The 57345-nt window shown below is 64.1% G+C and carries 51 protein-coding genes (1 of these 51 only partly in view); 22 read left to right on the top strand and 29 right to left on the bottom strand.

The window, feature by feature from the left end:
* The first annotated feature begins 428 nt into the window (after positions 1-428).
* Positions 429-1073, top strand: a complete 645-nt coding sequence (gene eda, locus DRB19_RS04265; protein WP_114184805.1) for a bifunctional 4-hydroxy-2-oxoglutarate aldolase/2-dehydro-3-deoxy-phosphogluconate aldolase — start codon at positions 429-431, stop codon at positions 1071-1073.
* Between the two features lie 63 nt (positions 1074-1136).
* On the top strand, positions 1137-1931 hold the full coding sequence (locus DRB19_RS04270) for a tellurite resistance TerB family protein (RefSeq protein ID WP_114184806.1): 795 nt from the start codon (positions 1137-1139) through the stop codon (positions 1929-1931).
* A 16-nt stretch (positions 1932-1947) separates the two neighbouring features.
* Here the strand turns inward: DRB19_RS04270 and DRB19_RS04275 are convergent, their stop codons facing one another.
* Positions 1948-2547: a hypothetical protein gene (locus DRB19_RS04275; protein WP_114184807.1), complete on the bottom strand. Its 600-nt coding sequence runs from the start codon at positions 2545-2547 to the stop codon at positions 1948-1950.
* A 244-nt stretch (positions 2548-2791) separates the two neighbouring features.
* Between DRB19_RS04275 and DRB19_RS04280 the strand changes: the two genes are divergently transcribed.
* Positions 2792-4600, top strand: a complete 1809-nt coding sequence (locus DRB19_RS04280; RefSeq protein WP_114184808.1) for an IlvD/Edd family dehydratase — start codon at positions 2792-2794, stop codon at positions 4598-4600.
* Between the two features lie 36 nt (positions 4601-4636).
* Positions 4637-5383, top strand: coding sequence for an SDR family oxidoreductase (locus DRB19_RS04285; RefSeq protein WP_114184809.1), 747 nt, complete (start codon positions 4637-4639; stop codon positions 5381-5383).
* Positions 5384-5468: 85 nt separating this feature from the next.
* On the opposite strand, the gene DRB19_RS04290 is transcribed toward DRB19_RS04285, so the two are convergent.
* Positions 5469-5765 carry a tetratricopeptide repeat protein gene (locus DRB19_RS04290; RefSeq protein ID WP_147021691.1) on the bottom strand — a complete coding sequence of 99 codons (297 nt, stop codon included), beginning with the start codon at positions 5763-5765 and terminating at the stop codon, positions 5469-5471.
* Positions 5766-5954: 189 nt separating this feature from the next.
* Here DRB19_RS04290 and DRB19_RS04295 point away from each other — a divergent pair, with 189 nt between their 5' ends.
* A complete protein-coding gene (locus DRB19_RS04295; protein ID WP_114184811.1) occupies positions 5955-6998 on the top strand; it encodes an AraC family transcriptional regulator in 1044 nt (347 codons plus the stop codon).
* A gap of 91 nt (positions 6999-7089) precedes the next feature.
* Here the strand turns inward: DRB19_RS04295 and DRB19_RS04300 are convergent, their stop codons facing one another.
* The 8 genes from DRB19_RS04300 to DRB19_RS04335 form a co-directional block, all read right to left on the bottom strand.
* Complete coding sequence (locus DRB19_RS04300) at positions 7090-8076, bottom strand: 2-hydroxyacid dehydrogenase (RefSeq protein WP_114184812.1); 987 nt, start codon at positions 8074-8076, stop codon at positions 7090-7092.
* A 103-nt stretch (positions 8077-8179) separates the two neighbouring features.
* The gene (locus tag DRB19_RS04305; protein WP_162815581.1) at positions 8180-8485 is read right to left on the bottom strand and encodes a TfoX/Sxy family protein; all 306 of its coding nucleotides are present in this window, start codon (positions 8483-8485) and stop codon (positions 8180-8182) included.
* A gap of 14 nt (positions 8486-8499) precedes the next feature.
* Entirely contained in the window at positions 8500-9405 is a 906-nt protein-coding gene (locus DRB19_RS04310; protein WP_114184814.1) for a DMT family transporter, read from the bottom strand.
* A gap of 104 nt (positions 9406-9509) precedes the next feature.
* A complete protein-coding gene (locus tag DRB19_RS04315) occupies positions 9510-10055 on the bottom strand; it encodes a MarR family winged helix-turn-helix transcriptional regulator (protein WP_245439275.1) in 546 nt (181 codons plus the stop codon).
* 120 nt (positions 10056-10175) lie between these two features.
* Positions 10176-11018, bottom strand: coding sequence for an ABC transporter permease (locus tag DRB19_RS04320; protein ID WP_114184816.1), 843 nt, complete (start codon positions 11016-11018; stop codon positions 10176-10178).
* On the bottom strand, positions 11015-11800 hold the full coding sequence (locus DRB19_RS04325; RefSeq protein ID WP_114184817.1) for an ABC transporter ATP-binding protein: 786 nt from the start codon (positions 11798-11800) through the stop codon (positions 11015-11017). The genes DRB19_RS04320 and DRB19_RS04325 overlap by 4 nt, the downstream gene beginning before the upstream one ends.
* A gap of 18 nt (positions 11801-11818) precedes the next feature.
* A complete protein-coding gene (locus tag DRB19_RS04330; RefSeq protein ID WP_114184818.1) occupies positions 11819-12832 on the bottom strand; it encodes an ABC transporter substrate-binding protein in 1014 nt (337 codons plus the stop codon).
* A 110-nt stretch (positions 12833-12942) separates the two neighbouring features.
* On the bottom strand, positions 12943-14502 hold the full coding sequence (locus DRB19_RS04335) for an OpgD/OpgG family glucan biosynthesis protein (RefSeq protein ID WP_114184936.1): 1560 nt from the start codon (positions 14500-14502) through the stop codon (positions 12943-12945).
* A gap of 628 nt (positions 14503-15130) precedes the next feature.
* Between DRB19_RS04335 and DRB19_RS04340 the strand changes: the two genes are divergently transcribed.
* Positions 15131-16285: a type III PLP-dependent enzyme gene (locus DRB19_RS04340; RefSeq protein WP_114184819.1), complete on the top strand. Its 1155-nt coding sequence runs from the start codon at positions 15131-15133 to the stop codon at positions 16283-16285.
* A gap of 156 nt (positions 16286-16441) precedes the next feature.
* Positions 16442-17014 carry a GNAT family N-acetyltransferase gene (locus DRB19_RS04345; RefSeq protein ID WP_114184820.1) on the top strand — a complete coding sequence of 191 codons (573 nt, stop codon included), beginning with the start codon at positions 16442-16444 and terminating at the stop codon, positions 17012-17014.
* Between the two features lie 32 nt (positions 17015-17046).
* Here the strand turns inward: DRB19_RS04345 and DRB19_RS04350 are convergent, their stop codons facing one another.
* Positions 17047-18231, bottom strand: coding sequence for an MFS transporter (locus tag DRB19_RS04350; protein ID WP_162815582.1), 1185 nt, complete (start codon positions 18229-18231; stop codon positions 17047-17049).
* Positions 18232-18488: 257 nt separating this feature from the next.
* On the opposite strand from DRB19_RS04350, the gene DRB19_RS04355 reads away from it, so the two are divergent.
* The gene (locus tag DRB19_RS04355) at positions 18489-19919 is read left to right on the top strand and encodes a homospermidine synthase (protein WP_114184822.1); all 1431 of its coding nucleotides are present in this window, start codon (positions 18489-18491) and stop codon (positions 19917-19919) included.
* A gap of 114 nt (positions 19920-20033) precedes the next feature.
* Positions 20034-20372 carry a hypothetical protein gene (locus DRB19_RS04360; protein WP_114184823.1) on the top strand — a complete coding sequence of 113 codons (339 nt, stop codon included), beginning with the start codon at positions 20034-20036 and terminating at the stop codon, positions 20370-20372.
* Positions 20373-20463: 91 nt separating this feature from the next.
* On the opposite strand, the gene DRB19_RS04365 is transcribed toward DRB19_RS04360, so the two are convergent.
* From DRB19_RS04365 to DRB19_RS04405, 10 genes are all read right to left on the bottom strand, one after another.
* Positions 20464-20988 (bottom strand): DUF2937 family protein, encoded by a 525-nt coding sequence (locus DRB19_RS04365; protein WP_114184824.1) that lies wholly within the window; start codon positions 20986-20988, stop codon positions 20464-20466.
* Positions 20989-21000: 12 nt separating this feature from the next.
* On the bottom strand, positions 21001-21276 hold the full coding sequence (locus DRB19_RS04370) for a hypothetical protein (RefSeq protein WP_114184825.1): 276 nt from the start codon (positions 21274-21276) through the stop codon (positions 21001-21003).
* A gap of 6 nt (positions 21277-21282) precedes the next feature.
* Positions 21283-22290: a WD40 repeat domain-containing protein gene (locus tag DRB19_RS04375; RefSeq protein ID WP_114184826.1), complete on the bottom strand. Its 1008-nt coding sequence runs from the start codon at positions 22288-22290 to the stop codon at positions 21283-21285.
* Positions 22291-22326: 36 nt separating this feature from the next.
* The gene (locus DRB19_RS04380) at positions 22327-22755 is read right to left on the bottom strand and encodes a hypothetical protein (protein ID WP_114184827.1); all 429 of its coding nucleotides are present in this window, start codon (positions 22753-22755) and stop codon (positions 22327-22329) included.
* 105 nt (positions 22756-22860) lie between these two features.
* Positions 22861-23823, bottom strand: coding sequence for a CobW family GTP-binding protein (locus DRB19_RS04385; RefSeq protein WP_114184828.1), 963 nt, complete (start codon positions 23821-23823; stop codon positions 22861-22863).
* Positions 23824-23883: 60 nt separating this feature from the next.
* Complete coding sequence (locus DRB19_RS04390; protein ID WP_114184829.1) at positions 23884-24804, bottom strand: metal ABC transporter substrate-binding protein; 921 nt, start codon at positions 24802-24804, stop codon at positions 23884-23886.
* A 28-nt stretch (positions 24805-24832) separates the two neighbouring features.
* On the bottom strand, positions 24833-25699 hold the full coding sequence (gene aztB, locus DRB19_RS04395; protein WP_114184937.1) for a zinc ABC transporter permease AztB: 867 nt from the start codon (positions 25697-25699) through the stop codon (positions 24833-24835).
* Positions 25700-25722: 23 nt separating this feature from the next.
* Positions 25723-26469: a zinc ABC transporter ATP-binding protein AztA gene (gene aztA / locus DRB19_RS04400; RefSeq protein WP_114184938.1), complete on the bottom strand. Its 747-nt coding sequence runs from the start codon at positions 26467-26469 to the stop codon at positions 25723-25725.
* Positions 26466-26618, bottom strand: coding sequence for a hypothetical protein (locus tag DRB19_RS29750; RefSeq protein ID WP_162815583.1), 153 nt, complete (start codon positions 26616-26618; stop codon positions 26466-26468). Before DRB19_RS29750 ends, aztA begins: the two co-directional genes overlap by 4 nt.
* A 92-nt stretch (positions 26619-26710) precedes the next feature.
* Positions 26711-28288 carry an OpgD/OpgG family glucan biosynthesis protein gene (locus DRB19_RS04405; RefSeq protein ID WP_114184830.1) on the bottom strand — a complete coding sequence of 526 codons (1578 nt, stop codon included), beginning with the start codon at positions 28286-28288 and terminating at the stop codon, positions 26711-26713.
* Positions 28289-28442: 154 nt separating this feature from the next.
* Here DRB19_RS04405 and DRB19_RS04410 point away from each other — a divergent pair, with 154 nt between their 5' ends.
* From DRB19_RS04410 to DRB19_RS04420, 3 genes are all read left to right on the top strand, one after another.
* Positions 28443-29411 carry a TAXI family TRAP transporter solute-binding subunit gene (locus tag DRB19_RS04410; RefSeq protein ID WP_114184831.1) on the top strand — a complete coding sequence of 323 codons (969 nt, stop codon included), beginning with the start codon at positions 28443-28445 and terminating at the stop codon, positions 29409-29411.
* 93 nt (positions 29412-29504) lie between these two features.
* Positions 29505-31799, top strand: a complete 2295-nt coding sequence (locus tag DRB19_RS04415) for a TRAP transporter permease (protein WP_114184832.1) — start codon at positions 29505-29507, stop codon at positions 31797-31799.
* A gap of 8 nt (positions 31800-31807) precedes the next feature.
* Complete coding sequence (locus DRB19_RS04420; protein ID WP_373867346.1) at positions 31808-32161, top strand: DUF1850 domain-containing protein; 354 nt, start codon at positions 31808-31810, stop codon at positions 32159-32161.
* On the opposite strand, the gene DRB19_RS04425 is transcribed toward DRB19_RS04420, so the two are convergent.
* Positions 32162-32386, bottom strand: coding sequence for a hypothetical protein (locus tag DRB19_RS04425; RefSeq protein ID WP_114184939.1), 225 nt, complete (start codon positions 32384-32386; stop codon positions 32162-32164).
* A gap of 168 nt (positions 32387-32554) precedes the next feature.
* Here DRB19_RS04425 and DRB19_RS04430 point away from each other — a divergent pair, with 168 nt between their 5' ends.
* Complete coding sequence (locus DRB19_RS04430; protein WP_114184834.1) at positions 32555-34150, top strand: gamma-glutamyltransferase family protein; 1596 nt, start codon at positions 32555-32557, stop codon at positions 34148-34150.
* A gap of 17 nt (positions 34151-34167) precedes the next feature.
* On the opposite strand, the gene DRB19_RS04435 is transcribed toward DRB19_RS04430, so the two are convergent.
* Together DRB19_RS04435 and DRB19_RS04440 are read right to left on the bottom strand one after the other, a co-directional pair.
* Positions 34168-35196 (bottom strand): nickel/cobalt transporter, encoded by a 1029-nt coding sequence (locus DRB19_RS04435; protein ID WP_114184835.1) that lies wholly within the window; start codon positions 35194-35196, stop codon positions 34168-34170.
* A complete protein-coding gene (locus tag DRB19_RS04440; RefSeq protein WP_114184836.1) occupies positions 35187-35834 on the bottom strand; it encodes a DUF1007 family protein in 648 nt (215 codons plus the stop codon). Before DRB19_RS04440 ends, DRB19_RS04435 begins: the two co-directional genes overlap by 10 nt.
* A 204-nt stretch (positions 35835-36038) precedes the next feature.
* Here DRB19_RS04440 and DRB19_RS04445 point away from each other — a divergent pair, with 204 nt between their 5' ends.
* Positions 36039-39539, top strand: coding sequence for an indolepyruvate ferredoxin oxidoreductase family protein (locus tag DRB19_RS04445; RefSeq protein ID WP_114184837.1), 3501 nt, complete (start codon positions 36039-36041; stop codon positions 39537-39539).
* A gap of 260 nt (positions 39540-39799) precedes the next feature.
* Here DRB19_RS04445 and ung read toward each other — a convergent pair whose 3' ends face one another.
* Complete coding sequence (gene ung, locus DRB19_RS04450) at positions 39800-40504, bottom strand: uracil-DNA glycosylase (RefSeq protein WP_114184838.1); 705 nt, start codon at positions 40502-40504, stop codon at positions 39800-39802.
* 170 nt (positions 40505-40674) lie between these two features.
* Between ung and DRB19_RS04455 the strand changes: the two genes are divergently transcribed.
* The 5 genes from DRB19_RS04455 (at position 40675) to DRB19_RS04475 (ending at position 47251) form a co-directional block, all read left to right on the top strand.
* Complete coding sequence (locus tag DRB19_RS04455) at positions 40675-42183, top strand: bifunctional metallophosphatase/5'-nucleotidase (protein WP_245439276.1); 1509 nt, start codon at positions 40675-40677, stop codon at positions 42181-42183.
* Between the two features lie 258 nt (positions 42184-42441).
* Positions 42442-44571: a sensor histidine kinase gene (locus tag DRB19_RS04460; RefSeq protein WP_147021690.1), complete on the top strand. Its 2130-nt coding sequence runs from the start codon at positions 42442-42444 to the stop codon at positions 44569-44571.
* A gap of 119 nt (positions 44572-44690) precedes the next feature.
* Positions 44691-45752 carry a ferrochelatase gene (gene hemH, locus DRB19_RS04465; protein ID WP_114184840.1) on the top strand — a complete coding sequence of 354 codons (1062 nt, stop codon included), beginning with the start codon at positions 44691-44693 and terminating at the stop codon, positions 45750-45752.
* A gap of 135 nt (positions 45753-45887) precedes the next feature.
* A complete protein-coding gene (locus DRB19_RS04470) occupies positions 45888-46805 on the top strand; it encodes an SPFH domain-containing protein (RefSeq protein ID WP_114184941.1) in 918 nt (305 codons plus the stop codon).
* A complete protein-coding gene (locus tag DRB19_RS04475; protein ID WP_114184841.1) occupies positions 46802-47251 on the top strand; it encodes an NfeD family protein in 450 nt (149 codons plus the stop codon). The genes DRB19_RS04470 and DRB19_RS04475 overlap by 4 nt, the downstream gene beginning before the upstream one ends.
* Before the next feature lie 30 nt (positions 47252-47281).
* Here the strand turns inward: DRB19_RS04475 and DRB19_RS04480 are convergent, their stop codons facing one another.
* On the bottom strand, positions 47282-48280 hold the full coding sequence (locus DRB19_RS04480; protein WP_114184842.1) for a KpsF/GutQ family sugar-phosphate isomerase: 999 nt from the start codon (positions 48278-48280) through the stop codon (positions 47282-47284).
* A gap of 52 nt (positions 48281-48332) precedes the next feature.
* Positions 48333-49199: a UTP--glucose-1-phosphate uridylyltransferase GalU gene (gene galU / locus DRB19_RS04485; protein ID WP_114184843.1), complete on the bottom strand. Its 867-nt coding sequence runs from the start codon at positions 49197-49199 to the stop codon at positions 48333-48335.
* A 195-nt stretch (positions 49200-49394) separates the two neighbouring features.
* Between galU and galE the strand changes: the two genes are divergently transcribed.
* From galE to DRB19_RS04500, 3 genes are all read left to right on the top strand, one after another.
* Complete coding sequence (gene galE, locus DRB19_RS04490; protein WP_114184844.1) at positions 49395-50381, top strand: UDP-glucose 4-epimerase GalE; 987 nt, start codon at positions 49395-49397, stop codon at positions 50379-50381.
* An 81-nt stretch (positions 50382-50462) separates the two neighbouring features.
* The gene (locus DRB19_RS04495; protein WP_114184845.1) at positions 50463-51689 is read left to right on the top strand and encodes a lytic murein transglycosylase; all 1227 of its coding nucleotides are present in this window, start codon (positions 50463-50465) and stop codon (positions 51687-51689) included.
* Positions 51690-51745: 56 nt separating this feature from the next.
* Positions 51746-52987: an SGNH/GDSL hydrolase family protein gene (locus tag DRB19_RS04500; protein WP_114184846.1), complete on the top strand. Its 1242-nt coding sequence runs from the start codon at positions 51746-51748 to the stop codon at positions 52985-52987.
* A gap of 10 nt (positions 52988-52997) precedes the next feature.
* Here the strand turns inward: DRB19_RS04500 and DRB19_RS04505 are convergent, their stop codons facing one another.
* Entirely contained in the window at positions 52998-54419 is a 1422-nt protein-coding gene (locus tag DRB19_RS04505) for a glutamate synthase subunit beta (RefSeq protein WP_114184847.1), read from the bottom strand.
* 119 nt (positions 54420-54538) lie between these two features.
* Positions 54539-57345: the 3' portion of a glutamate synthase large subunit gene (gene gltB, locus DRB19_RS04510; protein ID WP_114184848.1), read on the bottom strand. Its footprint extends 1903 nt past the window's final position; the window shows 2807 of its 4710 coding nt (coding positions 1904-4710); its start codon lies beyond the right edge, outside the window — the gene reads right to left on this strand; its stop codon occupies positions 54539-54541.

Consider the following 57345-nt stretch of genomic DNA (forward strand, 5'->3'; position numbering starts at 1 on the left):
TGAAAACCCCTGTGCGCCAATAGCGTCAGGGGTTTTTTGCTGTTCAGAATACAGAGCAAGGATGCGAGCAGGCCGACGCCGCTTGGAGACCACACGCCATGGCGGATAATTTAATGGGACAGCGCGCTGGTAAACTCAGGCGCAATCCCGTCTTGAGCCTGCACTGAGCATTTCTCGACGTGACACCACATTTCGATTGAAGCCAAGTCACACGTCGTTCCATCACGGCATCTCAGCGGTATTGGCGAGCCGTCAGTATTGTCCCCCGACCTCCGTTTGTTGTCGCGTGCAACCGCCCGCTATCAGACGTATCCCTCGCTGGCTTACTGAGACAGTGCTATCTGTCCAGCACATCCCGACCTGAAACAAAAACTGGACAAACTGTAAGAAGTGTTTTCTCCCTGAGCCGATCAGAGGAGGACAAGGCTATGTCTGCTCATACATCGATCCTGCATGGATACGTGCGGCTCGCGCCGGTGATCCCGGTCCTGACCATCACCGACCCCCGTGTGAGCATCGATTTGGCCCATACACTTGTTCAGGCCGGCTTGCCGGTCATTGAGGTCACGTTGCGGACAGCTGGAGCCTTGGACGCAATCAACGCCATCGCCAAAGCTGTGCCGGATGCCGTTGTGGCCGCCGGTACGGTCGTGGAGCCACGGCAGATCCAGGAGGTCATTGATGCGGGCGCGAAATTCATCGTGACGCCGGGGACCCCTCTGCGTTTGGCGGAACGTCTCCGGGAGGCTGCGATTCCGGTGATGCCAGGTTGCTCGACGGTTTCGGAGGCCATGACTTTGCAAAATCTCGGCTTCGAATTCCTCAAATTCTTTCCCGCAGCTGCCTCCGGCGGAGCCGCTTGGCTCAAGTCGCTGCAAGGCCCGTTGCCGATGCTGTCCTTCTGCCCGACAGGGGGTATCGATCTTGCCACCGCTCCCTCCTATCTGTCACTTAAGAACGTTCCCTGCGTCGGCGGAACCTGGATCACACCCGCCGACGCCCTTGCGTCAGGCGATTTTGGGCGGATTGGACGCTTGGCCGCGGAGGCGGCGGCCCTTGGCCCGAACGCCTGAACCATTCGGTCAGGCCTCCGTTGTGTCCTTAGCTCAGCTTAGGACAGACAGGAGGAGGCCTTCATGATCGATTACAAGAAGCTTTTGGACGCCATCGTCGGTACGGTCGGCCGGCCCGACGCGCCACAAGGGCAACCCACACTACCAGACATCGGAAAGCAGCTCGAACAGGGCCTCGGCCAGCTTACCGGCCAGTCGCCCCAACAGCTTCTTCAGAAGGCGAAGGATGCCGCCGTGCAGAACCCTGGCCTGACGCACGCGGCGGTTATTGGGTTGGCAGGCCTCATGTTCGGCAGGCGTAAGAAAAGCGGCATTGGCGGGAATCTCGTCAAGCTCGGGGGACTCGCGCTGATCGGCACTCTTGCCTACAGGGCGTTTCAGCAACAGCGAAAAGGCGAGCCCGTGCTCGCCGCTCAAGGGTCACAAGCCACGGACACTCAAAGCGCAGACGCCCAGTCTGTTAGCGAGATCCCATCGACATCTCGTTTCCATCCCATGTCGCAAACCGAGGATGACGCCATGCTGTTTCTGCGGGCCATGATCGCGGCAGCGGCCTCGGATGGACATATCGACGAGGGGGAGCGGGCGCGCATTATCAAAGGTCTCGCGGAAGCAGGCATTGATCCGCAGGCGACCAGCTGGCTCGAGCGTGAAATGGCTTCACCGGCGGACGTGGATGAGCTTTCGTCCGCCGTCAACGATCCGGAACTAGCGGCTCAGGTCTATACGGCGGCGCGCATTGCAATCGATCCCGATACGATCCAGGAGCGGGAGTTTCTGCGGCAATTGGCTGAAGCGCTCGATCTTGATCAGGCCATGAGGCGGCAGATCGAAAGCACGGTTGATTCTATGGGGTGATCCGGCTCTGGCTTCGTCAGAGCCGTGACGGGCGGCTCAACGGCCTGATGCGTTGGTACATCACGGTCGTTTGACGCCCGCCCTTTTCATCATAGCGCTTTGCCAGGACGAAGCCGAGATCCGTGGAGTAGAGATCTGTGAACTCGAACGATACCTGTCCGTCGGCATTCATGGAGCGGTTCCGGATGATGAGAACTTGATAAGTGCAGGAGCCAATCTGAAGGCTCTCCTGGCCTGTCACAATCATCTCCAGGGAAATCAACTCTCCGACCTTGGATGGTTCGGAAGGCGCATAAGTGAGAGCCCGCCGCGCTTTCACGGTGAGCGGAAAGATGGATCGCAGGTCGGACACGGGCACGTTGATGCTGCGCGCCGTGTCGTCGAATCGGCTGATCGGAAAAAGGCCCCGGTAATAGATGACGTCCTGCCTTTTGCCGCCCGAATAGGTGTTGACCACATGAACGAAATGCCCGGGAGCCGGCCGAATTTCCGCGTGTGCGCCCTGTCGCTCGAGGATAAACCCAAGCTTTGCCGACTCGGCGTTCGGACAATCATCGGCCACGCCCGGGCCGGCGGCGAAAATACCAAGCAGAAAAGGTGCGAAGCGCCGGAACATGACCCGATGCTTTGAAATAATGTATCGAACGCATCAAAGCGCGTTCGCGACCGCGTTGCAACAGCATATCCATGAGAGCGTCCTTGCGACTGTCTCATCGTGGGATTGCCGGGCGTTTCCCGCCGATCATGCTGGAGGATTGCAACTTTCCGGAACCGGTGCGGCAGGGGACGGTTGATTTCCATCCCGGCTCCGGCTCAAATCGGCACAGCTCAATAAGCAAGACTTGAAAGGATATGAGGAAATGGCTGAGAGGCTTCAACGTCGCACGCCCGATCAGCTGCGCTCCCGGCTTTGGTTCGACAATCCGGACAATCCGGGCATGACAGCCCTGTATCTTGAGCGCTACCTCAACTTCGGCCTGACCGGCAAAGAACTCCAGGGCAAGAAGCCGATCATCGGCATAGCGCAGACAGGCTCCGATCTGTCGCCCTGCAACAGGCATCATATCGAACTCGCCAAGCGTGTCCGCGACGGCATCACGGCCGCTGGAGGCGTCGCTTTCGAGTTCCCGTGCCATCCGATTCAGGAAACCGGCAAGCGGCCCACCGCCAGCCTCGATCGCAACTTGGCCTATCTGTCCCTGGTGGAAGTGCTCTACGGCTATCCCCTGGATGGCGTCGTTCTGATGACCGGCTGCGACAAGACCATGCCGGCCTGCCTCATGGCGGCCGCGACCGTGAACATTCCGGCGATCTCGCTCAATGTCGGTCCTATGCTCAACGGCTGGCACCATGGCGAACGCACCGGCTCGGGCACCGTCGTCTGGAAAGCCCGCGAGCGCCATGCGGCCGGCGATATCGACTATCAGCAGTTCATGGACATCGTCGGATCGAGCGCGCCGTCCGTCGGTCACTGCAACACCATGGGCACCGCCTCGACCATGAATGCGCTCGCCGAAGCCCTAGGCATGGCGCTTCCGGGATCGGCCGCCATTCCGGCTCCCTATCGCGAGCGCGGGCAAGCCGCCTATGAAACCGGCAAACGCATCGTCGAGATGGTGTGGGAGGATCTGAAGCCGTCCGACATCATGACCCGCGAAGCCTTCGAGAACGCGATCGTCGCCAATGCGGCCATCGGCGGCTCCACCAACGCGCCCATCCACATCAACGCCATCGCCAAGCATATCGGCGTTCAGCTCGACAACGACGATTGGGAGCGCTTCGGTCTCGACATTCCTCTGCTGGTGAACGTCCAGCCCGCAGGTGAATACCTCGGTGAGGAATACTTCCGGGCCGGCGGCTTGCCGGCCGTGTTGGCCGAATTGATCGGCGCCGGCAAGATCAACGAGGATGCGATCACCTGCACTGGCGCCACCATCGGCGAGAACAGCAGGGGCAAGTTCAGCTGGGACCGGGACGTGATCCGCTCCTATGACAATCCGCTGAAGGAGAAGGCGGGTTTCCTGAATCTCAAAGGCACTCTGTTCGAATCGGCGATCATGAAGACCAGCGTGATCAGCGAGGAGTTCCGCGACCGGTACCTGTCCAATCCCGATGATCCGAACGCCTTCGAGGGCCGCGTCGTCGTGTTCGACGGGCCGGAGGACTACCATCATCGCCTCGATGATCCGGCGCTCGACATCGATGAGCACACGATCCTGATCATGCGCGGAGCCGGCCCTATCGGCTATCCGGGTGCGGCTGAGGTGGTGAACATGCAACCGCCTGCGGCGCTCATCAAAAGAGGCGTTCTGTCCTTGCCGTGCATCGGGGACGGCCGCCAGTCGGGCACGTCCGCCACGCCGTCGATCCTCAATGCCTCGCCAGAGGCGGCAGTCGGAGGTGGGCTCGCGCTGCTGCAGACGGGCGACCGCATCCGTATCGATCTCAACCAGCGTCGTGCGGACATCCTGCTCTCCGATGAGGAACTGCAGCGGCGTCGTTCCGATCTGAACGCCAAGGGCGGCTATCCTTATCCTGCAAGCCAGACGCCGTGGCAGGAAATTCAGCGCGCCATGGTGGACCAACTCGCGGACGGCATGACCTTGAGACCTGCGGTGAAATTCCAGAAGGTTGCGCAAACCTTCGGAGTGCCCCGGGACAATCACTAGATCAACCTCCACGACAACCCTCATGCGGGACGCACCATGACTGATCGGCTGAAAGGTAAGAAGGCCCTCGTGACCGCCGCAGGGCAGGGGATCGGACGCGCCATCGCGGACGCTTTTATCCGCGAGGGCGCAAAGGTCTTCGCCACTGATCTCGATGTCGAGAAGCTTCGTGATCTCGCGGGGGCTGAGCACCGTGCGCTCGACGTGCTCTCAGGCCAGGCCGTCAGTGAGCTCCTCGCGCAGACGGGTCCGATCGACGTGCTCGTGAACGCTGCCGGCTTCGTGCATCACGGCACCGTCCTGGATTGCTCCGACAAGGATTGGGACTTCTCGTTCGACCTGAACGTGAAATCCATGCATCGGACGATCCAGGCCGTGTTGCCGGGCATGCTCGGCAAAGGCGGCGGATCGATCGTCAACATCGCGTCGGGAGCTTCGTCCGTGCGCGGCATCCCGAACCGCTATGTCTACGGCGCCACGAAGGCCGCGGTGATCGGCCTCACCAAAGCAGTCGCGGCTGACTTCATCAAACAGGGCGTACGCGCCAACGCCATCTGTCCCGGCACCATCCAGTCGCCGTCGCTCGATGAGCGCATCCGCTCTCAGGCGGAAAGTTCGGGGCAGAGTCTTGATGTGGTGCGGCAGGCCTTCATCGACCGGCAGCCCATGGGGCGGCTCGGTACCCCTGAGGAGGTGGCGTGGCTTGCGGTCTATCTTGCGTCGGACGAGTCAAGCTACACGACGGGACATGTCCACTTGGTGGATGGCGGCTTCGCTCTCTAGCTCAGCTCGCCGGAGCCTAATTTCGGGCTGCGATTGAACGGTGCTGATCCTGCTGGACTCGGGCAGGAACCATTACTCCGGGGATCTAGGTGGCTGACCGGGCTTCCTCCGCCCGGGCCCGCTCTGCCCTGTCGAGCCATTGAACGACATTTTCATCACGCCAGTTGATCCTCAAAGCCCGGCCAAAGTCGCTGATGGCCTTATCGTACTCACCGAGGTGATACATGGTTATGCCACGACAAAGGTAGAATTGAGCGTCGTAGTCATTCTCACGGCAGGATTCTGGGGCTGAAAAAGTGTGGTCATCGCCCTGCTTCCCGTAGATGAATTTGAGAATGTAGGGAAGTCTGAACTGACTATTGCTAATAAGGGCGATGACCACGTTCAACTCCAAGTTTCTAATAGTTTGTTTTAATTTCTACTTACTCAGTTAAAACCACCCTCTGTCGGCGAGTGGCAGGGAGAATGTGGCAGGTTCATTACCCTACGGAAATCGAATAACCGCAGGTCTTGTCGGAAAAACGTAGGAATAGTAGCGTTCCTTTCAGCGGGCTTCCCGCAGGAGATCGGAATGGCCGATTCTGAGTATTCACCTAATACTGAAGTTGGATTTCCGGTCGCTTCGAGTAACAGCCTCATCGCTGATTTTGCATTCAGGACCCCGAAACTCGATGAGTTTGAAGATATTCTTAGGAATACTGTTACCGAGCATCGGCTGACGCCGGCGTCGCGGGGCACTAAATTCGAGGGCGAGTTCGGTTTCAGCGGTCGGAGTGACTTCAGCGTCTTCAACACGCGTTTCAGGTCGAAGTTGGAGGCGGACCTCGCTCCTGAGGAATCCGATGATCGGATCGGCTTCGCTATGGCCGTGAGGGGCAGCAACGAACTTGTCATGCGCGGCAAGGAGTATTCCATGTCGGGCTCGCAAGGCGTCACCTTCACGTCCGGGCCGCCGAGAACCCTCCGCTTCAGCGATGAGAGCGACGGTCTCGGGCTTATCATGAACCGGCACCGCATCGCCGAGTATTGCGCAAAGCTGCTCGGGCGCGACATCGAGGGGCATGTCCAGTTCGAAACGCATTTCGATCTCGACAGTCCGGCCGGGCAAAGCTGGCTTCGCCTCGTCCGGTACACCTCGACCGAGATCAGCAACCCGCTCTCCCTCGTCAGGCAGTTTGCGGCCGCCCGCCAGCAACTTGAGCAGATGGTGATCACTGGCTTCCTGCTCTCGCATAGGCATATCTATTCGATTGCGCTGCACCAGCCGCAGCCTGCCGCCGCGCCCTATTACGTGAAGCGGGCGGAAGCCTATATCGAGGCGCATTTCACCTATCCGCTTTCGCTTGCCGACATCGCGGCTCAATCGGGCGTGAGCGCCCGAAGCCTGCAGACCGGCTTCCAGAACTTCCGCCATATGACGCCGATGGCCTATCTCCGGTCCGTGCGGTTGCGCCATGCGCACCAGGCGCTGCTCACGGCGGACCCGGCGCTCTCCACCGTGACGGATATCGCCCTCTTCTGCGGCTTCAACCACATGGGAGAGTTCGCGTCTCTCTACAAACGGACCTATGGCGTCAACCCGCGCCAGACCCTGCTGAAGAAGCTCAAAGCCTGACGCTTGGAGCACCGGTTTTCACCCGATGCTCATGGTGGAAGCGGTGCATGTCTGGTGAGGAAAGCGCGAGGCCGCTTTTCCTCACGACATTCTAGCCTGCCGTGGCGGGCGGCTCTGTCGGGGCCCATGGAGTTTCCGGCACAGGGGTGAGAGGCCCCTTTCCGCCAAACCACGAGATCAGGTTGTCGACCACGAGCTGCCCCATGGCCTTGCGCGTGTGGACGGACGCCGACGCGATATGCGGCAGGAGAACCACATGCTCCATGTCGATCAGCTCCTGCGGAACATTCGGCTCGTCCTGGAAGACATCGAGACCGGCGGAGAGGATCGTTCCTGACCTGAGAGCTTCGATCAGCGCTTGTTCATCGACCACGCTCCCGCGCGCGACGTTGATCAGAACGCCATTGGGGCCCAGGGCCTTCAGGACATCCGCGTTGATCAGGTGCTTGGTGGAGGCGCCGCCGGGCGTAATCACGATCAGCACATCGCAGGCTGCGGCGAGTTCGGTCGCGGTGGCGTAAAACGGATAGGCGACATCGTCCTGCTTCGTGCGGCCGTGATAGGCGATGGCGACGTCGAAGCCCTCGAGCCGCCTCGCGATAGCCTTGCCGATGCGGCCGAGACCCACGATGCCGACCGTGCGCGCCCTCAGGGTGGCCGAGAGAGGAAGCGGAGCCTTCAGCCAGTGTCCGGCCCGCAGATAACGGTCCGCCTGCGGGATCTGTCTCAAGGTTGCGAGGAGAAGCCCGATGGTCAGGTCCGCCACTTCGTCGTTCAGAACATCGGGCGTGTTGGTGACGATGATGCCGCGCTCGGCGGCGGCCGCCACATCAACGTTGTCGTAGCCGACCCCGAAGCTGGAGACGACTTCCAGATTCGGAAGGCGGCCGAAAAGCGCTGCGTTCATGGGGCCGCTTCCGGTGCTCGTGGCGATGCCGCGGATGCGGGGACCTACGTCGCGAAAGAAGGCGTCGCGGTCCGGCTGCTCCCAGAGGCGATGGATAAGGAAGGCCTCGTCCAGCGCCTGCATGGTGCTCGGCAGCAATGGCCCCGGCATCAGAATATCGGTTTTCGTCATGGTTCGTCCTGTGCCCTCTCGAACGGTTTCAGCGCAGCAAGGAAAGTCTCCTCTTCGTGCTGCTTTAGCAATGGCGAACCAGAACAGCTTCGCCGGAAAAAACCTAGCGGAGATTGCAGCGGGTTTCCGGGCCCTTTCGCAGAGCCCGGTCGATCCCCTTGGCTTCCTCTTGAAGGACTGCCTTCACGTCCGGCGGGAGATCAGCCCAATGGCAGCCGCGCAAGGCGGCTTCGAGCCCATAAAGAGCGTTGAGCGTGACGTTCCGAGGAAACATGAACTTCAGGCGACAGTACGCCTCGACCGCGCCGATGGTCTTCAGGGCATCGATCGTTCCGATTCCGGCCTCATCGAGCCACCTTTGCGTCACGGGCCCGATGCCCGGAAGAGTGTTGACCGGCTCGCCGCTCACAATGCGATCCCCGGCTATTGCTGCCTCGCCCGCTCACGATAGAGCAGATACATGCCGGACGCGATGACGATGCCCGCGCCCAGGAACGTCCAGGCATCCGGCCAGTCCCCGAACACGATATAGCCCAAGGCCAGCATCCAGATGATCTGGGTATAGATGAACGGCGACAGGATCGCCGCGGGAGCCCGGGCATGGGCCAGGATCAGCAGCCAGTGTCCGACGGCTCCGAAAACGCCCGTGAGGGCCAGAAGGGCCCAGGTCAGAGCCGTGGGCGGCGTGGTCCAGAACCACGGCAGGAGCGGCATCATGAGCACGATGCCGGCGACTCCCGAGTAGAACGTCGTGGTCTTCGAGGAATCGGACGAAGCCAGCATCCGGGTGGTGATACCGTAGAACGCGTAGGAGACGGCCCCCGTCAGGGACAAAAGGGCGGCTGGATGCATGGCGCCCAGCCCCGGGCGCGTGATGACGAGAACTCCCAGAAATCCGATGCCGACGGCGACAAGACGGCGGGCGCCGACCCATTCGCCAAGGATCGGCCCGGCTACCAGGGCCACGATGAGCGGTGTGGAGAACATGATCGACATGGTCTCAACGAGCTGCAGGTACTGCAGGGCCACGAAATTGCAGACGGTGGAGAGAAAAACCAGAAACGAGCGCAGGAGCTGCAGCGGCAGCCGGCGCGTTCTGGTAAAGCCGGGCTGTGTCCAGGGATTGATCACGAGGGACGTCAGGATGACGGCCGACATGTAGCGGGCCCACACGGTCACGAGGGGATCGACGGAGCGGTTGAGCCATTTCGCGGTGGCGTCCAACCCGGAGAAGCAGATCAGCGCGCCGCACATGAGGGCGATGCCGACGAGACGCTGCCTGCGCAGGGAGGCAGGCGTGGCATAGGTTACGGGCAGGGTGTCGGCCATGCTCGGGATGCTAGCGGCACAACTCCGTCACGGCGAGTGCGCGCCACGCACGGCCCTCCTGCGTCCCGGGCAGGGGTCGCCAGCCGACGGGCCCGGATCGGCGCTTAGGCAGTTGCGGCCAAGGCTGATTCCGGCTCCGCCTCGGGAGGGGTGAAGTCTTCGAACTCGTCGTCGCTCTCGCCCTCGAACCCGGTCTGATCGGCGCCCGTGAGCCGGGCGAGGTTCTTGGCGGCCTTGCGAAGGAGCTTGCGCAGGCGCTTGCGCTCCTTGTTGTCGAAGCCTTCCAGAAGTTCGGCTTCGACCTCGTCCCAGAGGGCATCGATGGCGGCGGCCTTGCGCTTTCCGTCCTTGGTCAGCTTCACGCGGACCACGCGAGCGTCCCCGGGCTCCGTATGGCGCTCGACGAGCTTGAGGGCGGACAGGCGCGACACGGTCTTCGACGCTGTCGGCGGCCTGACGCGCAGAATCGCCGCCAAATCGCCCATGGTCATGGGGCCTGACGTGGCAAGAGCCTGCAGGACCTGCTCCTGCCCGGCGAAAAGGCCGAGATCCGAGAGTTTGTCGCCCGTGCGGCTTCGGTGAAGCCGCGAGGCCTGGACCAAAGCCCAGCCGACGCTCTTTCCACCAGGATGCTTGACGTCCTTGTCCATCCCATTCCCCCGCTGTCTTGGAACCTTGGTCGAAACATCATGGTCAGGATCCCGTGACGTTTCCATGACAGTTCAGACGATTTCACAGTCTAACGACCTTGCGCCCATCCGGCCGCAGCCTCAACCCTCTTGCGCAAGCACGCTTTCATGCCAGCGCCGCAGGAGGATGCGGGTGAGGGCCGACAGGAGCAGAAACAGCACGATTCCCGTGAAAGCCAGGAGCACGAGCGCCGCGAACAGGCGCGGGATGTTCAGCCGGTACTGGCTTTCCATGATGCGGTAGGCGAGCCCTGAGCCGGCTCCGGCCGATCCCGCGGCCATCTCGGCCACCACTGCCCCGATGAGGGAAAGTCCGCCTGCAATCCGCAGGCCCGCAAGAAAGGCCGGAAGGGCAGCCGGCAGACGCAGGATCCAGAGCGCTTTCAACCGGGAGCCGAACCGCGCCGCCGGGCTCTGAACAGGGGAGGCGCCATAAAGTTCGAACAGTTCGAGCAGGTTCCTGTCCGTCGATTGAAGCCCGAGCATCGTGTTGGACAGAACCGGGAAGAAGGCGACCAGCCAGGCGCAGGCGAGCACCGCGATGTCCTGCGGCAGGTAGATCAAAAGAAGCGGCGCGATGGCGATGACGGGCGTGACCTGAAGCACCACCGCGAACGGGTAGACGGAATATTCGACCAGTTTCGACAGGCTCAGCAGAACCGCGAGCGCCACGCCGCCGACAACCGCAAGCACGAGACCGAGAAGCGTGGTCTTGAGCGTCACCAGAAGGGATGCGGACAGGAGCGGCCAGTCCGCCACCATCGTGGTGGCGATCAAGCTCGGAGAGGGCAGGATATAGGTCGGAACCGCATGGGCGCGGACGTAAGCCTCCCAGCCCGCAATGGCAGCAATGAACACCGCGGCCGGCAGGAGCCATTCGAGAGCGTTGCGCCGTCCAAGGGCCGGGGAGAGGGGCGCTGTCATGATAGAGCGCCTTCGTTCGAGGTCAGGTCGATCATCACCCGTGAGACGTGGCGGCACAGCTCGGCATAAGCAGTGCTTGTACGGAAATCCATGTCACGCCCGCCTTGCGCAACCCCCTCGATCTCGGCGGCGATTCTGCCAGGCCGCGGCGTCATCACGGCGATGCGGCTCGACAGATAGGCGCTCTCGTAGACCGAATGCGTCACGAACACGATGGTGCAGCCCACATCGCGCTGCAACTTCAGAAGGTCGTCGTTCAGCTTGAAGCGCGTGATCTCGTCGAGGGCGGCGAAGGGTTCGTCCATCAAGAGGAGTTTGGGCTTGATGCTCAGCGCCCTCGCAATCGACACCCGCATCCGCATTCCGCCGGACAGCTCCCGCGGATACGCGTTCTCAAAATCCTTCAAGCCGACGAGAGACAAACTCTCCGAGATGTTCTCCCTTGCGGCATCTCTCGAGACGCCGCGAAGGCGTGATGGGAGCCAAACATTGTCCGCCACATTGGCCCACGGCATCAGCGTCGGGTCCTGAAAAACGAAACCGATCTCGCCGCGATGATCCTGCGTGGCCGCATTGGGCCACGTGACGCCGCCGCTGCTCGGGCGACTGAGACCCGCGATGATGCGCAAAGCCGTCGACTTGCCGCATCCCGAAGGTCCGAGCAGAGACAGGAATTCCCCCGGACGAACGTCGAGATCAAAATCTGCGAGCGCCATGACGCCATTGGTGAAGACCTTCGTCACGCCTTGTAACGACACCAGTGGAGTAGCAATCTCTGCCATGGGACGCAGCACCGCGTCCTATTTTGTCAGCTTCAACCCCACGCCCTTGTTCACGAACTGGAGCGTGTAGGCTTTCCGGTGGTCGAAATCCGCCTTGAAGAGGCCGGCCTTCACCATCTTGTCGAAGAAGTCCTTCATCCGCGCATCGGTCATGGCCCCGATGCCAAGCTTCGCGGTGTCGCCTGAATCGACGATGCCGTGCTCCTTCATCCGGGCGACCGAATAGGCCAAGAGCTCGTCGGTCATCTCCGGGTTGTCGCGCTTGATCAGCGCGTTCGCCCGGGTGTTGTCGCCATGGAGATAGTGGCTCCAGCCGATGATGGAGGCATCGACGAAGCGCTGCACCAGGTCGGGGTTTTTCTCCACCGTCTCCCGGCGGGTTTCGATGGTGGTCGAGTAGGTGCTGAAGCCGTGATCCGCGAGCAGGAACACATTGGGCTTGAAGCCAGCGGCCTTTTCGATGGCCAGCGGCTCCGAGGTCACGTAGCCCTGCTGCACAGCTCGCTTGTTGGCGAGGAACGGGGCCGGATTGAAGCCGTAGGGCTTCACCTGCTCGTCCTTGAAGCCATGTTCGGCCTTCATCCACTGGAAGAAGGTCGCGACGCCGTCCTTCGACAGGAGAATGTCGTTGGAGGTCTTCAGGCTCTCGAACGTGTCGAGCCCCTGGCCCGGATGGCTCAGCAGAACCTGCGGGTCCTTCTGGAACAGAGCCGCCACCACGAGGGTCGGGATATCCTTCTCGACCGCCGAGAAGGCCTGGATCATGCTGCCGCCCATATAGAAGTCGAGCTTGCCGACCGTCATGAGCATGCGGTTGCTGGCGCGGGGCCCGCCCGGCACGATCGTGACCTTCAGGCCATGCTGTTCATAGGTCCCATCGGCCACGGCCTGGTAGAATCCGCCGTGCTCAGCCTGCGCAATCCAGTTGGTGCCGAAGGTCACCTCGGTGAGGGGCTGCTGCGCCAGGGCGCTGCCTGCTCCCCAGCCAAGACCCGCCGCCACCATTCCCGCCAGGCATGCACTCAACTTCATCCGCAGCAATTCCCGTGTTCGGCGAGGGCCCCCGCCGTTCAGCCGAGGTTCTGCGCGCTCGTGCGGGGCTTGGCAAGACCCGCAGCGGCGACGGCCCCATCAGGGCCGAATCATTCCACCGACCAGGGATAGGTCCATGTTTCGGTAAGGGTTCGATTGCCTGCCTTCAGGAAGGCCCGCAGATCGGTCGATTGCCCCGGCTCAAGCTTCACGTCGATGGCTGCCCTGAAGCCCGTCGTGTGGTCGTTGGGCATGAGGAAGGTGTTCGTGATCGTCCCGGCCGACGTGGAGGGAATCAGCTGCACCTGGCCCGGGTCCCCGAAGTAATAAGGCAGGTTCCCGCCCGCGAAGTCGATGATGAAGCGCCGATGGGTCGGATCGCTGGGCTGGTTCGAGCCGCTGGCTCGCGGCGGGGTGTGGAAGGTGTTCACCACCCCGCCGCCGGAGTGCATCGCGCCCATGGCGGACATGGCCCGCAGCCGGTAGGAAAGCGTGACTTCCTGGCCTGCCTCATAGGGCCGACTCGGCTCCCAGGAGACCACGATGTTGTCGTGTGTCTCATCCGGGGTCGGAATCTCCACCAGCTCCACCCGGCCTTCGCCCCACTGGCCGATCGGCTCGACCCAATAGCCGGGTCTCTGGTGATAATAGGCTTCGAGATCCTGATAGTTCTCGAAAACCCGGTCGCGCTGCATGAGCCCGAAGCCGCGCGGGTTGTTGTCGTGGAACGACGAGATCGTCTTCTGGGGCGGGTTGCGCAAAGGGCGCCAGATCCACTCGCCGGCGCCCGATTGGATGAGAAGGCCATCCGAATCGTGCAGCTCCGGCCGAAAATCGTCGGTGCGGTGCTGGTCGTTCTCGCCCTCGAAGTACATGGATGTCAGCGGGGCGATGCCCACATTGGCGAGCGTCTGACGCGGAAACAGCGTGGCCGTGATGTCGAGGGTCGTCTCCTTCGACGGGTAGATCTCGAACCGGTACGCTCCCGCCACCGACGGGCTGTCGAGCAGGGCATAGATGGTGGCCCGCTCGCTTTCGGGCTTCGGCATCTCGATCCAGAACTCCCGGAAGTTCGGAAACTCCTCGGCCGCTCCGCCCTCGACGTTGAGCGCGAGGCCGCGGGCCGACAGCCCGTATTTCTGGCCCGCTCCCAGGAAGCGGAAATAGCTCGCTCCCACGAAGGCGATCAGCTCGTCGAACACCTTCGGGTCGTTGAGCGGGTAATGGAGCCGGAATCCCGCAAAACCGAGATTGACCGGCAGCGGCCGCTCGATCTTGTTGCGGCCGTAGTCGAACAGCTCCCGCTGATAGGGGATCGGCGTCGGAACCCCGTCGCGCAGGACGTTCACCGTGACGGGACGCTGGTAGAGGAAGCCGAGATGGAACAGGTGCATGCGGAACGGTCCGCCTCCCGAGGCCAGGTGCGCCCGGTCGGGACGGAAGCGGATATCGCGGTAATCGTCGAAGCTCAGCCGGCTGAGCGGCTCAGGCAGCTGGACCGGAATTGATTCGTAGGGAGCGGCCGCCAGCTCCCGCGCCCGGCGCACCACATCCTCGAATCGAAATGGATTGGGAGCGGGCGCCCCCGTCTGCTGCTGGGCCCAGGCCGGCGGCACCGCGGCGGTGGCCAGGAGGCTCTGCAGGAGGGCGCGGCGGGACAGGTTCATCATGATCTGCGGACTGTTCTTCTTGGGCTTGAAATGAGGCCGGGCGGCACCTTGATATAGGGCCGCAGCCAATCTCTTGAAGCTCTCGCACTTAATGGAAGCTGAACATTAAGCCGTGGGAAAGAAGGCAGCGAGAGGCTGTAAAAAATCTCCCGAAAGGCGCGAAAAGGTCTTGTGATCGGGGGGCAACCCGCTTATTTGAGTCATGCCCAATTTCGCACGTGCCTGTGGTCGCGTGCCGGTTGGTGGGCATCCGGACAAGAGGCCGGACAGCCGCCCGAGAACGCCCTAGTTCTCGATACCCCTAACCGGCAGCCGGAGGCGAAACCGGCGTACCTCGTTCTCAACGGGGGACGTGACTTAAAGCAACGACGAACGGGCTTTTTTGGTCTCGTTGGCCCTCCAAAGGTCAGCACCGAAGAGGCTTGTTTATCATTGCCGCGCGTGCGGACAGGGAACCTCCCTTTCCAATCCAAGGCAGCATCGTCGGGTGAAGAACCCATTGTCTTGTCGTGTCTCCATCGCACGAAAGGCAGTGTCGTCTTCCCTCGCTGACGCCGGACGACCTGTCGTCTGAACTTTCAATCCGAGGCCCGTGAGCCTCCATTGAACCTTTGGTGGGGAGAGCGCCATGACTGAGCGCATTCGTGAATTCCTGCGCAACCGACGTGAGGATGGCCCCTGCGTGGTCGTCGATCTCGACGTGGTGCGTGACAACTACTCAAAGTTTGCCCGTGCGCTCCCCGACACGCGTGTGTTCTACGCCGTGAAGGCGAACCCGGACCCGAAGGTGCTCAAGCTCCTGGCCGACCTCGGCTCGTGCTTCGACACGGCCTCCGTGGTCGAGATCCAGCTCGCGCTGGATGCAGGCGCAACCCCTGAGCGCATCTCCTTCGGCAACACGATCAAGAAGGAGCGCGACATCGCTCGCGGCCTCGAACTCGGCGTGCGCCTCTTTGCGGTCGATTGCGAGGCGGAGGTCGAGAAGATCGTCCGGGCTGCTGCTCTTGTGGGCGTGCCGGCACGGGACGTGAAGGTGTTCTGCCGCATCCTGTGCGACGGCGCCGGCGCCGAATGGCCGCTCTCGCGCAAGTTCGGCTGCGTGCCGGAGATGGCGGTCGACGTGCTTGAGCATGCCTACCGGAATGGTCTCGAGGCCTATGGCGTCTCGTTCCATGTCGGTTCGCAGCAGCGCAACACGGAAGCCTGGGATCAGGCCCTCGGGTCTGCCTCCACGATCTTCCGGGAATGCGCCGATCGTGGCATCCACCTGTCGATGGTCAACCTCGGCGGCGGTTTCCCGACGAAGTACCTGAAGACCGTTCCGATGGTCGAAGCCTATGGCGAATCGATCTTCCGGGCGCTGTCGAAGCACTTCGGCAACCGCATCCCCGAGACAATCATCGAGCCGGGCCGCGGCATGGTCGGCAATGCAGGCGTCATCGAGACCGAGGTTGTCCTCATCTCGAAGAAGAGCCAGGACGAGGATGAGGTGCGCTGGGTGTACCTCGACATCGGCAAGTTCGGCGGCCTCGCCGAGACGATGGACGAGTCGATCCGCTACCCGATCCGCAGCGAGCGCGATCACGACCGCAAGGTTCCGTGCGTGCTCGCCGGTCCCACCTGCGACTCGGCCGATGTTCTCTACGAGAAGGAGCCTTATCCGCTCCCCGTCTCGCTGGAGATCGGCGACAAGGTGCTGATCGAGGGCACGGGCGCCTACACGACCACCTATTCGGCGGTCGCGTTCAACGGCTTCCCGCCGCTCAAGTCCTACGTGATCTAACTCACGTCCCGCCTGCCTCGAACCGCGAGGCAGGCATCAACCCCGAAAAGTTGTCCCGGACGGCCTGCTTGGGCTCACCCCGGACGCGTCTCGCGTCCGATGCTCGATGCAGGTGCGAGGGCTGTCGCTCACCCCTCACTTTGGGAGGCCACGGCCATGATCACGATCCGCGAAGAAACCTTCCGCGATGTGGAAGCGCGCGAAAAGCTGCTCGATGCCTGCTTCGGGCAGGAGCGGTTCCAGAAGACCTGCGAGCGCCTGCGCGAGGGACGCGTTCCCGCCGAAGGCCTGTCTCTCGTCATCGAGCGGGACGGCGCCATCATCGGCACGGTGCGGCTCTGGCACGTCTCGGCGCGGCCGAATCGTCCTGCGCTGATGCTTGGGCCCATCGCGATCGATCCGTCCTGCCAGGGACTCGGCCTCGGGGCAAAGCTCATGCGCGAGGCGCTCAAGCGCGCCGCAGCACAGGGCCACGCGGCTGTGCTGCTGGTAGGCGATGCGCCTTACTACCAGCGCTTCGGCTTCTCGACCGAGGCGACCCGGTCCCTGTGGATGCCGGGCCCCTACGAGCGCGGCCGCTTCCTGGCGCTGGAGCTCCAGGCGGGCGCTCTCGATGGTGCCCGCGGCCTCGTGTCGGCCACCGGTATGCTGGAGCAGAAGCCCGATCTCGCGGCTCTCGTGGCGGCTGCCGCGCAGGGCAACTGGGCTTGGGCCGGAAGAGCCGCCTGAGGCGCACATTGCTGGGACCCGAGAGCCTGACGTCAGGCTCTCGTGTTCGGCAGCACGAAGGTGATTGCCGCCGCCAGCACGAGATAGGCCGCAAAGCCCAGGCTGATCGCCGCGATGCTCACATTGGCGTCCAGGAGCACTCCTGCGCCGACCGGACCCAGGGCCGACGCCGCCACCATGAAGGCTCCCGCGAGAGCGCGGATCTTGCCCAGATGATGTGTGCCGAAGAGTTCCGCCAGAACCGCCGCGATGACTACGTTGGTGCAGCCGGATGTCAGGCCGACGAGACCGAAGAATACAAGCGCCAGGGCCGGACCGCTGAACCCCGCCAGGGCCACGGATGCGGCGATCATGCCGAAAAGGTAGAAGTGACTGAGGCGAATCGCCCCGAAGCGATCGATGAGGATGCCCGCCGTCATAGTCACGGCCACGGACACCAGGGCAAAGAGCGTGATGCTGCTCGCCAGAAGCTCCAGGGGCCAGCCCTTCACGTCGGCGATGTAGCGCTGGTGGAAGAAGTACGCGGTCATGATGGCCGGATAGCCGATCATGGTGGGAATCAGAGCAAGGAACCGCCAGTCCCGCAGGATGTCGATCCAGCGCGGGCCGGCTTCGTGCTGACCGAGCGCCTGTGTGGCTTTCGGGAGGTCTCGATCCCGGGCTCTCAAAACGAATCCCAGAAGCCAGCCGGCAAGAAGAGCCACGATGATGATCGCGGCGGCGATCCGCCAGGTGCCCGTCCAGCCGAACGTAGCGATGAGCACGAGGGCGATGCCCGGAAGGGTTGCTTCGCCTGTCGGGAACCCGAGGGTCGCGACCCCGACCGCCCTGCCGCGGATGCCCTCCGCAAGGCGGGCCGTGCTCATCACGCCCGCATGGCTCAGCATTCCCTGTCCGCACAAGCGCAGGAAGAAAAGGCTCAGGCCCAGCATGACGAGGTTCGGGGCCAGCGAGAGGCTGACGGCTGCGGCCGCCAGCCCGAGCAGCGCCACCGTTGCGTAAAGACGGACATCGACCCGATCGATGACGCTGCCGACCCAGATCATCAACAGTCCCGAGGACAAGGTGGCGACGGAGTAGATCAGCCCGAAGGTGCCGTTCGTGAGGCCGAAGGCGTCACGGATGTTCGGTCCCGACAGGGAGATGAAGAAAGTCTGCCCAAAGGAGGACAGAAACGTCAGTGCGAAGCCAAGGCCGATGACACGGCCGTGTCGCACGATCAGTTCATAAAGTTTCATCGGATCGGGAAGCGTGAAGGGCGCCTTAGTGGCAAGGCTGTTGTTACAGCATGGCGAAGGCCGGGCCGGAATGCCAGCGCCGATCCAAGGACCGCCCTATATCCCAGGGCAAATCCCGGTCCACCACAAGGAAACGTCGACAACCATTGACCCCGGTGGCTCCGCAACACTAGATGCCGCCTTAATGCCGCGATCCTGTCGGCACCCTCCCATCCGCTCATCTAGGAGAACCATTGATGACCAACTGGCCCGTCCATGGCCGCATCACCGGCCCGATCGTCATGATCGGCTTCGGCTCGATCGGCAAAGGCATGCTGCCCTTGATCGAGCGCCATTTCGAATACGACAAGAGCCGCTTCGTGGTCATCGACCCCAACGATGCCGACCGCCATCTGCTCGACGAGCGGGGGATCAAGTTCGTCCATGCGGCCGTGACGCGGGAGAACTATCGCGATCTTCTCGCGCCGCTTCTGACCGCAGGCGCTGGTCAGGGCTTCTGCGTCAACGTCTCGGTCGACATCTCGTCCCGGGCCGTCATGGAACTGTGCCGCGAACTCGGAGCGCTCTACGTCGATACCGTCGCCGAGCCCTGGGCCGGCTTCTATTTCGACAAGAGCGCCGGTCCCGGGGCCCGCACCAACTATGCCCTGCGTGAGGACATTCTCGATGCGCGCCGCCAGAAGCCTGGCGGCACCACGGCGGTCTCGTGCTGCGGCGCCAATCCGGGCATGGTGTCCTGGTTCGTCAAGCAGGCGCTGCTCAACATCGCGGCCGACCTCGGCATGAAGGTCGAGGAGCCCAAGTCCCGCGAGGAATGGGCCCGCCTCATGCAGCAGGTCGGCGTGAAGGGTATCCACATCGCCGAGCGCGACACCCAGCGCGCCACGTCCGAAAAGCCCATGGGCGTGTTCGTGAACACGTGGTCGGTGGAAGGCTTCGTGTCGGAGGGCGTGCAACCCGCAGAGCTGGGCTGGGGCACGCACGAGACATGGATGCCCGAGAACGGGCGCACGCACGAGAAGGGCAGCCAGGCGGCGATCTATCTGCTTCAGCCCGGCGCCAACACGCGCGTTCGCACCTGGTGCCCCACGCCTGGGCCGCAATACGGCTTCCTGGTCACGCACAACGAGGCGATTTCCATCGCCGACTTCTTCACCGTGCGCGAAAACGGCAAGGCCGTGTATCGGCCGACCTGCCATTACGCCTATCATCCGTGCAACGAGGCCGTTCTCTCGCTGCACGAGATGTTCGGCGATGCCGGGCGCGTGCAGGAGAAGCATCACATCCTCACCGAGAACGAAATCGTGGACGGCGTCGATGAACTCGGCGTGCTGCTCTACGGCCACGGCAAGAACGCGTATTGGTACGGCTCGCAGCTCTCAATCGAGGAAACCCGCAAACTCGCGCCCTACCAGAACGCCACCGGCCTTCAGGTCACGTCCGCGGTGCTCGCCGGCATGGTCTGGGCGCTCGAAAACCCGGATGCGGGCATCGTCGAGGCGGACGAGGTCGACTTCCGCCGCTGCCTCGAGGTGCAGACGCCGTATCTCGGCCCGGTGGTTGGCGTCTACACGGACTGGACACCCCTCGATGGCCGCCCGGGTTTCTTCCAGGAAGACATCGACACCTCCGACCCGTGGCAGTTCCGGAACGTGCTGGTGCGGTAACAACACGCGGCATGGCCGGCCTTGAGCCGGCCATGCAGGTCTTCTATGCCCTGATGAAACACGGCGTGGATCACCGGGCGCAGGCCCGCCCGACCAAGAACGGAGAAAGCCGGAATGCCGCATTTCGAGGAATTCTACGCCGACAAGCTCCGGGGCGCGCTTGGGGTCACGGATGCGGAATCCGTGCTCGATCTGCGCGGTGCATCACGCGAGCAAGCGGCGGCCTCGATTCAGGACATGCTGGAACGAAGCCGCTTCGCACAGAGCAAATCGGTCGCCATCCGCCTCGCGCCGCCGCCGGAAGGGGGCGGAGAGACCCTGTTCCAGCCCGTCGGAAAGGCGCTGCTCGAAGCGAAGAAGCGCGGCTGGATCGAGCGCCTGCAGACCCTGCCGGCCCAGGATGGGTTGGGGTTTTACGTGGTGCTGGCCGGAAAGCCCGAAACCGAACGCTAGCGCATCGTGCGGAAAAGTGGACCCGGTTTTCCGCTCAATACGATGTGCTGCTTGAGAGCGGAGCATCGGACCCAAAAGTGGGTCCGATGCTCTAAGCCTGAGCGCGGGCGGCCGCCCGCCCGCGAGGCCGCCGCAGGCTGCGCAGGAAGCCTGCCAGCAGCAGAATGCCGCCCCAGACCGCCACGAACCCGATCGCGGCCGACAGGAGCCCTTCCTCGGTGACGGGCACCGCAGGCTCGAAATCGCGATAGGCGGCTTCCATGACGTCCAGGTCCCCGTCCCGGACCATGGTGGCGACCCGTGCGAAGGGGCCGGCCTGGATCATGGCCTGGCGGTGGGCGTCGAGCCGTCCCAGGCGTTCCACATTGCCCTGCATGGCCACGCCCTGGCGGCTGACGAGATCGTCCGGGTTGCCCCGCAGGCGGGCAATCGCGCCGTCCCGTGTCTCGCCGTTGGCCTGGGCGTCGTTGTCGAAGCGGGCAATGACCTGGTTGAGCTCGTCGATCGCGCCCCCGAGCCTCTGCCGATATTGCTGTGAAAATTCAGGGCCTTGCGAGGCCACGACCCCGCCCATGAGTCCAAGCCCGAAAGCCACGATACGGATGATTCGGGACAAGACGCCACCTCCTCATGACTCAAGAGCTTGGCCGATATCTTGTTCCGTGACCTCGTCCAGTGGTTTGGGGACCTTGTAGGCTCGTGTCTTCGCCCCAGGCTCCATCACCAGGATCACGGTTTCGATGCCCGGACACCCCGGATCGGCGCAGACGATCTCATTGACGGCAAATGCCGTGTCGTCCGGCGCCCGGAGCGCTGCCCGGGTCCAATCCTTCACCTGCTGGACCGCCTGCCTGTCCGGTTTGGAGCGGCCGAACGCATCCTTGAGAAAAGCACCGAGACGCATGGGGAGCTAGGTTGGAAGGGTCAGGATGCCGCCCTGTCCATCCGCGCAGCCGAAGGCGAGGCGTCGGCCAGCCTTGTCCCAGGCCATGGCCGTGACGCCGCTATCCTGCACGGCCGGGCGCACGAGCAGCTCGGACGCATCGTTCAGGCGGATGAGCAGGATGCAGCCATCCTCGTAGCCGACGGCCAGCACATAAGTGTTCGGATGAAAAGCGACGCGGCTGACCTTGGCGTGACGCACGCCGCATTCCCGCGGCTGCTTGCCCATGGGGCCTTCCTTCGATTCGAAGGGCCACACGATGGCGGCCTCCGCCCCGGAGGTGGCGAGCCATTTGCCGTCGCCGGACCAGGAGAGCGAGCGCGTCTTCGACGGGTAGCCGCTCATGCGCATGTGTCCCTTGTCGGGGATCAGGCGCCAGCCGTGAAGGGCATTCTCCTGCATGGAGGTCACCACGAATCGCGCGTCAGGCGACCAGGTGATGTCGAGGTGGGACCCCTTCCATTCCAACACCTCGGGCTTGGCCTCGACGTTGGGGAACCACAGGGTTGCGCCGTTATAGTGCGAAATCGCGAGCCGGTATCCCTTGGGCGCGAAGGAGAGGCCGCGGGCCGTGGTGGGCACCTCAAGGGTCTTCTCCCGTCCCCGGTCGTCATGGGCGATGACGCGCTTGCCGGCCCCGTAGGCGAAAGCGCCGCCCGAGCTGATCGCCAGCGAGTCGATCCAGGCGCCCTTGGTTTGCGCCAGCGTCTTCGTGGAGCCGTCCTGGCCGGTCACGGCGACGCGGCCGTCATCGCCGCCCGTGACGAAGCGCTCGCCGTCGCTGGCCGCCACCAGAATGCCCGCATCCGGATGCGCCTCGACCCGGTGCGTCTCCGCATCCTTTGCCAGCAGGACGCCGCCGTCGGTCAAGCCGAACGCGACGGTGCCTTTGAGCCAGCCGACGGCCGTGACATGCGCCCCGGCATTCACCGGGACGACGCTTTGGGTCAGAGACGGAGCAGTTCCAGCAGTCATTCGGGCAATCCCTCCGGGGGAGCCGTAGCACGGTCTCTAATGATCATGACAGATAGGACACCCATATTGCGATGTGTAAATTTCATGAATGGGACAGGTGGCGATCACTGGGTCATTCCCGCCTATCGAACCTTCCTCAATCGCACGAGTGTGCTCAAGCCGAAATTCCTGGAGCATAAGGCAGAAGTGATCGAGCCGGCGTATGATCAACTCGTCAGGCGGCGTGTAGTCGAGCCGCTCCCAGCCGGTTTTCGTCATGGCAAGCCGTACCGCCGAGAGCATGAAATCTTCATCGGCTGCTATCGTTTCGGCTTTCCACGGCATGTCGGCGATGTCGAACCCCGCAAAACCGTGGCCGAGGATGGCCTGATCTTGTGACGCGATCCAAGCCGCGAACTCTTTATGGCGTCTTGTCTCGGCCGCCAGGGAGGACGCAATGGACAGGACAGAGACAAAAACCGACATAAGGCCATTGCTCATCCTTATAGGGTCCATATCCGGACGAGCGCCGTATGTTATTTGGTTAGCCACTGTCCTGTCGAACAGGTCACGTCCGGGCGCTGCGCCGCCTCAAGCCGCGCAGGCCAGAAACCCTTCGCGGATGGCCTTCTCGTTCAGGTCGCGGCCGATGAACACCACCTTGGAGTCCCGCTTCTCGCCGGGCTTCCAATCACTCTGCACGTCGCCATCGAGGATCATGTGCACGCCCTGGAAAACGAAGCGCTTCGGCTCGTTCGGAAAGGCCACGATGCCCTTGCAGCGCAGGATGTTGGGGCCCTCGACCTGCGTGAGGTTCGAGATCCACGGCATGAACTTCTCGGGATCCACTTCGCCGTCGATCTTCATCGACACGGACTGCATGTCCTCGTCGTGATGGTGATGGTGGCCTTCCTCGAGGAAGTCGGGCTCGAGCTCGATGATGCGGTCGAGATCGAAGGCCTTGCGGTCGAGGACTTCATCGATCGGGATGGCGCAGTTCTGCGTCCGGTGGACTTTGGCATAGGGGTTGATGGCGCGGATGCGAGCTTCGACCTCGTCGAGCTCCTGCGGGCTCACGAGATCGATCTTGTTGAGGATGATCACGTCCGCGAAGGCGATCTGGTTCTTGGCCTCCGGCGCGTCCTTCAGGCGGTCCGAGAGCCACTTGGCGTCGGCCACCGTCACCACCGCGTCGAGTCGCGCGGTGTCGGACACGTCCTGGTCCATGAAGAAGGTCTGGGCCACCGGCGCGGGGTCGGCGAGGCCGGTGGTCTCGACGATGATGGCGTCGAACTTGCCCTTGCGCTTCATGAGCCCGTCGAGGATGCGGATCAGGTCGCCGCGCACGGTGCAGCAGATGCAGCCGTTGTTCATCTCGAACACTTCCTCGTCGGCGCCGACCACGAGTTCGTTGTCGATGCCGATCTCGCCGAACTCGTTGACGATCACGGCGTATTTCTTGCCGTGCTGCTCCGTGAGGATCCGATTGAGGAGCGTGGTCTTTCCGGCGCCGAGATAGCCGGTGAGAACGGTAACTGGAAGCTTATCGGACATGGGATATTCCAAGGGCACGTTGGACGAAGGACCATCCCCATCGGGGAGGCGGAAACCTGGTCAGCTCGACAGGGCCGTGCTGAAGGCTCTTATATTGTGTCGCATCATCTCAATGTAAGTCCCGGCTTGGCCGTTCTCATCCGAGAGAGCGTCTGAATAGACCCGCTCGCCGATCCTGGCGCCGGTTTCCTTTGCGATGCGCTCCATCAGCCGCGCATCCGAAACGTTCTCCACGAACACCGCCTTGATGTTCTGGCGCCTGATCTGCTGGATGATCCTGGCCACGTCCTTGGCCGAAGCCTCGGCGTCGGTGGACACGCCCTGGGGAGCCACGAAGTCGATCCCGTAGGCATCCTCGAAGTAGCGGAATGCGTCGTGGGACGTGATGATCTTACGGCGATCGGCCGGAATGCGCGCGACCAGCCCTTTGATTTCCTGTTCGAGCTCGTCGAGTTTCTTGAGATAGTCGGCGGCATTCGCCTCGTAGGCGGCTTTACCGCTCTGATCGGCTGCGATCAGGGCGTCGCGGATGTTGGCCACATAGATCTTCGCATTGCCGATGCTCTGCCACGCATGGGGATCGGAGTTTCCGTGGGCGTGACCATGGTCATGTCCGGCCGCCGCCTCCTTCAGGGCCTTCACGCCCTTGGCGGCTTCCACCGCCGGAGCCTTGGTGCCGGAGGATTTGACCAGGCGGTCGATCCACCCTTCGAACTTGAGGCCGTTGGTGAAGACGATGTTCGCCTCCGTGAGTCGTCGGCCGTCGGCCGGGGAGGGGGAGTAGACGTGCGCGTCCCCGTTCGGGCCGACCAGGGTCGTGACCTCCACCCGGTCGCCGCCCACATTGCGCACGAGATCGCCCAGGATCGAGAAGGTAGCCACCACCTTCAGCTTGTCGGCCGTCTGGGCGGCTGCGGGCAGCGCCGTGCCGGCCATGACAAGCCCGGTGAGCAGCGCCATGGCGTTCCTGCGAGTCAGCATTGCTTTGAACCTTTCTGGTGGTCTGGTGTCAGGCTTCGAGATGCTTGCCGGGCCATGCGAGCCACAGCAGGCCGCCTTCGCGGCCGAGGATGAGCGAGCCCACGTAGACGATGCCCGCGGACAGGATGATGGCCGGTCCTGCCGGGAGTTCGGCGTGGAAGGACAGAAGCAGGCCGCTGATGCCTGAAACGATCCCGATCAGGACCGACAGGATCATCATCATGGTGATATCGCTGCTCCAAAACCGGGCTGCAGCAGCCGGCAGCATCATCATGCCGACGGCCAGAAGCGTGCCCAGGGCATGGAAACCGCCCACGAGGTTGAGGACGACGAGGCCGAGGAAAATGAGGTGGGTGGGCGTCCCGGCGCGGCTGACCGAGCGCAGGAAGGTGGGATCGACGCATTCGAGCACCAGGGGACGATAGAGCACCGCCAGAGCCAGGAACGTCACGGTCGAGATGGAGGCGAGCAGCAGCAGGGCGTTGTCGTCGAGCGCCAGCACGGTGCCGAAGAGCACGTGCAGCAGGTCCACGTTGGAGCCGCGCAGGGACACGATGGTGACGCCGAGCGCCAGGGACAGGAGGTAGAAGGCCGCAAGCGACGCATCCTCCTTCAGGGACGTGAAGCGGGACACGAGACCCGCCGCAACCGCCACGATCACGCCCGCGAACAGGCCGCCAACGGTCAGAGCCGGCAGCGAAAGCCCGGCGAACAGGTAGCCGATGGCGGCGCCTGGCAGGATGGCGTGCGCCATGGCGTCCCCGGTCAGGCTCATGCGCCGGAGCATCAGGAAGACCCCGATGGGACCGCCGCCCAGCGCGATGGCGATGACGCCCACAACGGCGCGCTGCATGAATTCGAATTCGCCGAAGGGGCTGTAGAACAGCTCAAGCATGGGGCTCACAATGTCTTGGCGCGTCACGCCGCGCCGCGATAGCACGCGCTGGCGTGAGGATCGTAGGCCTCCACCATGCGGCGGGCCTTCAAGAGGTTCTCGGCGCTGAGCACGCCGCTCGTTTCGCCCCAGGCCACCGGCTCGCGGGCGATGAGCAGGGTCTGCGGGAAGACGCGCTTGACGAGGTCGAGATCGTGCAGGACAGCCACCACCGTGCGGTCCTCCGCATGCCAGCGGCGCACCACGTCGAGGAGGTCGGCGGTGGTCTTGGCGTCAATGGCCGTGAAGGGCTCGTCCAGCAGGATCACGGGAGAATCCTGGAGCAGGAGGCGCGCGAAGAGCGCGCGCTGCATCTGGCCACCGGACAGGGTCGAGATGGAGCGACGCTCGAAGCCGATGAGCCCAACGGCCGCCAGCGCCTGCTCGATCCGGGTTCGGTCCTTGCGGCTGACGCTGCCGAAGAGGCCCGACCGGGACCACAGCCCCATGGCGACGAGATCATAGACCGAGAGCGGAAAGGAACGGTCGATTTCCGCGGCCTGCGGAAGGTACGCGATGGCTGCGTTGGCCGCGCCGCCGAGACGGATCTGCCCCTCGAGGGGGCGCAGGGTTCCGACGATGCCCTTGAGAAGGGTCGACTTGCCGGCCCCGTTCGGCCCGACCACGGCGGTCAGGCTGCCGGCGGCGATCTCGCCGTCCAGATGGTGCACGGCCGGCCGGCGGCCATAGCCGAGGGTCACCTCGTCGAAGCGAATGGCGGTCGTGGTCATGCGAGAACCAAGAAAACGAGAAGCCAAAGAACACCCAGGACAACGCCCGCCCCGGCAATGCGCTCCCAGGCCGACAGGCGCAGGAGCGAGAAGGACGGGGTGGATGCGATCGCCCGAGCCGGGTGGTGATGGTGGTGATCACGGTGCATGGCATTCAGTATAATATACGCCCACCCGATGGCTAGGGGTTGGGGCGTATATTATACGCATTTTTTGATTGAATGCCGTTTGGAACGCAACCCTAGAAGGCGGGATGATGCTGGTAGAGCCAGGTTTCGCTCAAGACCTCGTCCCCATTGCGCAGGTAGCAGCGCATTTCCACCGGATCGGTTCCCGTGACCGAAAGGTCGAACTGGGTGCGCCAGTGGCCCGGCACGTTGTTGGGCACGGCCTCGGTCAGGATATTGGCGAACTCGCCCCGGGAGGCGGAGAGGACAGGTCTCGGGATGACGCCGTTCGGGAGGTTGGTCAGCGGAGCGCCGACGAACTCCACCATGAACTTGCGAATACCCTTGGGCCGCGCCGTGCCGGCCTGCCCGCCGTTGCCGAAGCGGGTCGCCACCACCCGGGCCAAGGGTGTCGGGTAGGGCTCTTCGGCCGACCAGTGCATCCGGTAGAGGAACTCGAATGACTGACCGGCCCGCGCCGGTTCGGCCGGCACCCACATGGCCACGATGTTGTCGTGGATCTCGTCGTCGGTGGGAATCTCGACGAGCTGAATCGTGCCTCTGCCCCATGAGCCCTGCGGCTCGATCCACAGGGAGGGGCGGCGGTCGTAATAGACCCCATCGAGATAGTGGTCGAAGTTGCGGTCACGCTGGAGCAGGCCGAAGCCTTTCGGGCTATCGTCCGTAAAGGCCGAGGTGACGATCCGCGGCGGGTTGTTGAGGGGGCGCCAGATCCGCTCGCCCGTGCCGGTCCACATGGCAAGCCCATCGGAATCGTGGATTTCCGGACGCCAGTCGACGGCGGTGGTCTTGGCCTTCTCCGAGTACCAGTACATGGAGGTGAGCGGCGCGATCCCGAGGCGGCTTACGTCCTGACGCAGGAAGACCGCGCTTTCGATGTTCATGATGATCGCCGCCGCCCGCTGCATGACGAAACGGTAGGCTCCCGTCACGCTCGGGCCGTCCAGGAGAGCGTAGAGGATTACCGTATCGGAGCCGGGCTGCGGGGTCTCGAAATACACGTGGGTGAAGTCGGGGAACTCCTCGTTCTTGCCGAACACCGCCACGTCCACCGCAAGGCCACGCGCCGACAGGCCATACTGGTAGAGTTCGCCGATCGCGCGGAAGTAGGAGGCCCCCAGGAAGGCGACCCAGTCGTTCTTGCGCCAGTCCAGCTTGCCGTTGCGGGCCTCCTGGTAGCGAAAGCCGGCAAAACCCGAATTGTCCGGCAGCTTGCGGGCCGGCGAGTCCGCCGGCATGTCGAAATAATCGCTGTCGTAGATGATCTCGCGCGCCTGGCCCTGTTCGACCGTATGCATGCGCACCGGCCGCTGGAAGAAGCGTCCGAGATGGAAGAACGTGACTGGGAATTCGCTGGGTCCGTTGGCCCAGAGCGCCAGATCGGTCTTGAACCTGATCTTGCCGTGGGCGTCATAGTCGATCTGTTCGAGGACCTCCGGCGACGGGCGGGGAGGGGCCACATAGGCGGCCTTGGCCATCGCCTCGGCCCGTGCCTTCAGGGCTTCGTACGAGAAGGGGGCCGGAGCGCCCGTTTTCAGGCCCTGCTGCGCCAAAGCCGTTGTGGAAAACCCGCTGGCCGCGAGGCCTGCGGTAGCGGTTGCGAACTGGAGAAACTGGCGACGATCGATCATGGCGCTATGTTTTAAGCTTGTGATGGCCGAGACCCCTACCGACCAAGGTGGCAGGATTAAGTCACTCATAACCTCTTGAGAATTCTGCGTCAGCCGCCAAACTACGTCCGCACACAGGCGCCGCCCGATCGGCGTCGATAACAGGGAGTACGCCATGCGTTCCATCTTCAAGCGCCACCTCGTCGGCGCGGCTGCCGCTCTTGCGCTTGCAGGCGCGAGCCTTCCGGCCCAGGCCCAGGACTTCATCAACGTCCTGACCGGCGGCACCTCCGGGGTCTATTACCCGCTCGGCGTGGCCATCTCCAAAGTCTTCACCGACAAGGTCAAGGGCAGCCGTCCTTCAGTCCAGGCCACCAAGGCTTCCGTTGAAAACCTCACGCTTCTCCAGCAGGGCAAGGGCGAGATCGGCTTCACCCTCGGCGACAGCCTGGCGCTCGGCTGGGCCGGCGACGAGGAGGCGGGCTTCAAGACCAAGCTCGACAAGCTGCGCGGCATGACGGCCATCTATCCCAATTACATCCAGATCGTGGCCTCCAAGGAATCCGGCATCAAGACGCTGGCGGATCTCAAGGGCAAGCGTCTGTCGGTCGGCGCGCCGAAATCCGGCACGGAGCTCAACGCCCGGGCGATCCTCCAGGGCGCGGGCCTCACCTACAAGGATCTCGGCAAGGTCGAGTATCTGCCCTTCGGCGAATCCGTCGAGCTCATGAAGAACCGTCAGCTCGACGCCACCCTGCAGTCGGCGGGACTGGGTGTCTCGTCCATCCGCGACCTCGCCACCTCGGTGCCGATCGTCGTTGTGGAAATCCCGGCCGACGTAGTCCAGAAAGTCGGATCTCCCTATATCGGCGCCAACATCCCGGCCGGCACCTATGAGGGCCAGACGGCTGCCGTGCCGACCGCCGCCGTGGTCAACTACCTCGTGACCCATTCGGGCGTGAAGGACGAGACTGTCTACCAGATGACCAAGGCCATCTATGAGAGCCTGCCGGATCTCGCCGCAGCGCACGCGGCCGCCCGCGACATCAAGCTGGAGAGCGCCCTCACCGGAATGCCGGTCCCGATGCATCCGGGCGCGCAGCGCTACTTCGACGAGAAGGGCATCAAGAAACAGGGTTCCTAAACCCTTAGACCTATTTGACAATACAGCCGGGGCGGGCCAACTGCTCCGGCTTTTCCATGTCCAGTACATAAAACCAATAAGAGAGGCAGCGCCATGAGCCAGGGTGTGAACGCGTCGGAAATCGCCAAGATGGAAGCGCCCTCCGAGGCTGTGAACCCGGAACATGGCCTCCCGGAGAGTTTCGGCGAAGGCATCTTCGGCAGAACCTTGTTCTGGATCGCGGTCGCCTTCTCGATCTTTCAGATCGTCACCTCCTTCGGCATCCCCTTGGACAGGCCTTTCCTGGGGAGCGTGACGCTCCTCCACTTCCTGATGGTGGCGCTGGTCGCGTGGGCCGGGTGGCTCATCCTGAAGGGCGTGCGCCGGCGCAACGTTCTCGACGGCGCGCTGGCCTGGATCGCCGTCGCGGCGGCGTTCGGACTGATCCTCTATTTCGGCGGCTCCCTTCCGAGCCAGGTGGTCCGCGCGCTCCACGTAGGTTTCCTGTGCCTGGTCGCAGGCGCAATGATCGGCAACCACAGGGCGACCTCGTCCACGGGCCGCGCGCTCGGATGGGGCATCGGCATCGCGGGCTTTGCGGTCGGTCTCTATCAATGGGTCCTTTACAACGATCTCGTTGTGCGCGCCGGTGAGCTGACGCAGGCCGACATGATCTTCGGCATCGCGGCTCTCGTGATCCTGATCTATCTCGTCTGGCAGGTCATGGGCATCGCGCTGCCCATCGTGGCCTGCACGTTCCTGGCCTACTGCCTCCTGGGCCACCTGCTGCCCACGCCCCTCGACCATCGCGGCTACACGCTCGAGCAGGTGATCGAGCACATGTCGTTCGGAACGGAAGGCATCTATGCGGTGCCCACTCTGGTGTCGGCCACCTACATCTTCCTGTTCATCCTGTTCGGCGCCTTCATGGAAAAGGCCGGCGTCATCGACTTCTTCAACGACATCTCCATGGCGGTCTTTGGCGACAAGAAGGGCGGGCCCGGCAAGGTCTGCGTCGCCTCGTCGGCTCTCATGGGCACCGTCTCGGGCTCCGGCGTCGCCAACGTGGTGGCGTCCGGCCAGTTCACCATCCCGCTCATGAAGCGCTTCGGCTTCCCATCGGCCTTCGCGGGCGGCGTCGAGGCGACATCCTCCATGGGCGGTCAGATCATGCCTCCCGTCATGGGCGCGGTGGCCTTCATCATGGCCGAGACCATCGACGTGCCGTACTCCAAGATCGTCGAGGCGGCGATCATTCCGGCAATCCTCTATTTCGGGGCCTGCTATCTGGCGGTGCATCTCGAGGCCGGCAAGCGCAACCTTCATGGGTTGCCTAAGAACGAACTGCCCAACGCCTGGACCGAGCTGAAGAAGAATTGGTTTCTGATCACCCCACTCGGCGTTCTCGTTTATCTGCTCTTTGCGGGCTACACCCCGCTTTTTGCCGGCGCGGTAGGCCTGTCCCTGACGGTTGCTCTCATCCTCGGCACGGCCATTGCGGCTGGCCTTGCGGTGCCGGCCCTGCGGGTCGCCTTCTGGGTTGCTCTCGCGCTGATCTCGGCGGCCTCCCTGGCCGCGAGCGTCACGCTGGTTCTCGTGGTCGTAGCATTGCTTTCGATCTGGAACGCCTTTTCGGGACGAGGGCGCCTCACCCTTCAGGCCTGCGTGGACGCCATGGCGGACGGGGCGCGTCAGGCGCTGCCGGTGGGCCTCGCCTGCGCGGTGGTCGGCATCGTGATCGGCACCATGACGTTAACGGGTCTCGGCACCATCGTGGGCACCTGGATGATCTCCATCGGCAAGGACAACATGTTCCTGGCGCTTGTTCTCACCATGGTGTTCAGCCTGATCCTCGGCATGGGCATCCCGACGATCCCGAACTACATCATCACGTCGTCGCTGGCCGCCCCGATCCTCCTGAACCTGGATGTGCCGCTCATCGTCTCGCACATGTTCGTGTTCTACTTCGGCATCATGGCGGACCTGACGCCGCCCGTGGCGCTGGCAGCCTTCGCGGCGGCTCCCATGGCGAAGGTGTCGGGGCTGAAGATCGGCATACAGGCGGTCAAGATCGCCTTGCCGGGCTTCATCGTACCCTACATGGCGGTCTACGATCCAACCCTGATGCTGCAGCCGGTGCCGGGGCTTGAGGGCGCAAGCTATTGGCTCGCGGTCGTCTACATCGTCGTCAAGGCGGCGCTCGCGCTCACCCTTTGGGGCGTGGCGGCCATCGGCTATTTCCTGACGCCCCTGTCCTGGTGGGAGCGTCTCTGGGCGGCGGCCGCGGCGGCCTTCCTGGTGCTGGCCGTCCCGATCACCGACGAGGTTGGCTTTGGGCTCGCAGCACTCTTCATCGGCTATCATATCTGGCGCACGCGCCGGGCCGCCGCGCCTGCGATCAGCGGATGATCTGCCTCGTGGCGGGCTCTACGGTCGCGCCCCTGCTGGCGGGCGCGATCACCCTGGCCTGGACGCACTCGGTCGAGAAGATTGCCTGGGAGGAGGATTGGCGTGCAACGCCTGCCGGCCTTGAACTTGTGGAGGCTCGGGTCCGGGGCTCCGGGGCGGGCATGGAGCCGCCACCGGAGGCGCGGCTTGTCGATGGGGTATGGAAATGGCGACCGGTCTTGGCGCCTCAGGGGTCGATCGTCATGCGGCGCTCGGGCGCGACCACGGATTGGCGGATCTGCATTTCGGGCCGGTGCCGACCCATGGAGGCTTATGTGCCGGCCGCGGCGGACCCGGTGCTCATGAAGGCGTGCGAGGGCTGATCAAGCGTTTCCGCTGAGTGGCTCGACGGCGGTGCAGCGACGCCAGAGCTGGACCATGAGCCAGGCGCCGAACAGGCAGAAGAGCGCCATCAGCACGTAGCCGAACACAGGCCCAAGCTCGAACAAACCGGCGATCGCCCAGCCGCTCGCGATCGCGACCCCGAACACTTCCGTGCCGATCAAGATCATGATGCTCATGACGGTGATGAAATTGCGCCAGTTGATGGGTTTTGCCTGGGCCAATGTCACGTACTCCATTCCTTGACAGAGGCACTACCCCAAACGCCCCCTCGGGTGCAAGGTGTGCTCTTCTGCCGGTTTTGAGAAGCGGCACATCATTCGAGGCGGAAAACCAGGTCCACTTTTCCGCCCGATGCGCATAGTGTCGCGTCCATGGCTGAAACCCCAGTTTTCTCGACGGCCGCCGTTGCGGCTCCCCATACCCTCGCGGCCGAGACCGGCCAGATGATTTTGGCGGCCGGCGGCAATGCCGTGGAGGCCATGGTCGCCATGGCGGCGACCGTCGCGGTGGTGTACCCCCACATGAACGGTCTCGGAGGCGACGGCTTCTGGCTCGTCCGGGAGCCTAAGGGCCGCGTGCATGCCATCGACGCTTCCGGGCCGGCCGGCGCCCTCGCGACGATCAAGCGCTACCGAACGAAGGGTTATGACGCCGTTCCTCCCCGTGGGCCGGATTCAGCGCTCACCGTGGCGGGCGCAGTCGCCGGTTGGGAGCTCGCGCTCGAACTGGCCCGTGCGCTCGGCGGCCAGCTTCCCCGCGAGCTGCTTTTCGGCGACGCCATCCGCCATGCCCGCGAGGGCTATCCGGTCTCCCGGTCCGAGGCGCGGTTCAAGACCAGCGAGGAGGCGGCCCTTTACGCGGTACCGGGATTTGCCGAGGCGTTCCTGGCCGAGGGCAAGCGGATGTCGGCCGGGACCTTGCGGCAAACGACCCGTCTCGCCGATACCCTGGAGCAGCTCGCCCATGCGGGCCTTCGCGATTTCTACCGCGGCGACATCGGGCGCGAGATCGCGGCCGACCTGGAGCGGATCGGCTCCCCCATCGTGCGCCGGGACCTGGAGACTTACCGCGCCCGCGTGGTCCAGCCGCTGAGCCTGCGGCTGCGGGGTTCGACCATTTACAACCTCCCGCCGCCAAGCCAGGGACTGGCTACGCTCATGATCCTCGGCATGTTCGAGCGCCTCAAAGCGACGCGCGGGGAATCGCCCGAGCATCACCACGGTCTGATCGAGGCGACAAAGCGCGCCCTCGGCATCAGCGCATCCGTGGTGACAGACCCGCTGCACCTCGCCCACGATCCGGCCGGGTGCCTTGCGTCATCGGCTCTGGAGAGAGAGGCTGCCCGCATCGATATAGGCCGGGCCGCGCCTTTTCCGCTCCGCCACTCGCCGGAGGGGGGTACGGTCTGGATGGGAGCCGTCGACCAGGACGGCTTGGCGGTTTCCTACATCCAGTCGGTGTACTGGGCCTACGGCTCAGGCTGCCTGCTGCCGAAAACCGGCATGCTCTGGCACAATCGCGGGGCAGCCTTCTCCCTTGATCCGGCAAGCCGCAATCCACTCGAGCCCGGCCGCAAGCCGCCGCACACCCTCAACCCGCCGCTTGCAGCCTTCGACGATGGCCGCGTCCTCGCCTTCGGCACCATGGGAGGCGAGACCCAGCCGCAGATCCTGGGGCAGATCTTCACGCGCTATCGTCTCGGCATGGGCCTCGCCGACACCGTGGAAGCACCGCGCTGGATCCTCGACAAGAACCGGGACTCGGAAACTGGGGTGCTGAGGGTCGAGAACGGCTTCGACCCCACGGTTATGCGGGCGCTTTCGCGGCTCGGTCACAGGATCGACGAGATGGACGAATCCGATGCCGAACGCTTCGGCCATGCCGGGATGGTCCTGCGGCAGCCGCGCAACGGAAGGGTCGAGGCCGCCCACGATCCACGGGCGGATGGAGGAGCGCTCGGGCTGTGAGCCATGGTCGAAGGAGCTCAGCTCGCGGTCACGGACGTCCACACCCCGAAGAGCAGGCTCAGGCCCAGCACCAGCACGAAGGCGGCAGCCAAGAGCTCGATGCCGGCGATCGCGACAGCGCCGCTCATGCCGCGGCCTCCCGCGGCCCGTAGCGCCAGAGCCTTGGCGAACACCGCCAGCGCCGCGATGGCGCCGGTAGTCAGCGCCGTACCCAACGCCATGGCGAAGGTGGCGGCGATGCCGGCCGCAAAAAGGCCCTGAGACAGGGCAAAGACCAGAACCACGAGAGCGCCCGCGCAGGGGCGGATGCCGGCGGCCAGCGCCACGCCCGCCATGTCGCGCCAGCGGGTGAGGCGACTGAGCTGTTCAGGCGGCGGCATGTGAACGTGGTCGCACTCCTCCGCCGGCGTGGCCGCAAGGGGATTGCGGCTGAGCGCGATGGTGCCCATCACCTTGCCGGCCTTGCGCCAAGTGATGGCGGCTCCGAGAAACGCCACGGCCGCGAAGCTCATCAGCTCCACGCCCTTGGTGACCTGGTTCATGGTAGCGGCCGTGGCCTTGAGGGCAAGGGCCAGGAGGCTCACCAGCCCGATGGCGACGAGCGCCTGGACCAAGGCCGCCGCGAGGCTCAAAGAGAAGCCCTTCACGAGCGCCCGCTCGTCCGCCACCACGTAGGCGGCGATCACGCCCTTGCCGTGACCGGGGCCGGCGGCGTGGAAGATCCCGTAAGCAAACCCGATGGCGAGCAGCGACCAGATGGCGGCTCCCTGCTCCTTCAAGGCCGTCACCGATTGTTGAAGGCTTCGGTAGAAGCCGCTTTGAACGGCCAGAATATAGGCGCCGATATCCCCGGATGGCGCAGCCTCGCGCAGGCCCATGCCGAAGGGATTGCGAACGGGCGGAGCCGCTGCGGGCGCAAGCCACCAGGCCAGGAGGGCCATGCCGCCCGCCACGAACGCGATGGCAGTCGCCGCGATACCGATGCGCCGCCAGAGACCGGCGCGCCCCGTTTCGGGCAAAGCCAGGGGTTCGGCCGTCACGGACATGCGATGATGGCCCGGTTGGCGTATTGCGCCCCGAAGCTGGAGGCGGCGGTCAGGGTCTGGAAGAAAGATTCCGACATACTTTGTTGCTCGGTGGTCTCGAGCGGCTTTGGCCGGGAGATGTTGGTCGCGCAACCCTTCGGGGCGCTGGCAAGCGTTACCGCGTCATTCCCGTCGGCCAGGGAAAAGCCGATGAACAAGGTCGGGTCGTAGATCTCGACCGAGGCTGTCCTGGCGCCCGTCGGAGCCTTGAGGGGCAGGAAATAGGACAGTGTCAGCGCCTCGTCCGCAAGGGCCATCGCATAGTCGCGCGGCGACGCGAATTCCTGCTTGCGCCCGTTCGCTTTCAGGACCGTGAAATAGTCGAACTCGACGAGGGATTCCGTGTTTTCCTTGGCGAGGTCCTGCAGTTCCTCGGAGGTCAGCTTCCCGTTGCTGTCCTTATCCAGGCCCTGAGTCACATAGGCCGAGTAGGCCTTGTCGAACGTCCAGGCGTGCCGAATGCCGGTCACATTTCCGCTAGTGTCGTACACCACCTCCGCCTTGGCGGTCACCCAGACGTGAGGATGCGCCAGGGCAGGGGACGCCCATGCGGCCAGGAGGGCAGCGGAAAGGCTGATGAGACCAAGGCGGTGGGTCATGCGTTATCTCGTAAAGCGACGCTTGAAGGATATCCTGAAGCGGTTGGACTGATCTTGTGACCCATCGTGGTTAATGGAGGCAAAACGGAGGCGCAGTTGATTGACGTTCTAAACTACATATGTCAGCATTACTGACATAAATCGTAACAGAACAAGACCGGACCAACCGGCAATGGGGCGAGGGCTCCAAGGAGGAAACGGGCAATGGCCAATAGCCATGTAGCGCTCCGTGACGTTACGCTCGACGACAAATACGATCTGACCAAGGATCGCGTCTTCATTACCGGGACGCAGGCGGTCATCCGCATGCTGATGATGCAGCGTGAGCGGGACCGGCTGGCGGGCCTGAACACGGCCGGCTACGTGTCCGGTTACCGTGGCTCGCCGCTGGGCGGCCTGGACCAGAACCTCTGGCGAGCCAAGAAGTGGCTCGAAGCCTCGAACATCGTCTTCCAGCCGGGACTCAACGAGGAGCTGGCGGCGACCTCCGTCTGGGGCTCGCAGCAGGCTGAGATTCGCGGCGACGGCAAGTACGACGGCGTTTTCGGCATGTGGTACGGCAAGGGCCCGGGCGTCGACCGCTCGGGCGACGTGTTCCGTCACGCCAACATGGCCGGCTCGTCCAAGCATGGCGGCGTGCTCGCCCTCATGGGCGACGACCACACGGCGGAATCCTCCACCGTGGCGCACCAGTCCGAATTCCACTTCGTCGACGTCATGATTCCGATCCTGAACCCGGCGGGCGTGCAGGAAATTCTCGATTACGGTCTTTACGGCTACGCCATGAGCCGCTTCTGCGGCACCTGGGTGGCGTTCAAATGCGTGAAGGAGAACATCGAGTCGACGGCGTCCGTCGACGGTTCGCTCGACCGCGTGAAGATCATCATGCCGGACGACTTCCTGATGCCGCCCGGCGGCCTCAATATCCGGCCGCGCGACGGCGTGCTGGACCAGGAAGCGCGCCTCCAGGACTACAAGCGCGACGCCATGATGGCGTTCGTGCGCGCCAACAACCTCAACCGCATCATCCTGTCGGGCGGACGTAATCCGAAAATCGGCGTCATTACGGTGGGCAAGTCCTATCTCGACGTGCGCCAGGCGATGGACGAGCTCGGTCTCGACGAGGTCAAGGCCAACGACATGGGCATTCGCCTCTACAAGGTCGCGTGCCCCTGGCCGCTCTCGCAGCGTGAATTGCTGCAGTTCGCCGAAGGCCTCGACATGATCATTGTGGTCGAGGAGAAGCGCTCGCTTATCGAGGTGCAGGTACGCGAGGAGCTATACGGCTCCGCCAACCAGCCGATCTGTATCGGCAAGAAGGACGAGAGCGGCAACTGGCTCTTTCCCGTCAAGGGCGCGCTCGATCCCAACGACATCGCCATCGTGATCGGCGAGCGGCTTCTCAAGTACCACAACAACGACGACCTGCGGGGCCGAATCGCACGCCTGCGCCATGCGCAGGAAGTGCTGGCCCTCACCAATGACGTCGCGACCCGCGTACCGCATTTCTGCTCCGGCTGCCCGCACAATTCCTCCACCAAGGTGCCGGAGGGCATGCGCGCCTATGCGGGCATCGGCTGTCACTACATGGTCCAGTGGATGGACCGGGAGACCGACGGCTTTACCCAGATGGGCGGCGAAGGCGCGAACTGGATCGGCGAATCCCCGTTCTCCAACCGCGGCCACGTGTTCCAGAACCTGGGCGACGGCACCTACAACCATTCGGGCGTGCTGGCGCTGCGCTGGTCGGTCGATACCAAGACCAACGTCACCTACAAGATCCTCTACAACGACGCCGTCGCTATGACGGGCGGCCAGAAGCATGAAGGCGGGCTGACCGTCGACATGATCGCCCGTCAGGTGCGGGAGGAGGGCGTTGAGCGCATCGCGCTCGTGACCGACGAGCCGGACAAGTATCCAAAATCCATCCGCTGGCCGTCCGGCATGACGATCCACCACCGCGACGACCTCGACGCCGTGCAGCGCGAGCTTGCTGGAATCCCTGGTGTCACGGTGATGATCTACGATCAGACCTGCGCCTCCGAAAAACGCCGTCGCCGCAAACGCGGCGAGTTCCCGGATCCGGACAAGCGCGTCATCATCAACGATCTCGTGTGCGAAGCCTGCGGTGATTGCTCGGTGCAGTCGAACTGCGTCGCCGTGCAGCCGGTGCCGACGGAGTTCGGCCGCAAGCGCCAGATCGACCAGTCCAACTGCAACAAGGACTTCTCCTGCGTGAAGGGCTTCTGCCCGTCCTTCGTGACCGTGCACGGGGGCAAGATCAAAAAGGCGGTGCCGGCTACGGGCTCCATGGACGGCGCGCTGTTCCGGCCGCTGCCGGATCCGGTCATCCCGGCGATCGATCGCACCTTCAACGTGATCGTGACGGGCGTCGGCGGCACGGGCGTCGTGACCATCGGGGCAATCCTCGGCATGGCGGCGCATCTTGAGGGCAAGGGACTGGGCATGATCGACATGGCCGGCCTCGCCCAGAAGGGCGGCGCGGTCTACAGCCACGTGCGGCTTGCCAACTCGCAGGACGACATCCACGCCATCCGCGTGACGGCGGAAGCCGCGCACCTGGTTCTCGGCTGCGATCTCGTGGTGACCGGCACCAAGAAGGTGCTGGCTTCGGTCAAGAAGGGCCAGACCGCGATGGTGGTGAACACCGCCGAGGTCATGCCCGGCGAGTTCACGCGCAACGCCGATTTCTCGTTGCCGACCGAGCGCCTGAAGCGCGCCATCACGTCGGCGGCAGGCCAGGAGGGCGCTGCCTTCGTGGATGCGACGACCATTGCCACGACGCTTCTGGGCAATGCCATCGCGGCCAATATGTTCACCCTGGGCTATGCCTATCAGACCGGTCATGTGCCGTTGACGGCGGCTGCCATCGAGAAGGCCATCGAACTCAACGGCGAGGCCGTGAAGATGAACCTCGCGGCCTTCACCTGGGGCCGCCGCGCGGCCGCCGGATCGGATGTCGTGGCGAAGCTTGTTGACGACATCAAGGGGCCTGCCGACGAGTTCAAGATCTCTGAAACTCTTGACGAGGTCATCGACCGGCGCGTTTCGTTCCTCACCGGTTACCAGAGCAAGGCTTACGCCAAGCGCTATCGCCGCCAGGTCGAGCAGGTTCGCGCCTTGGAAGACAAGGTCGTGCCGGGCTCCACGGCCTTGACGGACGCGGTCGCCCGCTCGCTCTTCAAGCTCATGGCCTACAAGGACGAGTACGAGGTGGCCCGTCTCTACACGGACGGACATTTCGAGCGTCAGGTCGCATCCACGTTCGAGGGCGAGAACCTGCGTTACGAGTTCCATCTCGCGCCGCCGCTCATGGCCCGCAAGGACCCGACGACGGGCGTCCCGCGCAAGATGAGCTTCGGGCCCTGGATGATGAAGGCCTTCCGGGTGCTGGCGCCGCTACGCATCCTGCGCGGCACGCCGCTCGACGTGTTCGGCTATACCCACGAGCGCAAGACCGAGCGTCAGCTCATCCGCGACTTCGAGGCGCTCATTGGCGAGATCATGGAAAAGCTCACGCCAGCCAATCACGCGACGGCCGTGGGACTTGCCAACATCCCGCAGAAGATCCGCGGCTTCGGCCATATCAAGGAGCGGAACCTCACGACCGCCAAGGCCGAGGAGGCGGAGCTGCTGGCCCGCTTCCGCGAGCCGGAGCAGCCGCTGCCGCTCGCGGCGGAGTGAACTCCGATCAAGCGTTGTCCCAGACGCCGCACGGCGATCTGAGATCGTTTGCCGAGATGAGCACCTGTTCCCTCCCCCTTGTGGGGAGGGTGGCCGCGTCAGCGGTCGGGTGGGGGTGGTATGACTGGGTGAAAGGCGGTGAGGTAAAGCTGTAGCGGCCTCGCGCTTCCATCATCGAGCATCGAGTTCTGACTTTCCGACCCCCACCCTCGATCCCTCCCCGCAAGGGGGAGGAAAGAACGCGCGCGTTTCACGATTTCCTAATCCAGCCGCCAATCGACCGGCTCCAGGCCCTTTTCCACCAACCACGCATTGGCGCGGCTAAAAGGTCTTGTCCCCTTGAAGTCGTTGAGCCGGTTGAGCGGGGAGGGGTGGCCGGCTTCCAGCACCAGATGCTTGCTCCGGTCGATGAGGATTGCTCGTTTTCTCGCCGGCGCGCCCCAGAGTAGGAATGCGACGGCGGGCTGTTTTTCCGAGACCGCCGCGACGGCCTGATCGACGAGTTCCGACCAGCCGAATTTCAGATGCGCACCGGACTTGCCGGCCTCGACTGTCAGGGCCGTGTTGAGCAGCAGGACGCCCTGTTTGGCCCAGTTGCTGAGATCGCCTGTCTTCGGCATCGGCTGCCCGAGATCCTGCGCCATCTCGGCCAGGATCGTCCGTAAGGAGGCAGGCAGGCGGCGCGCGCCCTGATACGAGAACGCGAGGCCATGCGCATCGCCCGGCGTCGGATAGGGGTCTTGTCCGAGGATGACCGCCTTCACCTGGTCGAGAGGCGTGAGCAGGAGCGCGTTGAAGACCGCGTCCGGCGGCGGGAGAACCTGGGCCCCGGTTTCAATGACATCATCGACCCGGGCGGTGACCTGATCGGCTGCGCCATCGTTGAAAAAGGGCAGTTCGCGCCATCCGGCGGCCCGAGGCTCGGCGCGAAAGGCCGCGAGGGCCTGGGTGACGGGACCTGTCATCGGTTGGGATACCCTTGGTAGAGGCCTGTTCTCCAGGCTGATGACGACAATAATTGCCCTGAATCCCGGCACATAGGGCCGTCGACAGGGAGTTTCTTCTGTGACACGTTGCCGGTCCAGGTTTTGTGCCGTTCATCAGTGAACCAAACCCGACATGAGGACAATCGACGATGCTTCCCAGCCGCTCTTTCGCCACCTTCCGCGCTGGCTTCCTAGGACTTTCCCTGCTCATGTCGGGCACCGCGCTCGCTCAGGAGGCCGTCACGATCCGGTTCGTCCAGACCAATGATATCGACCGGATGGGGGCTGAGAAGGGCCGCGGCGGCTTTGCCCGGCTGGCCACCGTCGTCAAGGAAGAGCGCGCCAAGGGGAACGCCTTCTTCATTCATGCGGGCGACACGATCTCTCCCTCGCTCCTGTCGGGTTTCGACAAGGGCGCGCATGTCATCGACATCCTCAACAAGATGGGCGTTGACGCCATGACGCCCGGCAACCACGAGTTTGACTTGGGGCCTGAGGCCTTCCGGGCCCGCATGGCCGAGGCGAAGTTCGACGTGCTGGCCACCAACATCGTGGACGGCAACGGCCTTCCGGCCAACACGAAGCCGGAGAAGATCATCGAGGTGCAGGGCGTGAAGATCGGCTTCTTCGGCCTTACCACCGAGGATACTCCCATTGCGTCGAGCCCCGGCAGCATCAAGTTCTCGTCCACCATCGACACGGCCCGCAGCAAGGCGAAGGACCTGCGCTCCAAGGGCGCCGACATCGTGGTGGCCATCGCGCACACGCCGCTTGAAGTCGACATGATCATTGCCCGCTCAGCCGGCATCGACGTGATCATCGGCGGCCATGACGAGCATCTGCTGGCCTTCTACGACGGCAAGGTCACGCTCACGGAATCCGAGTCCCAGGGCAATTACGTCGTGGTCACCGAACTCGCCGTCACGAAGGCCACGAAGGACGGCAAGACCACCGTATCTTGGACGCCGAATTTCCGCATCGTCGATAGCGCCACCGTGAAGCCCGATCCCGAGATCGAGGCGGTGGTCATGGGCTATGAGGACAAGCTGTCCAAGGAGCTCGACGTGGAGATCGGCGTGACCGAAACGCCGCTCGACAGCCGCCGCGCCACCGTGCGCGGAGGCGAGGCCGCCATGGGCAACCTCGTGGCGGACGCACTCAAGGCGGCGGTGGGCGCTGACGTGGCCATCACCAACGGTGGCGGGTTGCGGGCCGACAAGCAGTACCAGGCCGGCCAGAAGCTGACCCGCCGCGACTTCCAGTCCGAGATGCCCTTCGGCAACACCACCGTTCTCATCGAGATCACCGGCGCAAAGCTGAAGGATGCGCTGGAGAATGGCGTGAGCCAGGTGCGCGAGCTGGGCGGTCGCTTCCCGCAGGTCTCGGGCCTTCTGGTCGAAGTGGACACGAAGGAGCCGGTCGGCAGCCGGGTGAAGTCCGTCAAGGTCAACGGCGAGCCGCTCGATCCGGCCAAGACCTACAAGCTCGCCACCAACGACTTCATGGCCCGCGGCGGCGACGGCTATCGCGCCTTCGCGGAATCCAAGCAGCTCGTCGACGTCTCCGCCAGCCAGCTCATGGCCACGCAGGTAATCGATTACGTTGCGAAAGCCGGAAAGGTCGCCCCAAAGGTCGAAGGGCGCATCGTCCTGCGCTGACCGGGGCATCGAAGGCTGAGCGCTGTGACCTTGCGGCGCATACAGCTTCGCCCGACGACACGGTAGGCCTGAAGCCGGAGCGGAAAGTCTCCGGCTTCTTTTTTGGAGTTCAAGGGCAACCTTCGCTGTGCCATGCTGGAGGCGGTTCCTATAAGCTAAAGCGACGTCCCATTGCAGAGTACAGCGCGGTCGGCCCCTTCAGACTGGTCCCTCAAACGGCAGAGCCGATCTCTTTCACGGGGTCGCATCACGTTGATCATGGGCCTGTTCGGCGTCGCGTTCATCTTTCTGACGTTCGGCTACATTGCCTGGGAGCAGCGCAATCGCCTGATCGAGCAGAACGCAGACGATAACAGGAGCAACGCCTTCTTCATGGCGGATCATGTCGCCAGGCTCTTCGAGATCTCGGATCTGGCGCTCAAGCAGACCGCCGCTCTGGTGGCGGACGAGAGCTGGTACACGATCGAGCCGTCACGTCCCCTGTGGGAGCAGCTGCGCGCGATCAAGCAGGCGCTGCCCTACATCGACGACATCTGGCTCAATGATGCGGCCGGACGGCTGCGGATGACGTCGGGTCAATTTCCGACGCCCGAATCCAACGTGGCCGACCGGGATGCGTTCAGTGCACAGGCGCAGGCAGACCAAGGCCTGTTCGTGGGCGCGCCGATCCTCGGGCGCGTTACGAAACAGCCGACCTTCATGATCAGCCGGCGGCTTCAGTATCCGATCGGCTCGTTCCGGGGCATCGTGTCGGTGACCGTATCGTTGAACTACTTCAATCGGTACTGGGAGCGGCTGCGCTTGCCCAAGGGCAGCAGGGTGACCCTGCTGCGCGCCGATTCGACGGTTCTCGCCCAGCACCCGCCGCCAGCCGACGGCCTGTCCTTCATCCCTGGCGACAAGGCCGATTTCGACAGGGCGCTTGCGTCGGATTCCGTGGCCGGCACCTACTCTTATGAAAGCCAAGGCCAAGAACGCATCGGCTCTTACCATCGGGTCGGCGAAGCTCCACTCTACATTCGCGTCAGCATGCCGGCCGATGCCTATTGGAATCCCTGGATTGCCCAGACGAAACTCTACGGGGCGTTCGCCCTGATCGCCCTTCTGGCGCTTCTGAGCCTGACCACGCTCGCGTCGCAGCAGTTTCGGGAGCAGGCTGCCGGCGCGGCCCGCCTGGAGAAGGAGGTGCAGGCCCGCACCACGGCCCTGCAGGCGGAGACGAACGCCCTCGAAGTCCTCAACCGGACAGGCTCCGTGCTGTCGGCCGAACTCGATCTCGACCGGGTGGTCCAGAGCATCACGGATGCAGGCGTCGAGTTGACGGGCGCACAGTTCGGGGCGCTGTTCTACAATGTGGTCAGCAAGGAAGCCGAGAGTTACACCCTCTACGCCCTCTCCGGCGTGGCGCGGGAGGCGTTCTCCAAGTTCCCCATGCCGCGCAACACGAAGGTCTTCGCGCCCACCTTCGAGGGTGCGGGAGTGATTCGGTCCGACGACATCACGAAGGATCCGCGATACGGGCACAACGAGCCTCACAATGGCATGCCCGAGGGTCACCTGCCCGTGCGAAGCTATCTGGCCATTCCGGTGATCTCCCGGACCGGGGAGGTCTATGGAGGGCTGTTCTTCGGCCACGAGGAACCCGGTATTTTTAACGAAAGATCCGAGCGGCTCATGGTTGGCCTAGCGGCCCAGGCGGCGATCGCCATCGATAACGGGCGGCTTTATCAAGCGGCGCAGCATGAAATCGAAGAGCGCAAGCAGGCGCAGACCCAGCAATCGCTTCTGATCCGCGAGCTTCACCACCGGGTGAAGAACACGCTCGCGACCGTGCAGGCGGTGGTGGGCGCCACCGCGCGCTCTACCTCCAACATCGACGAGTTCTACGAAGCCTTCGTGGGGCGCATCATCTCCCTTGCCAACACCCATTCCCTCCTGACCGAAGCCGTGTGGCAGACCGCGTCCTTACGCGAGATCCTGGAAAAGGAGCTCAGCCCCTACAACGACCACAAGGGCGAGCGTATCACCCTGGAAGGCCCCGCCGTCGAGCTGCCCTCCGAGGCGGCCGTTCCCATCGGCATGGCGATCCATGAGCTGACCACCAACGCGGCCAAGTATGGGGCCCTGTCGGCGAGCACCGGGCGGGTCGCCATTCGGTGGTCGTCGGAGCCCGAGGAGGGGGGCGTCCGCCTCCGGCTGACCTGGGATGAAAGTGGCGGGCCCGAGGTGACGCAGCCCAAGAGGCAGGGCTTCGGCTCGCGCCTTCTGCACCGCGTGCTGACAACGCAACTCAGCGCCAAGGTCGAGATGGATTTCCGGTCGACGGGCCTGCATGTCTCGATCGACGCGCCTCTCAGGCAGGCGGCCCTCCTGGACCCGGCGGCCTGACCGAGTTGTAAATTTCCACCGGCGTGACACGCCATCACGTTGGCTGAACCGCCCGAACCTCCTATTTAGGATCGATCAAAAGTGCGGAGCCTTGTCCCAGGGCCGCCAAGGAATCTTCCATGAACGAAACAGTCAAGCTGGCCGATCTTCGCCAGGGCGTGCGTCCGGTGGATCATCCGGCGATAAAAACCGGTCGGATCGGCGTGCTGCTTCTCAACCTCGGAACGCCCGAGGGCACCAGCTATTGGCCGATGCGCCGCTACCTGAAGGAGTTCCTCTCCGACCGGCGCGTGATCGAGACCCCGCGCCTGCTCTGGTGGCCGATCCTCAACCTGATCATCCTGACCAAGCGGCCGGGCCCTAAGGGGCGCGATTACGCGAGCATCTGGAACAACGAGCGCGACGAGGGGCCGCTCAAGACCATCACCCGCGCCCAGGCGGAGGACCTGGCGGATCACCTGAGGGGAATCGCTGGCGACAAGGTCACGGTCGATTGGGCCATGCGCTACGGCAAGCCGGAGATCCGGAGCCGCATCCAGGCCCTGCTCGATCAGGGGTGCGACCGCATCCTCCTCGTGCCGCTTTATCCGCAATACGCGGCCGCGACCTCGGCGACGGCCTGCGACCATGCCTTCCGGGCTCTCATGGAGATGCGCTGGCAGCCGACCGTGCGCGTCTCGCCGCCCTACCACGACGACCCGGTCTATATCGACGCGGTGGTCAATTCTATGAAGCAGAGCTTGGAGAAACTGACCTTCGAGCCGGAGGTCATTCTCGTGTCGTTCCACGGGGTGCCGAAGGAATACCTTCTGAAAGGCGACCCCTATCACTGCCAGTGCGTGAAGACCTGGCGGTTGATGCGGGAGAAATTCGGCTGGTCGGCGGATAAGTTCCGCATGAGCTTCCAGTCCCGGTTCGGCAAGGCCGAATGGCTCCAGCCCTATACGGACAAGACGGTGCAGGCCTTGGCCGAGAGCGGCGTAAAGCGCATGGCCGTCGTGGCTCCAGGCTTCTCGGCCGACTGCCTCGAGACCCTGGAGGAGCTCGACGTGGAGAACCGCGAGATCTTCATGCATCACGGGGGCGAGCAGTTCGCCTATCTGCCATGTCTCAACGACAGCCAAGACGGAATGCAGGTGATCCGTCACGTCGTGGAGCGGGAGCTCCAGGGCTGGCTCTAGGCGGCCTTGAAGGATTGGGATAAAGCTTAGCCTTGTGCAACACAGTCTCGTTGCAGGGAGGCCCCATTGCCGTTCCAGTTTGGTTTCGACATCTTCGTCATCGCCCTCGTGCTGGTCGTCATCGTGACGATCGCCATGGGGGTCCGAACGGTGCCGCAGGGCTATGCGTACACGGTGGAGCGCTTCGGCCGGTATTCCCGCACCCTCGGTCCGGGCCTTGGCCTGATCCTTCCTTACGTCGAGCAGATCGGCAAGAAGGTGAACGTCATGGAGCAGGTGCTCGACGTTCCGAGCCAGGAGGCCTTCACCCGGGACAATGCTGGCGTCACCATCGACGCCGCGGCCTTCTATCAGGTTCTGGATGCCGCGCGGGCTTCCTACGAGGTCTCGAATCTCAGCCAGGCGCTCCTGGTCCTGACCATGACCAATATCCGCACGGTGGTCGGCTCCATGGACCTCGACCAGCTGTTGTCCCATCGCGACGAAATCAACGAGCGCCTCCTGCGGGTCGTGGATGCGGCAGCCTCCCCCTGGGGCGCGAAGGTCACCCGCGTCGAGATCAAGGACATTCTCCCGCCTGCGGACCTTGCGGGCGCCATGGCCCGCCAGATGAAGGCCGAGCGTGAGAAGCGCGCCGCCGTGCTGGAAGCCGAGGGCCTGCGGCAAGCCGAAATTCTCCGGGCCGAGGGCGAGAAGCAGTCGCAGATCCTATCGGCGGAAGGCCGTAAGGAGGCAGCCTTCCGGGACGCGGAGGCCCGCGAGCGGCAGGCGGAGGCCGAAGCCAAGGCCACATCCATGGTCAGCGAAGCCATCTCGCGGGGTGACCTGGCGGCGGCGAACTTCCTCGTGGCCGAGAAATACATCGACGCCATCCGGGCTCTCGCAACGGCCCCGAACCAGAAGGTCGTGATCGTGCCCATCGAGGCCGCAGGCCTTGCCGGAGCCCTGGGCGGTATCGCCGAACTGACGAAATCGGTCTTCGGCGAGGGAGGAGCCGGCCTTCAGGCCCCGCGCAGCGTACCGAGCGTGACGGGCAGAACGGAGCGCTCATGATCGCCAACGCCGTCACAGGGCTAGGCGCATGGACCTGGATCATTCTGGGCCTCGTCCTCATCGGCCTTGAACTGCTCTCACCCGGCGTTTTTCTTCTGTGGCTCGGCCTTGCGGGGATCCTGACCGGGCTGGCGGATGCGGCCCTCGGCCTGTCGTGGCAGGCCTCGGCGCTGGTGTTTGCGGGCTTTTCCGTCGCGGCTGTGATCCTGGGACGGATGGTCATGCGGCCGAACGCGCAGCACGACACGCAAGCCGGGCTCCTCAACCAGCGCGGCCAGGCCCTCGTCGGTCGGGTTTTCACCCTCGAAACTCCGATCAAGGACGGGGAGGGGCGTATCCGGGTCGATGACAGCTCATGGCGGGTGACCGGCGCCGACCGCTTCGCTGGCGCCAAGGTCCGCGTCGTGCGCGTTGAGGGCACCACGCTTGTGGTGGATGACGTTTAGGGCATCAATGGCTTCGGTTGCGCGGCCGGATTAAGCCACGCCCGCCCTCAGCAGATCGAGATAGTGCACCAAGCCGACAGGGCGGTGGTTCTCCACCACGATCAGAGCCGTGATCTTGGACGTTTCCTGGATCTCTAGGGCAGAAGCCAACAGGTCGTCCGGCGCGATGGTGCGCGGCGTCCGGGTCATGATGTCGGAGACCGCAAGGGTCCGCAGGTCGGCCCGCAGATTGCGGCGCAGGTCTCCGTCCGTGACGATGCCCGCAAGCGTGCCGTCCGGATGCACCACGATCACCGATCCGAAGCCTTTCCGGCCGATCTCGTCGATGGCCTCGTCCATGCGGGCTTCGACGCCGATGATCGGCAGGCGCTCGTTCTTGTGCATGATATCCCGGACGAGCTTGAGCCGCGCCCCGAGCTTGCCGCCTGGGTGGAAAACCCGGAAATGCTCAGCCGTGAAGCCGCGCTTCTCCAAGAGCGCGATGGCGAGCGCATCGCCAAGCGCCAGCTGCATGGTGGTGGAGGTGGTGGGCGCCAAGCCGTTCGGACAGGCTTCCTTCGCCTTTGGCAGAGTCAGGCACAGATCGGCCGCGTGGCCGAGCGACGAGGCGGGGTTCGACGTGAGCGCGATGAGCGGCACCCGGAAGCGCCTGGCGTAGCCGATCAGGTCGGCGAGTTCCGTGGTCTCGCCCGACCAGGACAAGGCGATGATCACATCCTCGGCCTGAACCATGCCCAGGTCGCCGTGGCTGGCTTCCGCCGGGTGGACGTAATGGGAGGGCGTACCAGTCGACGCGAAGGTGGCGGCGATCTTGCGGGCCACGTGTCCCGACTTGCCCATCCCGGACACGATGATCCGACCGGACGCCGCCGCAATGGTTTCAACCGCGGCCGTGAAGACCGGACCGAGGCTACCGCCGATGGCGTCCATCAGGACCGCAAGGCCGTCCCGCTCGGTGCCGAGGGTCCGCAGGGCCGATGACACGGCCTGACCGGCGGACGAGGAAGGGGTTGGTTGTACGAGTGCCATGGCGGCCGCTCTAGCATGGAGCGGCCGACTGGCGGAACCCTCAAAAATAGGGCTACTTTTGGCTCAGGAACGCCTCGAGTTCCTGCCGGAAGGGAGCCGAGAGCTCCTCCCGCTCCAGGGCATAGGCCACATTGGCCATGAGGAAGCCGACCTTGGAGCCCGTATCGTACGTCCGCCCCCGATACTTCATGCCGAAGAACTTCTGCTCCTTCATGAGGCGGATCATGGAGTCGGTGAGCTGGATCTCGTTGCCGGTGCCGCGCTCCTGGCTGGACAGAAGGTCGAAGATCTCCGGCTGAAGGATGTAGCGGCCCGAGATGATGTAGTTCGACGGGGCCGTACCCTTCGGGGGCTTTTCCACCATCCCGGTGATCTCGAAGGTGTCGCCGAATTCCTCGCCCACCGACACGATGCCGTATTGGTGGGTCTGGTCCTCGGGCACCTCCTCCACGGCGATGATGTTGCCCCCGTGCCGGTCGTAGGCTGCGATCATCTGCTCCATGGAGCCGCGGCTGAGCATGTCCGGCAGAAGCACCGCGAACGGCTCGTCGCCCACCAGTTCCCGGGCGCACCAGACCGCATGGCCGAGGCCAAGAGGCTCCTGCTGGCGGGTGAAGCTGGTCTGCCCGGCCTTGGGCTGATCCTTCGTGAGGGTTTCGAGTTCCTTGGTCTTGCCGCGGCTCTCGAGCGTCCTGTTCAGCTCGTAGGCGATGTCGAAATGGTCCTCGATCACCGCTTTGTTGCGCCCGGTCACGAAAATGAAATGCTCAATCCCAGCGGCGCGCGCCTCATCGACCACGTGCTGCACCACCGGACGATCGACGACGCACAGCATCTCCTTGGGGACAGCTTTGGTCGCCGGCAGGAACCGGGTTCCGAGACCAGCGACGGGAAGGACGGCTTTGCGGATACGCTTCATTGAGGGAGCCATGATGATCGGGACAATGAGGAGTAGGAGGGAGAAGCGACAAAAACTGTCAAGGTTCGGTCATCTATAACGTGGAAGGGCCGGCCTTGTTGCATTGCGCAGGGGCGATCGTTAGGCCATGGACCTGAATCGACGCTGAAGCGTTAGTGCTAAGCTTCCAAAAATAACGGGCCGAGGAGGACTGACATGGCGGTTTTGGTGACGGGCGGCGCAGGCTATATCGGCAGCCACATGGTTCTCGAGCTCATCGATGCCGGCGAAAAAGTCGTGATCCTCGATGATCTATCCACAGGGTTTCGCTCGACCGTCCCGTCGGAGGCCGTCTTGGTGGTCGGAGATGTCGGCGACCAGGATCTAGCCTCCCGCATCATCGCCGAACACGAGATCGATAGCATCATGCATTTCGCCGCCAAGATCGTGGTGCCGGAATCGGTGGCCGACCCGCTGACCTACTACTTCAACAATACCGTCAAGACCCGGGCGCTCATCGAGGCGGCCGTCCCCAACGGGGTGAAGAACTTCGTGTTTTCCTCCACGGCTGCCGTCTATGGGAACGCCGAGGCTCCGCTCCTGTCGGAGGACATCCCGACCTCTCCCATCAATCCCTATGGCCGCAGCAAGCTGGCGAGCGAATGGATGCTGGAGGACGCCTCGCGAGCCCATGGCCTGCGCTACGCGATCCTGCGCTACTTCAACGTGGCGGGGGCGGATCCGCAGGGGCGCTCGGGTCAGTCCACGCCTCAGGCCACTCACCTGATCAAGGTGGCGGCTCAGGCGGCCCTTGGGCAGCGTCCCTATCTCGACGTGTTCGGCACGGACTACCCGACCGAGGACGGCACCTGCGTGCGGGATTACATCCAGGTCAACGATCTCGCCCGCGCCCACCTTGCTGCCCTGCACCACCTGCGCCATGGGGGCGACTGCATCACCATGAATTGCGGTTACGGCCACGGGGCTTCGGTCCTGAACGTGATCAACCTGGTCAAGAAGGTCTCAGGAGTCGATTTCGAGGTGCGCTACTCTCCCCGCCGGGCGGGCGATCCGGCGCGGCTCATCGCCAAGGTCAACCGCATCCGCAGCCTCGGATGGGAGCCAAGGCACGACAATCTCGAGGAGATCGTCGATCAGGCCCTCCGTTGGGAGAGGGCGCTGGCGGAACGGAAAGCCGCATAGGCCCCCACTATCAACCGCCTGTTAACCCCCTTAATGTCGCTATGGCAGGACTAAACCCCTGTCCTGTCGTGAGCGACTCATATGCAGAAGCCGATTCGACTGGCACGCAGCCTCTGCGGCGCCCTCCTTCTTGGCCTGAGCTTCAGCCTCGTTCCGGGGGGAGGCGGTTCTCCCGCTTGGGCGCAGGATGCGTCGGACGCCCGCTTCCAGCGCTTTGTGCAGGGGCTCTGGCCGGCCGCCAAGGCGCGCGGTGTCTCCCGGGCGACCTTCGAGGAGGCCTTTCGCGGGGTGGAGCCCGATTCCAAGATCATCGCCCTGACGAAGAAGCAGTCGGAATTCGTCCGGCCGGTCTGGGACTACATCAACGGCGCGATCTCGGCTCAGCGGCTCGACCGCGGCCGGCAGATGGCGGCCGAATGGACCAAGACCCTCGATGCGGTCGAGCGCGCCTATGGGGTGCCGCGCTCCGTGGTGCTCGGCGTCTGGGGCATGGAGACGAATTTCGGCAGCTTCACCGGATCGATCTATGTGGTCCGGGCCTTGGCGACCCTGGCCTATACGGGTTACCGGGGCGGCTTCTTCAAAGAGGAGCTGCTGACGGCGCTCCAAGTGCTCGAAGAGAACCACATCGACCGGACCAAGATGCTTGGCTCCTGGGCGGGTGCCATGGGGCAGACCCAGTTCATGCCCTCAAGCTTCGTGAAATACGCCGTCGACGGCAACAGGGATGGGGTGCGCGACATCTGGGCCTCGGTCCCGGATGCGCTTGCGTCCACGGCCAATTATCTCAGGCAACACGGCTGGGAGCCTGGGCTTCCCTGGGGCTTCGAGGTGAAGATCCCGCAAGGGTTCGACTTCAGGCACCTGCGGCAGGGTTTTGCGGGCTGGCAGCAGCTTGGCCTGCGCCGGATGGACGGCAAGGCCATGCCCCGCACGGGCGAGGCCACCCTTTTCCTGCCGGGCGGCGCGAACGGGCCAGCCTTTCTGGTCACGGCCAACTACGACGTCATCAAGGCCTATAATTCCTCGGATGCCTACGCGATGGGCGTCGCCCATCTGGGAGACCGGGTACTGGGAGGCCACCCAATCCAGGGCGCGTGGCCCAAGGACGAGCCCGTGCTGGACAAGGACCAGCGGCAGGAGCTCCAGAAGCGGCTCGCGGGGCTGGGTTTCTACCAGGGCGAGACCGACGGGAAATTCGGCTCTAGGACCCGGGATGCGGTGCGGAACTTCCAACTCAGGCGCGGCTTGACCCCTGATGGCTATGCGGATCTCGCGGTTCTCAGGGAGCTGCGCACGGTCCGCTGACTTCATTCCGGAGAAGCGCTATAAAGGAGCGGGTCCGGACCACAAGGGAGCCGTTCATGGGCTTGACGCCGATCCTTCGCCTGCTCCTGGCAGCCCTGCTCCTCGTCGCAGGGGGCAACCTGTCCGCATGGGCGCAGGCTGGCTATCCGCAGCAATATCGGGACCCACGGGCCTATCCGCCGGGCTACTATCCAGGCAAGCTCGTGCAGCCTGCGCAACCCCAGCAGCAGCCTGGCTTCAGCTTCAGACGCCTCTTCACCCCTCAGGAGGAGGCCGCTCCGCCGTCGCAGACCCGCAGACCCGTCGTCAAGCGCCGCAAGCCGCCCCCCGCGCCGGCGGCCGTCGTCAAACAGGAGAAGCCCAAGCCGAATCCGACCACCCATGTGATGGTCTTCGGTGATTCCTTGGCCGACTTCGCCAGCCAGGGTCTCGACGACATGTACTCCGACGACTCCGACGTCGCCGTCGTCCGCAAGACCAAAGGGGAGAGCGGGCTGACTCGGGATGCGGCCGAATGGCCCGGGTTTATCCGCGAGACCCTCGATTCAGGCCAGAAGGCCAGCCTGGCGGTGGTGATGCTCGGCGCCAACGACCGGCAGTCCATCAGAGAAGGCGAGGCGAACCTGGAGCCCCTGTCCGACCGGTGGACGCAAGTCTATCGCCTGCGGGTCGATGCGGTTTTGCGCACCTTCCAGGAGCGCTCCATTCCGGTGATCTGGATCGGCCTGCCGCCCATGAAGAACGGCAAGCTCTCGGAAGACCTGGTTGCCATGAACGAGATCTATCGGGAAAGCGTCCAGCGGCTCGGGGCGACTTACGTGGATATTTGGCAGGGTTTTGTCGACGACGACAACCGCTATACGGCGACCGGGCCCGACGTGGACGGTGAGCTGGCCAAGCTTCGGACCAACGACGGAGTGTCCTTCACACGGGCGGGCGCCCGCAAGCTGGCCCATTTCGCCAAGACCGATATCGACCGCTTGCTCGAATCGGGCGCCGCGGCGGCGGCCCGACCTGCAGCCCCGGCCGGCGGGGAAGCGCCTGCCGCGACCTCCATCGAAGGGGCCATTCCGGCCCCGCCACAGGCCGCGGTGCCGGTGGCCTTGCCCGTGAAGCCGCTGGTCGGCCCCGTGCTGCCCCTGACCCGCGCCGATCTGGCCCCGGGTGGCGCTCTTGCGTCCGGAGCGCCGAAAATGACCGGCGATCACGCCTATCCTGTGCAGCGCGCCTTGCGGGCAGGCGTTCCGCCGAGTGTAAAGCCCGGACGGGCGGACGATTTCCGCTGGCCGTCCGAGTAGCCGGGCGCCCTCAGCTCGGAAGCGTGCTTGCGCCCATCAAGTAGGTGTCGATCGAGCGCGCCGCCTGGCGGCCCTCGCGGATGGCCCAGACGATGAGCGACTGACCACGGCGCATGTCGCCTGCCACGAAAACCTTCTCGCTCGATGTGCGGTAGTTCTGATCGTCGGCGACCACGTTGCCGCGCCGGTCCATCTCGACGCCCGACTCTTCCAGAAGGCCTTCCTTGACCGAGCCGGCAAAGCCGATGGCCAGGAACACGAGATCGGCCTTGAGGATGAACTCGGTGCCCGGAATGGGCTTGCGCTTCTCGTCAACGCGGGCGCATTGAACGCCCGACACCCGACCCTTCTTGCCCTCGATCCCGAGCGTCGCCGCCTGGAACTCGCGTTCGGCGCCTTCGGCCTGGCTGGATGAGGTGCGCATCTTGGTGGGCCAGTACGGCCACACGGTCAGCTTGTCCTCCCGCTCCGGCGGCTTAGGCCGGATGTCGAGCTGGGTGACCGAGAGCGCGCCTTGCCGGAACGCGGTGCCGACGCAGTCGGAAGCCGTGTCGCCGCCGCCGATGACGACCACATGCTTGCCGGCGGCCAGGATCGGCTCGTCCGTGACCTCTTCGCTGCCCACGCGCTTGTTGGATTGGGTCAGGTACGGCATGGCGTAGTGTACGCCGACGAGATCCTGCCCCGGCAGGTTGGGATTGCGCGGGTCCTCCGCGCCGCCAGTGAACAGCACCGCGTCGAACTCGTTGTGCAGGGACGCGAAAGTCTTGTCCACGCCGACATTGACGCCGCAATGGAACGTGACCCCTTCAGCCTCCATCTGCTTCACGCGGCGATCGATGTGGTACTTCTCCATCTTGAAGTCCGGGATGCCGTAGCGCAGCAGCCCACCGGGCTTCGCCTGGCGCTCGTACACATGCACGTCGTGCCCCACGCGGGCGAGCTGCTGGGCCGCCGCCATGCCGGCCGGTCCCGCGCCGATGACCGCCACGCGCTTGCCGGTCGTGACCGATGCGGGCTCGGGCTTCACCCAACCCATCTCCCATGCCTTGTCGGCGATGGCCTGCTCGATGGTCTTGATGGTGACCGGCTGGTTCTCGAGGTTGAGCGTGCACGCCTCCTCGCATGGGGCAGGGCAGACGCGGCCGGTGAACTCTGGGAAGTTGTTGGTGGAGTGCAGGTTGGCGGCTGCCTCCTCCCAGTTGTTCTGCCAGACGAGGTCGTTCCAGTCCGGGATTTGGTTGTGCACCGGACACCCCGTCGGCCCATGGCAGAACGGGATGCCGCAATCCATGCAGCGCCCGGCCTGCTTCTTCAGGTCGTTGGTGTCGAGCGGCAGCGTGAACTCGCGAAAGTGGCGAACCCGCTCTCCGGCAAGCTCGTACTTCTGTTCCTGCCGGTCGTATTCAAGAAAACCCGTGACCTTGCCCATCGTCGTCCTACCGTAGCGTCATGTCTGTTGTCGTGACCGGGCTGATCCCCGGCCATGTCGATTTCGTGCGTCACCATCGTCGGGTTTTGCGAACCGGATCGGGTGAGCCTCGGCCTGCTCTACTCCGCTGCCTGGAGCGTCCTGCGACGATCCATCTCCTGGAGCGCCCTGCGATACTCGACCGGCATCACCTTGACGAACTTGGTCCGGAAGGTGGTCCAGTTGTCGAGGATCTCCTTGGCGCGGGTCGAGGCCGTATAGGCGTGGTGGTTGGAGATGAGCTGCACCAGGCGCTCCTCGTCAGGGCCGGACATGTTGGCCATGATGTCGATGCGGCCCTTGGTCTCCAGATCGCCCCCATGGTGGTGGAGGCGGCGCATCAGGTCTTCCTCCTCCTCGACGGGTTCGAGATCCACCATGGACAGGTTGCAGCGCTTGGCGAAGGTGCCGTCCTCGTCGAGCACGTAGGCGATGCCGCCCGACATGCCCGCCGCGAAGTTGCGGCCCGTCTGGCCGAGCACGACCACGAGACCGCCGGTCATGTATTCGCAACCGTGATCGCCCGTGCCTTCGACAACCGCGATGGCGCCCGAGTTGCGCACCGCGAAGCGCTCGCCTGCGACGCCGCGGAAATACGCCTCACCGGCAATCGCGCCGTACATCACCGTATTGCCGACGACGATGGAGTGTTCGGGCGCAGCCTGCGACCCCGTTGATGGCCGGATGATGAGCTTGCCGCCCGACAGGCCCTTGCCCACGTAGTCGTTGGCCACGCCTTCGAGGTCGACGGTTACGCCGGCCGCGAGCCATGCACCGAAGCTTTGACCTGCGGTGCCTCTGAGCTTCACGGTGATCGTGTCGTCGGGCAGGCCCTCATGCCCATAGCGCTTCGCGACTTCGCCCGAGAGCATCGCGCCCACCGTGCGGTCGGCGCTGCGCACCGTCGCCTCGATGGTGACGGCCTCGCCGCTTTCGAGCGCAGGGCCGGCCTGCGCGATGAGCGTGCGATCAAGCACCTCGGCGATCGGATGAACCTGGCGCTCCACGTGACGGATCGCAACGTCCGGACCGACATCGGGCTTGTGGAAGAGCTTGGAGAAGTCGAGACCCTTCGCCTTCCAGTGGTCGATGGCCTCCTTCTTGTCGAGCAGATCGGACTGGCCAATCATTTCGTCGATGGTGGCAAAGCCCATTTCGGCCATCAGCTCGCGCACTTCCTCGGCGACGAAGAAGAAGTAGTTGATGACGTGCTCAGGCAGGCCCTTGAAGCGCTTGCGCAGCACCGGGTCCTGGGTGGCGACGCCCACCGGGCAGGTGTTGAGGTGGCACTTGCGCATCATGATGCAGCCGGCCGCAATGAGAGGCGCGGTCGAGAAACCGTATTCGTCGGCACCGAGCAGTGCGGCGATCACCACGTCGCGACCGGTGCGCAGGCCGCCGTCGGTCTGAAGCGCCACGCGGCCGCGCAGGCGGTTGAGCACCAGGGTCTGCTGCGTTTCCGCAAGGCCGAGCTCCCACGGGGAGCCCGCGTGCTTGAGGGAGGTCAGCGGGGATGCACCGGTGCCGCCCTCGAAGCCCGAGATGGTGATGTGATCGGCGCGCGCCTTGGCGACGCCTGCCGCCACCGTGCCGACGCCCACTTCCGACACGAGCTTCACGGACACGTCCGCGCTCGGGTTGACGTTCTTCAGGTCGAAGATGAGCTGCGCCAGATCCTCGATGGAGTAGATGTCGTGATGCGGCGGCGGCGAGATGAGGCCCACGCCCGGCGTCGAGTGACGCACGCGCGCGATCTTGGCGTCCACCTTGTGGCCGGGAAGCTGGCCGCCCTCGCCAGGCTTCGCGCCCTGAGCCACCTTGATCTGCATCATGTCGGAATTGACGAGATATTCCGTCGTGACGCCGAAGCGGCCGGAGGCCACCTGCTTGATGGCCGAGCGCTTGGAGCGCCCGTCCGCAAGGGGGCGGAAGCGGTCCGGCTCTTCGCCGCCCTCGCCGGTGTTCGACTTGCCGCCGATGGCGTTCATGGCAAGCGCCAGGGTCTCGTGCGCCTCGCGGGAAATCGAACCGAACGACATGGCGCCGGTAGAAAAGCGCTTCACGATTTCGTTCGCGGGCTCCACGCTCTCGAGCGGAACAGGTGCGCGCCCGGTCTCGCTCGCCAGCTTGATGCGAAACATGCCGCGCACGGTCTTGAGGCTGTTCTCCTGCTCGTTCACGAGCTTGGCGAATTCGCGATAGCGGTCCTGCGCGTTCAGGCGCACCGCATGCTGCAGGGTCGCAACCGTGTCGGGGTTCCAGGCATGCACCTCGCCGCGCAGGCGATAGGCGTATTCACCACCCACATCGAGCGCATCGCGATAGATCGGCGCGTCGCCGAAGGCATCGCGGTGGCGGCGCACGGTTTCTTCCGCCACCTCGTCCATGCCGATGCCTTCGATGATCGTGGCGGTGCCGAAGAAGTCCCGGTTCACGAAATCGGACTTGAGGCCGATCGCGTCGAAAATCTGCGCGCCGCAATAGGACTGGTACGTCGAGATGCCCATCTTCGACATGACCTTGAGCAGGCCTTTGTCGATGGACTTGATGTAGCGGTAGATGATTTCCTTCTCGTCCACCTCCGGTGGCATCTCGTCCTTCATGGCGAGAAGCGTCTCGAAGGCGAGATACGGATTGATCGCCTCCGCGCCGTAGCCCGCAAGGCATGCGAAGTGATGGATCTCGCGCGGCTCGCCGGATTCGACCACGAGGCCGACCGAGGTGCGCAGGCCCTTGCGGATCAGGTAGTTGTGCACGGCCGCCGTTGCGAGCAGCGCCGGGATCGGGATGCGGTCGGGGCCGACCATACGGTCGGACAGGATGATGATGTTGTAGCCGCCATGGACAGCCGCTTCCGCGCGGTCGCAGAGCCGGTCCAGCGCGCCGT

The organism is Microvirga aerophila (assembly GCF_003332305.1).
In the GTDB taxonomy this organism is placed as follows: Bacteria; Pseudomonadota; Alphaproteobacteria; order Rhizobiales; family Beijerinckiaceae; genus Microvirga; species Microvirga aerophila.

Coding starts and splice junctions, on each gene's coding strand:
- DRB19_RS04475 (WP_114184841.1), top strand. CDS start 46,802: ATGATCGCCAACGCCGTCACAGGGCTAGGCGCATGGACCTGGATCATT.
- hemH (WP_114184840.1), top strand. CDS start 44,691: ATGAACGAAACAGTCAAGCTGGCCGATCTTCGCCAGGGCGTGCGTCCG.
- DRB19_RS04275 (WP_114184807.1), bottom strand. CDS start 2,547: ATGTTCCGGCGCTTCGCACCTTTTCTGCTTGGTATTTTCGCCGCCGGC.
- DRB19_RS04300 (WP_114184812.1), bottom strand. CDS start 8,076: ATGACGAAAACCGATATTCTGATGCCGGGGCCATTGCTGCCGAGCACC.
- galE (WP_114184844.1), top strand. CDS start 49,395: ATGGCGGTTTTGGTGACGGGCGGCGCAGGCTATATCGGCAGCCACATG.
- DRB19_RS04320 (WP_114184816.1), bottom strand. CDS start 11,018: ATGACAGCGCCCCTCTCCCCGGCCCTTGGACGGCGCAACGCTCTCGAA.
- DRB19_RS04375 (WP_114184826.1), bottom strand. CDS start 22,290: ATGACTGCTGGAACTGCTCCGTCTCTGACCCAAAGCGTCGTCCCGGTG.
- eda (WP_114184805.1), top strand. CDS start 429: ATGTCTGCTCATACATCGATCCTGCATGGATACGTGCGGCTCGCGCCG.
- DRB19_RS04500 (WP_114184846.1), top strand. CDS start 51,746: ATGGGCTTGACGCCGATCCTTCGCCTGCTCCTGGCAGCCCTGCTCCTC.
- DRB19_RS04370 (WP_114184825.1), bottom strand. CDS start 21,276: ATGCGTCTCGGTGCTTTTCTCAAGGATGCGTTCGGCCGCTCCAAACCG.
- DRB19_RS04505 (WP_114184847.1), bottom strand. CDS start 54,419: ATGGGCAAGGTCACGGGTTTTCTTGAATACGACCGGCAGGAACAGAAG.
- DRB19_RS04470 (WP_114184941.1), top strand. CDS start 45,888: ATGGGGGTCCGAACGGTGCCGCAGGGCTATGCGTACACGGTGGAGCGC.
- DRB19_RS04380 (WP_114184827.1), bottom strand. CDS start 22,755: ATGTCGGTTTTTGTCTCTGTCCTGTCCATTGCGTCCTCCCTGGCGGCC.
- DRB19_RS04405 (WP_114184830.1), bottom strand. CDS start 28,288: ATGATCGATCGTCGCCAGTTTCTCCAGTTCGCAACCGCTACCGCAGGC.
- DRB19_RS04440 (WP_114184836.1), bottom strand. CDS start 35,834: ATGACCCACCGCCTTGGTCTCATCAGCCTTTCCGCTGCCCTCCTGGCC.
- DRB19_RS04385 (WP_114184828.1), bottom strand. CDS start 23,823: ATGTCCGATAAGCTTCCAGTTACCGTTCTCACCGGCTATCTCGGCGCC.
- aztA (WP_114184938.1), bottom strand. CDS start 26,469: ATGACCACGACCGCCATTCGCTTCGACGAGGTGACCCTCGGCTATGGC.
- DRB19_RS29750 (WP_162815583.1), bottom strand. CDS start 26,618: ATGCACCGTGATCACCACCATCACCACCCGGCTCGGGCGATCGCATCC.
- DRB19_RS04480 (WP_114184842.1), bottom strand. CDS start 48,280: ATGGCACTCGTACAACCAACCCCTTCCTCGTCCGCCGGTCAGGCCGTG.
- DRB19_RS04325 (WP_114184817.1), bottom strand. CDS start 11,800: ATGGCAGAGATTGCTACTCCACTGGTGTCGTTACAAGGCGTGACGAAG.
- DRB19_RS04410 (WP_114184831.1), top strand. CDS start 28,443: ATGCGTTCCATCTTCAAGCGCCACCTCGTCGGCGCGGCTGCCGCTCTT.
- DRB19_RS04285 (WP_114184809.1), top strand. CDS start 4,637: ATGACTGATCGGCTGAAAGGTAAGAAGGCCCTCGTGACCGCCGCAGGG.
- ung (WP_114184838.1), bottom strand. CDS start 40,504: ATGACAGGTCCCGTCACCCAGGCCCTCGCGGCCTTTCGCGCCGAGCCT.
- DRB19_RS04345 (WP_114184820.1), top strand. CDS start 16,442: ATGATCACGATCCGCGAAGAAACCTTCCGCGATGTGGAAGCGCGCGAA.
- aztB (WP_114184937.1), bottom strand. CDS start 25,699: ATGCTTGAGCTGTTCTACAGCCCCTTCGGCGAATTCGAATTCATGCAG.
- DRB19_RS04360 (WP_114184823.1), top strand. CDS start 20,034: ATGCCGCATTTCGAGGAATTCTACGCCGACAAGCTCCGGGGCGCGCTT.
- DRB19_RS04340 (WP_114184819.1), top strand. CDS start 15,131: ATGACTGAGCGCATTCGTGAATTCCTGCGCAACCGACGTGAGGATGGC.
- DRB19_RS04445 (WP_114184837.1), top strand. CDS start 36,039: ATGGCCAATAGCCATGTAGCGCTCCGTGACGTTACGCTCGACGACAAA.
- DRB19_RS04430 (WP_114184834.1), top strand. CDS start 32,555: ATGGCTGAAACCCCAGTTTTCTCGACGGCCGCCGTTGCGGCTCCCCAT.
- DRB19_RS04315 (WP_245439275.1), bottom strand. CDS start 10,055: ATGGACAAGGACGTCAAGCATCCTGGTGGAAAGAGCGTCGGCTGGGCT.
- DRB19_RS04355 (WP_114184822.1), top strand. CDS start 18,489: ATGACCAACTGGCCCGTCCATGGCCGCATCACCGGCCCGATCGTCATG.
- DRB19_RS04330 (WP_114184818.1), bottom strand. CDS start 12,832: ATGAAGTTGAGTGCATGCCTGGCGGGAATGGTGGCGGCGGGTCTTGGC.
- DRB19_RS04390 (WP_114184829.1), bottom strand. CDS start 24,804: ATGCTGACTCGCAGGAACGCCATGGCGCTGCTCACCGGGCTTGTCATG.
- DRB19_RS04460 (WP_147021690.1), top strand. CDS start 42,442: ATGGGCCTGTTCGGCGTCGCGTTCATCTTTCTGACGTTCGGCTACATT.
- DRB19_RS04495 (WP_114184845.1), top strand. CDS start 50,463: ATGCAGAAGCCGATTCGACTGGCACGCAGCCTCTGCGGCGCCCTCCTT.
- galU (WP_114184843.1), bottom strand. CDS start 49,199: ATGAAGCGTATCCGCAAAGCCGTCCTTCCCGTCGCTGGTCTCGGAACC.
- DRB19_RS04435 (WP_114184835.1), bottom strand. CDS start 35,196: ATGTCCGTGACGGCCGAACCCCTGGCTTTGCCCGAAACGGGGCGCGCC.
- DRB19_RS04310 (WP_114184814.1), bottom strand. CDS start 9,405: ATGGCCGACACCCTGCCCGTAACCTATGCCACGCCTGCCTCCCTGCGC.
- DRB19_RS04270 (WP_114184806.1), top strand. CDS start 1,137: ATGATCGATTACAAGAAGCTTTTGGACGCCATCGTCGGTACGGTCGGC.
- DRB19_RS04280 (WP_114184808.1), top strand. CDS start 2,792: ATGGCTGAGAGGCTTCAACGTCGCACGCCCGATCAGCTGCGCTCCCGG.
- DRB19_RS04335 (WP_114184936.1), bottom strand. CDS start 14,502: ATGATGAACCTGTCCCGCCGCGCCCTCCTGCAGAGCCTCCTGGCCACC.
- DRB19_RS04455 (WP_245439276.1), top strand. CDS start 40,675: ATGCTTCCCAGCCGCTCTTTCGCCACCTTCCGCGCTGGCTTCCTAGGA.
- DRB19_RS04295 (WP_114184811.1), top strand. CDS start 5,955: ATGGCCGATTCTGAGTATTCACCTAATACTGAAGTTGGATTTCCGGTC.
- DRB19_RS04415 (WP_114184832.1), top strand. CDS start 29,505: ATGAGCCAGGGTGTGAACGCGTCGGAAATCGCCAAGATGGAAGCGCCC.